This is a genomic window from Pedobacter chitinilyticus (assembly GCF_003313385.1).
GTDB classification, from domain to species: Bacteria; Bacteroidota; Bacteroidia; order Sphingobacteriales; family Sphingobacteriaceae; genus Pedobacter; species Pedobacter chitinilyticus.
On sequence record NZ_QMHN01000001.1, the window covers coordinates 1,272,782 to 1,330,452 of the forward strand.

The following is a 57,671-nucleotide window of genomic DNA, read 5'->3' on the forward strand; positions in this document are numbered from 1 at the left end:
CCAGTTTGCATATCCTGTGTATAGAATTTATGCTTGGCATCCACGTCATCTACCAATTGGTAATTGGCACCTCTATAACCAACAATCTGGCCAGCCTTTAAATTGGTAAGGGCTACCAAAACGTTGTCTTTTGGATGTACTTTTAATACTTGTTGTTTCATTTATATTGCTTTAAGCTGCGCCGACATTTGCTTGGTCAACACGGCTTCTATCCCCTCGTCTAATATCGCCTGGTATTGTGCTTTCACAGTTGGCACAAAATCTGATAATTGGCTCAAGTTTGCTCCCCAAAAAGTTTGATCTGTTAAAACCTCCTCTACAAAGGTTTCTTGATTTTGGTTGTATTTTTCAAATAAATAAGGTGCAGAGTCATCGTTTAACCGATAACTCGCACCATTATCCAAACCAAAATATAGATTGTTCTCCTTTCTCTGCGCACGAGAAAAGGCCAAGTAAGCGGCAAAGCCTAGGGCAATATGCGTTGGAACTTGGTTAAATATTTTATAGTAATTCAGTAACAATGGCAGTATTCTGATTTTCATCTTCATACTGTACTGAAATGCAATGCTGGTCCACAAATGTTCAATGGATGGATTTGCAAAACGGTCTTTAACACTATTGGCAAAGGCATCCGTTTGCTTTTTGTCCACTTTATAAGGAATTGCAGGCGCTATCTCATTGGCCATTAAGGTTTCGATATAGCTCGTCATCAACTCTTGGCTCATGGCATTTTTAACCGTATCAATTCCTAATAAAAAGGCAATGCCTGAGCTTAGGGTGTGCGTACCATTGAGTAAACGTACCTTTAGCTCCCTGTATATTTCAATGTCTTCGGCAATGATTACTCCTTGGTCTACCGTAGCGAAAGAAAGCACCTCTGTAACGTGTTTACCACCTTCAATTGCCCACAAACGGTAAGGTTCGGTCATGGAGAGTAACGTATCTTCATAGCCTAGTTCTTCTTGCAATACTTGATAGGTTTCTGCATCTGGTTTTCCGGGCACAATTCTATCTACCAAAGAATTACAGAAGTGATTAGCTTGCACCAACCAAGCCATAAAGCTGGCTTCCAGCTGATTATAACGCGCTAACTTAAGCACAATTTCACCTAATTTTTTCCCATTATCTGGAATAAGCTCGGTAGCTACCATCACCAATCCTTTATCTGGCTGACCATTAAAAGCTTGATAACGCTCGTAAAGTACCGCTAATAATTTTGCTGGGAATGAGCTCGGAGGATTCAACTGAATATTTTCCTCCACGTATTGTATCCCTACTTCGGTAGTATTAGAAATAACGATTTGTAAATCTTCGGACTTGGCAATCTCTAAAATCAACTGCCAATCTTTTTCAGCCGCAATAACTCTGCTTATGGCTGATGAAATGATGTTTTCTGAAACAGGATTTCCGTTTTCAATGCCACGTACGCAAAGGGTATACAAAGCATCTTGATGATCAAATTCAGTGGTATTTGCACCTGTTGATTTAACTACCGCAATGCGACCATTGAAAATGCCCTCACGGTTCGCTTTATCAATAAAGTAATCTGGCAAGCCTCGCAACAACACCCCAGTCCCAAACTGCAAAACCTTCTCTGGTAAATCAAAGATTTGCGGGCTTGGCACTACCACATTTTCAGTGGCTATCAATTTCAGATTATCTTTTGATAAAATCATCTCTCTATATACTGCTATTCAAATTGTTTAGGCCAATAAAGAGACATAAAGTACCTTTACTAGCATTTGGTCGAAACAATTCTACATAATTTATGCTAGTAAAATCCCGATTTTAACGCAAATATTTGCGCAATCGTTCCCGAGAACGTAGGGCGTTTGAGTTCTTAGATTTTATGTTAGTATATCCGTTATTTTTTATCTGCCATAGGCAACTAAGATTAATTGATGCGAATACTTTTCATGTCCTCACGCCCAAAAAACACTGGAAAATACATCATTTCTGCTTTGGCTGGATTTAAAGTGTATTGCCCATTGTAACGAGGCATTAAGGATATTTCGAAAGTATATTTCCCTTGTTTTAGTTTGGTACAGAAGATGGACGTTTTTTCCTTGAAGTATTCTCGATGCGTTTCTAATCCCCAATATCCCTTCGTTTTGTTTTCATAAGAGCATCCTGCTGGAATTGGCACTTCTATCATCACATAATCTGCATCTGCTTTTACATCCACTTCAATTTTTAACGTGGCAACTTCTCCCGCTTTTAATATTTGATTAACTTTTCCTTTCTGGGAAATGGAAGTACGCACCACAAACTCTTTATCTACTTTTGTTGGATTGATGTTTTGGAACTGCTGATAGGCGGCGAAGTAGATAGGCATCTCCCCTTTCTTTTGAAGTGATAGCTGATCGTTCTTGTCTAGTTCCTGTTGATAAGGGAATTGCTTTACCACGTTGCCGTTCAACACCAGTTCTGTTGGTTTTTGATCTGTTTTTCTTTTCAATAACTCTGGTACAATCATTTCCAATATCAATGAAGACTCGTAGGTGTTCCGCCATTTCCCATCTCTTCTTTGCTCCAAGAAATAGTTAACGATTTTTTGCTGCTCCTGCTGATTGCCACCGGAAGCTTTCAATATCTTATAAGCCAGCAATGTATTCTGGATGTGATTATCCCAAAAGCCCGCCTTGTTTTCTCCCCAATAGCTGTTGCCAAACATGGTGTTCTTTTTGATTTTCAATAAGCTATCGATGTTTACCTTCATTCCCGCTATTTGTTTCAAATACATTAAGCTCAATTTGTCGTACAAGGTTGGGACGAAGTATAAGGTTTTACTTTTCTCGATGGCTTTTAACCAATCTTTGGTGACTTCTTTATTGTTTAACAGCTGTATCAACTCCACTACTTTTAATTTACTGTAGTCTTGCTGATCGACTAATTGCCTGCGCAGATAGTTGTAGATTTTATCTTTATTCAGTTTCACCTGATAGCCATCTTTTTCGGATAACAGTAATGCCTCTATTACATGTAAACTGATCCATATCTCTTCGTCACCATCTTGCCACCAACCCCAAGTTCCTTGATTTTTTTGGGTAGCATTTAACTTTCTAATGAGATTTTTGATTTCTTTCTCATACTTAAAGTCTTGTTTTAAATAGCTTTTTAATTGTTTCTGAAGAAGAAGCGCTTTAAGTTTAGAAGCCATTTGTTCATTGCACAAATACTCGTAACGGTATAAGTGCTCCATTTCATCTAAAAGTACAGGAAATACTGATGCTTCTGCCCTCACCATCACCTTGCCCAAGCGTTTATCAAAATTGTAATGAATGGTGGTATCGCTGTGCAGCGCATTGAAATAACCTTTGGTTTCCTTTATGCCTTTTTCAAATACAGGGATTTTTCTGATCTCACCATCAAAATAGCCATTGTCTTGCGTAAGTGTGTACTCGAAGTGCAAGCTATCTTTTTCGGCTATTGCCTTTACTGGAATAGTATCGATCAGAGAGTTTTTAATGGTCACTGTACTATTCAATAGTGATTGTTGGTTATAGCTCATTTTCCTGACCACTTTTTCGGCTATCGGCGAATAGTTCATCAGCTTGCCTATAATGTTAATGCTATCGCCTTTAATAGCAAATTGAGGAGCAGTTAAATTGGCGCTCAGTGATTTAAAAGACTTTATTTTGGCGGTAGTAGTTCCCGACTGTTTCTTCCCGTTCATAGCAATTACCTTAGCATTCCAACTGGTAATATCATCTGGGAATTTCACGACGAAGGTGGCATTGCCATCATTATCGGTATTCAATTTAGGTTTCCAAAAACCAACATCAGAAAAATTAGTGCGCATGGTTTGTTGCTGTGTCACCAATTCTCCAGCTTCGTTCATGGCACTATTGCCTTTTTTGGTTTTAATGATGAGTACACCATTAGCGGCTCGAGCACCGTAAATAGCTACTGCACTGGCATCTTTAAGGACGGTAATATCCGCCAAGTCATCTTTATTTAAACTTGCCATATCGCCCGAAAATGGCACCCCATCAATAATTACCAAAGGTTGTTCATTTGCATTGATAGATGCAGCACCTCTAATCATAATTTTATCGCTTCCACCTAAAGACACCCCTGCTACTTTTCCAGCCAAAGCACTCTCAAAGCTTATACTGGAGACCGAACCTGTCATTTCCTTTCTCATCATGGTTCCATATCCTGTTATCACAACTTCTTGAAGAGAACTAGTGCTTTCTTCTAAGTAAACATCCCCTAAATTCCCTGATTTGATCTCTTTTTCTACCGTATTAAAACCGATAGACATAAAGCTTATTTTTCCTTTTTCAGGCGCATCTATTTTAAAATACCCATTGGCATTGGTAAACACCCCCTCTTTTACACCCACTATTTTTATCATAACGCCTGGCAAGGGTGACTTATCGCTTTTTGCCAAGACTCTTCCCGTAACGAGGTTCTTGAAAAGCGTATAATCTATATATTCATCATTAACGACTTCTAACACTTTAGAATCGATCTTATTGTTACTGCGTTTGAGCGACTTGATATATTTATCAAGCTCTACACTTTTTTGATCCGCTTTTTTAGCCTTGAGTAAAGACCATTCGTAATAATTAACGCCATTAGGTTTAACTTTTACGTTTTCAACCAAGTAATAAGAATTGTCTTTCAATAGGAACATGATTTTATAAGTACCCTCTTCCAAGCGTATTTCCCACTGTGAATTTCCTTGGTAAATGTGCATGAAACTTGGTCTTTCTGGTTGATAAATCACGATATTTTTCAAGTAAGGGGATTTGATTAAACTATCAGCTAACTTAAAACGTAATCTTCCTATATGTTCATCTCTTGGCTGCTCATTTTGAAAAAGTGCCGTGGTGTAACTTCTTAAGTCCAAATAATCGTTCCAAATGCTGTCAATTTCTATCTTGTTGATCACGTGTTGCAAATAGCTGTCGTTACCCAATTTAGGTGTTGAGGAAAGGGTTCGATCAAAGGCAAAAGGGCCTTGGAATGATTTCTGTTTGATCAAACCAGGGAAAAAGGTATAGGTGTAACCCGATTCGCGAATGAATTGATGTGAAAAATCTTCCGTTTTGTACATTAACAGGTTATCTTTAAAAGGACCTACTAAAAACTCGGCGCCAACATTTTTTTGTGGGGCATTTAAAAGTACGGTAGTGCTATCGTAGCCCATCAACAACTTTTCATAAGGCTTATTAAAGTTCGTGATCCTCATCATGTACCTATCCAACCGTTGTGCCTCCTGATCACTAAGCACATTCTTTTCGTCAGAAACCATGGTATTTGCATTATTTGACTGCGAGGAAACGCTGAAGATGGTCTTTTTACCCGCTATCATCTCCACCTCTTTTAAAACAACTTTTTTGTTGACCGTTCTAAGTCCAATTTTATGCTTACCAGGAGTAATTTCAAATGCGTAGGAAGTTAGTTGATCTGCCTTATCAAAAAAGACAGGGATATCATCAACATACACCACATTTACGGGTTCAATCTGCCCATCGTTAATGACAAAGGGAGCAAATTGAGTAATGTTGTTTTTAGCATTTTCGGTAGTGATGTATAAATCGTTGTGGTTAGTAAACCTGTAGTACTCTACCGTATCCAATCGGAGCGATTTTGCCCATTTAGCCCACAATAGTTTAAAATTACCAGAAGCTGTTAGTTCATCTGCTTCTACTATATCTTTTAGTTTACGACTATAATAGCTTTTCGAAAACCTTGGTAGGTTGGGCTGTCTGACTTCGCCAAATTTAGTCGTGTGTGCATAAGCGGTAACGTCTACATCAGCAACGGGTTTCGAATCAACATCAGTCACCTTCACCAACATATTTACCTTTTGACCAGGATACACCATATCTGGTGCAATGAATTTTACATTTAGCTCATTTGGATTATAAAAGGTGCTGGCTTGATGGGTCCTTTCTTCATTATCCCAAAAATAACTGATGCTAATGTGTACTGCTTTTGCGTTGCTATGTTTTATCAGGGTATCTAATTTTGTAGCATATCCCTTAAATTTCACGGCATTCCCCGAAAACACGATATACCAAAAAGGAATCTTATGCTCATTATTGATTTGAATCCTTACAGAATCTTTGGTGTGTTGGGCAGCAATGGAAAGCTGTGGTTTATTGTCAGCGAGATAATAATCTTGCTGTTTACCTGCATAACGTAGCTCATAATACTCCGCCCTATAATCAGCTTTTATTTTGGGAGTATTGATGGTTAACGAATCTAAAAGTTCATCATTAAATGAAAATGACTTGAGTAGAAAAGCTTTGTTAAACGCTATGCCTTCACCATTATAAAAAGCCAAGCTATCTTTCTCCAACTTCACTGTAATTAAATCAGCTTCCACATCTTCTCTAGTCAAACTCACATTGGCATTCCTACTCTCATTATTGGAATTTAAAAACTGGGCATTCACCCTAAAATTGATTTCAGCATTAGGAAATACGTGCGCAGGAATCACCAATTTTGTTTCTCCAACAGGCTCCAATTTGATCTCCTTTGTCCAAAGCGTATCAGGTACAAAAACAACTTGAGTGGTGTATTTTCTAACATCAGAAGTCACTACGGATAGCTTCACTCTCCCATCAGGAACTGCTAATTCATTTTCATCGGTGGCTTTCATAAAAAGCATAACAGAATCGTTTTTAGCAAAAGTAGACTTGCTTGCCCTCAAGTTAAAGTCAATGCTTTTCAGTTCATACTCTTCGTAGTTAAAACCATCACTTAGTACTACCCCCTCATTCGCTTCCTTGCCTTTCTCCACCAACCAAACTTGATATCTTTTGTCTAAGGTCATATTGAGCGAATCGGCCAGTACAAAACTGTATTCATAAGCGCCGTTACGATAAGGTTTAAGTGTGGTTAAGGTCTTTTTACTTTGATAATCTTTAAACAAAACCACGTCTAAATCTTGAGGCTTAATTTCCTTACCGCTTTTGTCCACCACATAGGCTTTAAACTGAACGGTATCCAGAGGTTTGTATTTAGGCTTGCTAAAAACCATATAGCCTTTATATTGCTTCTGTTTTTTATTTGAATATTTTATTTTCCTATACAGGTTTTTAAAGGGCATCCAAGTATAGCGAACTGGGGAACTGTAAAGGATGCGTTTGGCTAAGCTCCAGTCTTCTTTGTAGTTATATCGTTCGTCAATTTCAAAAGAGAAAAAACTGCTTACATCTTGATACTTCACCTTGATCACGTCCTCCTTTTTTTGATAGCTGCTCGTATACAACCCCGTTGCCTCATCGTAAGTTGCCTTTTTACCTTTTCCTATTTGCACCTCGGCATCTTTAATCAAATTTCCTTTCAAATCTTTCACGTAGAACTGAAAATGCTTTTGATCATTCACAAAAGCGATTTCTACATTTTTACGATCCTTTAGTACATATTCCCACTTATTTTTAACAGGAGTTGCGTACAGATAATTTCCATAATGAAGTTTGCGTGGATATTTAGCAGCAATTTTAAAACTGTCTATTTTGGTATGAAGATAACTGTCATTAATGGCGTATTTACCTTCCAGCGCAATATCCAACATCTCCTTGTCGGTAAGCCGATAGATGTAAGTATAACCTCCAGAAGTTTTGCTGTTGGATAATTTCTGCTGTGCAACTACATTAAGACAAGCCAATAAGGCCAAAGTGAAAAGCGTAAAATGTATCTTCATAAAAATGGTTTATTTAAAGATACATTCTATACTGATATTCCATAAAGTGATGGTGTTTTATATTATCAAATACCTGTAGCCGATTAATGCACAATTTCTATATTTGGGCTATCACCTTTAACATTTAACGAAACATGGACAACGAAATAAAAATACCTGTACTTACTGCCGAACAAATTAGAGTTTTAGGTGCCTTAATGGAAAAGGCCAAAACCACTCCAGATTATTACCCGATGACGATGAACGGTTTGGTTTCGGCATGTAACCAAAAAACATCGAGAAAGCCCGTAGTTAATTATGATGAAGAAGTGATTGGTGCAGCTTTAAACTCCTTAAAGATTGCTGGCCTAACTTCTACAGCTACTGGAGGATCTATCCGCAACATCAAATACAAGCACAATTTTGCCATTGTTTATCCCTTACTGCCTTCTGAAGTGGCTGTAATGTGCCTATTGTTTTTACGTGGACCACAAACACCTGGAGAAATCAATACCAACTCTGGTCGTTTATATGAGTTTGAAACCTTAGAAGAAGTTCAACAAACTTTGGAAAAACTTGCTAATGAAGGTTATGTTAAACAATTGCCGAAACGCCCTGGACAAAAAGAGCAACGTTATATGCATCTTTTTACTGGCGATGTTGAATTTAACGAAGAAGATTATACCACAGATGAAACTCCAACTAAATCAAATTCGCAACTTGAAGAAAGGGTAGCGAAGTTAGAAACTGAATTGGCAGAGCTTAAGGAAAACTTTGAGAAGCTGATGAAGGAACTTTATTAGGGGTTAGTGGTTAGCAACTAGTTATTGGTACTTAGATAGAGGGAAAAATCTCTTATGATGACACACACTTTAGGGAAGATACCTAACCTCGAAAAAGGAATCAGCTCTTGTCGTTCGGAGTGTAAGTTGTACTATTTTAATCAATAGTGAATAATTTCATTAACAGATCCAAAGATCTCTCCACTAGGGTCGAGATGACGGTATAGGAATAGGATCACTAATTCCTAATTAACTGATGAACCAATGAACCAAACAAACTAATTTCAAAGAGTCGGCACTGTGCATAGCCCTTATCTACTAACAACTAGGTCACTAATCCCTAGCCACTAATTTAAACAAACCTCTTAATCACCCTTAATTTATGGCTGTACCTATCTAATTCCAAATTATAAATCCCTTGGTTATCAATAGGGTCAATTCTAACCTTACCAGCCGAATGGATAATTTTATCATTGCTTAACATCATCCCTACGTGGATAATTTTTCCTTCCTCGTTATCAAAAAAGGCTAAATCCCCCATTTTGGCCGAAGCTAAAAAGTCGACCAGTTCCCCTTCTTCCACTTGTTGCGAAGCATCTCTGCGTAAACTAAGGCCCAACAATTTATAAACAATTTGTACAAATCCAGAGCAGTCGATACCGAAAAAGCTACGTCCGCCCCAAAGGTAAGGCGAGTTTAAAAAAAACTTGGCAGTGGCTTCTACCTTAGTGGCAAAGTTGGCAACATTTGGAATAAAAGGCTCTGTTTTTACCTCAAACCTACTTTCACCCAAATAACAATAACCATCTTCATAAAAAGGTAAAGTACTTCCTGGACTTAGGTAATAAACCGTGCCAGCATCATCTACCAAACGATTATCGAAATTTACTGCCGTAACATATCGATAGCTCTGCTCGTCGTGATATTGCAAATCAGTAACCCATTGCAACTGCTTATGGTCCATCCAACCCTCATATTGGTCATGATGGGTTCTCACTAGACACCATTTTTCGGTTTTTTCCAAAAGCAGTACCCTATCGCCAAATAATAACTGTGAAACAATCTCGCTTCGGTCTGATGGTTCTTTTCTAAGTGGAGCTACTGCTATGCGACAAACGTGGTACATTTCCATATTACAAAACTGAATTGCGATAAAAATAATGGAAATATGTGACATATATCAATCATTTTTGTGCCCAAATGTGAGAAACTTTATGCTTTACTTTTTGTTACTTAGTAGAAACAAAAAACTTAAAGCCATGAACTACAAAAGAATTTTAATTGCGGTAGACAATAGCACTTGTGCTGAAAAAGCCGCGAAAAGTGGTTATGAAATGGCGGCTCTTTACGATGCCGAAGTAGCACTCTTGAACATTGTAGAACCAGCTCCGCCAATTGCCAACCCCGATTTTGGCTTTACCCCTGCCATTATCGACCTTTACGACAATAGCATTGAAAATAGTCATGTTTTATTGAAAGAAATTGAAGACAAATTCAGTAATGGGCGAGCAACTACCTATCTCTCTGCACTCGATACGGCTACAAACGGCATCTTACAACAATCAGAAGAATGGCATGCCGATTTAATTGTGATTGGTACTCATGGACGTACGGGACTAAACCATTTTTTAATGGGCAGTGTAGCCGAGCATGTGGCCAGAAAATCTGCTTGCCCAGTATTAATTGTGCCCAACAAAGCAGAAGTTTAAATCAAATCAGTCCTTTTTTTGAAGCGCAAATTTCTGCAAGTTACCACCAACAGTCCCGCCATCCATTACAAGTCCGCACTCGCTATGCTCACTTGCGGGCTTTCCTTTACTGTCGGGGCTACCTAACAAAAAGCTATGCAATAACCGCCCTATTCTCGTCATTTCAATCATGATGGTGCTGATACTTCGATAGAAAAATCTAACAATATTCCATATTTGAGACTTACGAAGTTTCTAAAACTTCGTAAGTCTGGACAGAGACGTTAAACCTCGTAGATTTTTAAAAACCTGCGAGTTTTTTTTCTTTGGCTCACTACAAAATGAAAAATCTGCCTGTCCAGTACTCACGGCACCAAACAAGGCAGAAGTTTAGTTAGTGTTAGTTAAGGTTCTAAATATCTTCGTATTGCAACACGTAGTTTTTGTAAAGACTACTTAATGCAAAAGTTCTCTCTAAAATAATAAGGATAATGGTTGGCAGAAAAATCAACTCCACCCAATCTAATTGGTAAAACACAAAGCCAAACAGCAATATTAATCTTACACATTCCAAGTAGTAAATCCATTTGCGTTGTTCTAACAGGGCCCCACAATTAATAAGTGTAATGAGCACAAATATGAGGATAGCTAAGGCATCAAAAACATTAATGTAAGCCCAAAAAGCCGTAGTTAAAGTTAATATCACCACACTTAGGCCTAATTGTAGGTTGATATATCCTTTTAGCTTAAATTTAGCGGTAGCAGCCGATTTATGCTGTAAAAACCTATGTTCCAATTGGGGCCTAATCTCTTGATCCAGCAATGCGGGACTCCCAAAAACAATTTTCACCTTGTTCCAAGTACCATCAGTTTTACGACAAGCCTCTATCACCTCTAAGTAATAGTGAAAATGCTGCCATAAAAAGCTATTACTCTTAATAGGATGCGTTAATCCGTAGGTTGGCGGTTCCTCTTCCTTTTGAAAGGTACCGAACATTTTATCCCAAAACACAAATACATCACCGTAGTTTTTATCCAAATACTTATCATCGCTAGCGTGATGTACCCCATGCAATGATGGTGTAATCAATACATTTTCTAGCCAGCCCAGTTTGCCAATCAGCTGTGTGTGGGTGAAAAATGAATAAGCGCCATGTATCGTTAAAATAACCACCACCATCAGCGGATGAAAGCCCAACAGTGGCAAGGCACACCAAAATACCCCTCTTATCAAAGCTTGAAGCGTAGTAATACGAGCCGATACCGTTAAGTTAAATTCCTCACTTTGATGATGTACAATATGAGCCGCCCATAAAAAATTCACTTCGTGTCCTAGCCTATGATACCAATACCAAACAAAATCAGTGGCTAAAATTAGTAAAACCCACACCCACCAAGTGTTTGGGATATTAAATAAGGCATAATTTTGATAAACGTAGCTGAACAGTTCGTAAAAGCTTGCCGCAATAAACAAGTTCAACAATCGCTCTGCAATACCAATGCTAATATTTGCTACTGAGCTTTCATACTTAAAAAAATGTGCCTTGTTCTTTCTTACGGCCAACATATATTCCAAATACACAAAAAGGAAAAATGCAGGAATAGCAAAAGCCAGGTAATTGATTTTTTCCATCTTAAGAAGCAAGGAATTGACTTACATATTCATTAAACAATTCAGGTTGCTCCATCATTGGCGCATGTCCGCACTCATCAATAAAGCGCAGGGTAGCATTGGGCAAATGTTCGTAAAACTCTTCAGCCACGGCTGGAGGTGTCACCACATCCTGCAATCCCCAAATTAACAACACGGGTATTTGAATAAAATGGAGCAGTTCTTTCAAGTTTTGCTTTTGCGCATCTCTGGCCAGCATAATTACAGAAAGCGCTTTAGTTTTTTGCTGTACAATGTCAAATACATAGTTTACCATTTCCTCATCTACCACTTCCTTCCTATCAAATACATCTTCTACTTTTTGCTTGATGTACTGATAATCTTTCACCCTTGGAAAAGAACCTCCAAAGGAATTCTCATACAAACCAGAACTACCAGTAAGCACTAAACTCGTCACCTTTTGCGGATACTTTAGCGCATACAGCAACGCTATGTGGCCACCTAAGGAATTGCCAATCAGAATAGGATTACTGATTTGCTGGGTGTTGAGAAAATCTTCTAAAAAGTCAGCTAATTTATTTAGTCCTCCTCCCAAAAAATGATTAAAAAGAGGAAGCTCTGGCGTCCAAACATTGTAATTCGCAGATAGTTCTTTATGCAACAACCGCCAATTGCTGAGATTTCCAAACAGACCATGCAAAAGCACCACATCTTTCGCAACTGTTGTTGGATAAGGCATTGGATGAGCAGCTAAAGCTTGATTGATTTGTAATTGCATATGTTAAAGCTTGGGTTAAAAACCATCAATGCTTCAAAATTAGCAATACTTTTCAAAAAAACTACTATTTCTATAGATTAAATATTTATTAATTCAATATGAACATATCAAAGTGAAGATTATCGACTATGATCGGTAAGAATCATGCCCTAATGTGTCTATGTGTTCACATTTTTCTTTAATTAAATGAAGTACATAGACACATAGAAAAAAGCAATGGGCTACATTACCGAAACAGTTGGGATAAACTGCACCTTGCAATAACGTATAAAGGTTAAACTTTTCCTACAGCAGCTTGGGTAGGTTGATTATTTACGGTACGCCAAATATTTAAAGGATTTTCATTTTTCAATTCGTCAGGTAAAAACTCGTTATCCCAATTTTGGAAACTTACTGGTCTGGCAAAACGTTTAATCCCATCTGCTCCTACGGCGGTAAACCTGCTGTCGGTACAAGCAGGGAATGGTCCTCCATGTTGCATAGCCAAAGCCACTTCTACCCCTGTAGGTACACTATTCATGATAAATCTGCCACATTTCTCTTGCAGCACATTCACTAAACCTGAGTTGTTGTTAATATCGTTAACGGTAGCCATTAAAGTAGTGGTCAATTGGCCTTCCAAATGCTGGGCTATCTTTAACATCTCGGCCTCGTCGCTACATTCTACCAATAAAGAATAAGGGCCAAACACCTCTTGACGCAGCTGTACATTGGTTAAAAAATATTTTCCTGGCACTTTAGCAATGGTAACCATCCCATCTTCTTCTCCCAATTTGTTGTCACTTTGATAAAGCACATCTACATGTCTTTGTGTAATGGCGGTTTGCATGTTGTTGATGTAATTTCTAGCAATTCCCTTATGCAGCATTTTGCTAGGCGTCACTTCATGTAATTTAACCAAAAGCTGTTTGACGTATTGGTCTAACGCCCCACCTTTCACAGCAATCATCAATCCTGGATTGGTACAAAACTGCCCCATATCCTGAGTAATAGAAGCAGCCATTTTATCGGCAAGCCATTGATGGTCTTGCTGCAATTTATCAGGCAATAAAAACACTGGATTAACACTACCCATTTCCGCAAAAACTGGAATGGGCGCTTTGCGTTGTGCAGCCAAATCAAACAAGGCACGCCCACCGCTGTAAGAGCCCGTAAAACCAACGGCTTTCACCGCCTCATGCTTCACCAAATATTCTCCCACTTTAAAATCTGCCCCGTAAATGTGCGTAAAAATCCCTTCGGGCATGTTGCATTGTTCGGCAGCTTTTGAAATCGCTCTGGCCACGAGTGTTGAAGTTTCTACATGAGCTGGATGCGCTTTCACAATCACTGGGCAACCTGCTGCAAATGCACAAGCGGTATCTCCACCAGCCGTTGAATAGGCAAACGGGAAATTGCTGGCACCAAAAACCACTACTGGCCCTAGCGGAACCAGCATTTTTCGCAAATCTGGCTTTGATGGAGTTTTGTCCGCATCACCCAGATCAATTCTGGCCTCTAACCAATTCCCTTGCTCAGCCGCATCTGCATAGCTATTCAATTGAAAAATGGTTCGCTTACGTTCAGCAATTAATCGCTTTTCTGATAAATGCGTCTCTTTTTGAGCAGCGGTAATCAGTTCTTCTCCCAAGGCTTCTATTTCTGCAGCAATGCTACGCATGAAATGAGCTCTTTCCTTTAAAGAGAGATTTTTATATTGATAAAATGCTGCTTCTGATTTGGCTAATAGGGTATCTATTTCAGTGGTCGAATGGTCGGTATACATGCTGATATGGTTAATTGACTAAAGTTAGGGATAGCTATCCAAATATGTGTAGTTTTTTCTTCATTTACCTTTATTTGACATTTGTGGCATTACTTTTTGAACCGAGCTTTCCTTTAATTGCGAAATAATCCATTACTTTGACAACTAAATATTATTTGCAAAAATGACACATCCAGAAAAACTAGCCGCTATCCGTGAGTTGATGAAAAAAGATGGTGTTGCAGCCTATATCATCCCTTCTGCCGACCCACACATTAGCGAATATCTACCAGATTTTTATAAAAGTATTCCTTTCGTTACTGGCTTTACAGGTTCTGTAAGTACCGTAGTAATTACAGAAGATTTTGCTGGCTTATGGGCCGACTCTAGATATTTTGTTCAAGCCGAAGAACAATTAAAAAACAGCGGTTTTGAACTGGTGAAACTGAAAGCACAAGGGGTAGCCGAATATATTGATTGGTTAGGCGAAAAACTGCCTACAGGAAGCAAAATTGCCTTCGATGAGAAAACTGTTTCTGTACTTCTTGGTCTGCAACTTGAAAAACAACTGGCTTTTAATGACGTTAGCTTTCAACACCAAGATTATGTAGGACAAATTTGGAAAGATAGGCCTTCCCTACCTGATGAACCTGCTTTTTTATTGGCTGATGAAGTAGTTGGACAATCGGTACCAAGCAAATTGGAAGCGATTAGGTCATCGCTTAAGAAACAGCGTGTAAACTACCATTTGGTTTCTTCATTAGATGATATGGCTTGGATTTTCAATCTACGTGGACAAGATGTGGGTTTTAACCCTGTGGTATTAAGCTTTGCATTAATTGCTGAGGATAAAGTAAAGATCTATCTTGATCAACATAAACTGACTGCTAGTGATTTAGCTACGCTATCTGCCCAAAATGTTGAAGTAGTTGGTTATGATACTTTAGCTTCCGACTTACAGCAAATCCCTTCAGACAGTTCTATCCTGATTGACCCTAAGCGCAACTGCCTTTTCATGTATAAACAGGTTCCTGCTGGGGTACAAAAAATTTTAGAAACAAATCCTTCTACTTACTTAAAGGCTATTAAAAATGAAGTAGAGATTGCCAACACCCGTAAAACCATGATTAAGGACGGTGCAGCCATGACCAAGTTCTTTAAATGGGTAAAAGAAAACGTGGACAAAGTGGAAATCACCGAAATATCTGCGGCAGAAAAACTGAGAGGTTTTAGGGCAGAGCAAGATGGTTTTGTTGGTGAAAGTTTCAATACCATTGCTGGTTACAAAGCACACGGTGCCTTGCCGCATTATGCCGCTACACCAGAAAGTGATGTTCAGGTAAAAGCGGATGGCTTATTCTTAGTCGATTCTGGTGGTCAGTATCAATATGGCACCACCGATATTACTCGTGTGCTACCAATGGGCAACAATACCGATGAGGAAAGCACTGATTATACTTTGGTCCTAAAAGCGATGATTGAAGGTTGCAAAACCCGTTTTCCTAAAGGTACTTGTGGTTATCAGATCGATGCTATTACCCGTCGCCCGATGTGGGATTACGCCTTAAATTATGGACATGGCACAGGCCATGGTGTGGGTTATTATTTGAATGTACACGAAGGTCCGCATATCTTCAATGCATCAGCCACACCAATTGCCATTGAGTTAGGTACCATTACTTCTATTGAGCCAGGCATTTACCGTATTGGTAAGCACGGTATCCGCATTGAAAACTTAGTTTTAACGGTTAAAGATACAGCTAATGAGTTCAACGAGTTTTATGCTTTTGAAAGCTTAACCCTTGCTCCTATTGATACAACTTTAGTGAAGAAAGAGTTATTAGAGGCCTCGCATATCAACTGGCTGAACAATTACCATCAAGAGGTTTACGAAAAGGTAAGTCCTTTGTTGAATGAGGAGGAAAAAGCATTTTTAAAGGAAATGACGAAGGCGATATAGTTAATATCATTGCGCTATGGGAGATTCCTCCTAACGTCGGAATGACAAAGTAAAAAAAAGGTCGAGAAACTTCTCGACCTTTTTTGTTATTTATCCCTAGGCAATTGTTCGGGTCTGTGCATTTTATACTGCGTTGCCGTAATTGATTTCAAGAATACGACCACTGTTTGTATTTCACTTTGGTGAGCTTCAGTTTTTTAATAAAAGGATCGGTAACTAGATTTATCTGGTTCTGCTACCATTCTTTTAAAGATTATAGCAAATATTCAAAATTTAGTATTTTTTTTATTAATTTAGACTAATTTAAATTAAATACATGAAAAAAAAACTATTTCTTTTAATGGCGCTCATATTAGTAGCCATTAGCTCTTGTAAACATGAAAAATTAAGTATTGTTAAAGCCAAAGACAACATCTCAATTGTTAAAGTCGATGGAGAATTGTTTATTCGTCAAGAAACTAATGGTAAAATCGAAATGCATAAAAAAATCGATTATGAAAATTACTCTTTAACACCTTATCAAATTAGTAAAAACTTATTTGGGCTACAAATGGATCTAACGAAAAATACAAGAAAAAACAAGGCAAGTGTTTTAGCCGATGTATTTTATGACTTCTATCAAGATAGATATTTATGTGATAAAACTGCGGAAAATAGTTGCGGAGAAGGCCCGTTTGGCTTAAAAGTTTATGAAGGTGAATATTGCAATTTGATTGTTCACTTTGGGGGAGCAGATTATGACTTGAGAAATTTTGGTGGGTATAGCTTGAAAGTAGCTACACCTGAAGAAATAGCATATTTGGACTGTTGGGCAGAGACAGATCCAAATAATTCAGTTGTAAAACGGAAATAATCTATTGAGAATTGTTTCATTAACAAAATAGCCGTTTTAAAATTAAAACGGCTATTTTGTTAATGAAACGCTTTATAAATTTACACTTTCATTAGCTACGCTATATAGCTCCAATTATCTATTATCTCTAGGCAACTGTTCTGGCCTATGCATTTTATATTGCGTTGCTGTAATCGATTCGAGGAAAGCTATTACTGCTTGTATTTCATCTCTGGTCAAGTTCAATTTCTTCATCAGAGGATCGGTCACTGGATGCATTGGATCTGCTGCTTTTTGGGCTGCCGTAGCGGTATTCATCTGCATTCCACTGTTGTAAACATTTAAAAGCCCTGTGATATTGTCAAACAAGCCATTATGCATCCAAGGGCCGGTATTCATCACATCTCTTAAAGATGGTGTACGGAACTTACCTACATCGTTAGGATCCTTGGTCACATTATAACGCCCCAAATCTTCATATTTGCGTTTATAATAGGTTAAACCAATATTATGGAAGCTCTCGTCGGTAAAATATTGTCCATTATGGCAATTGATACATCTGGCTTTGGTACGGAACAAATGCAGTCCTTCCAGCTCTTTATCGTTTAATTGCTTGTACTCTCCATCCAAAAACCTGTCAAAGCGACTTCTTCTACTGGTTAAGGTACGTTGAAAGCTAGCTAGAGCTTTAGCCACATGATCGAAAGTTATTTTATCGGTTCCATAGGCTTTCTTCACCAATTCCTTATAAGCTTTAATGCCATTTAACTTTGCAGGCAATTCTTTCAAGTTCATCGCCATCTCATTATGGGCCTCAATAGGGCTTTTCACTTGGTCTTCCAAAGTAGTTGCTCTACCATCCCAAAAAAAAGATTTACGTTCTTTTACATTCAATAATGATGGCGTATTTCTATTGCCTGAGGCATGGTCGTGACCGATAGAAACAGACAGCTTATCTGCCCAAGAGGTTTGAGGATTATGGCAACTACTGCAAGAGATTTGATTGGAACCTGACAGTATAGGATCGAAGAAAAGGTTTTTACCCAAAACCACTTGAGCACTTTCCATGGTGGCAAAATAAGCTTTACTATCCATTTCAGGTAAGGCTTTAAACTCCTTCCATTTCACACCGCTATCTACATTGGGCTTAGGCCATTGCGCTACTGGACGTTCGTACAAACTGCGCAAGCTGTCTATCTTGATTCCTCCAGAGGTATAACCTATTTCTCTAAACGAAAAATGTAGCAAACTAAATGCTGTCAATAGCCCAGTTGCCACAAAAAGTTTCATCTTCTTCATCCCTGCAAAATATTAATATGTTTTGTTTTGTTATTTAAACTAAAAGTTACAGCCTACACTTAATCCAGCCACTCCAAAACTACTTCCCAAAAATTGGGTATCAAAAGCTTTGGTAAAACTGTAGTTTAATTTCACATAAGGTGATATATTCTCTTTTAATTTCTTCGTGTATTGCAAATCTATATCTGCAGAGACTCTCGGCTTTGTGAAATATTCAAATTCTTGGTATAGGTATGAATCCATACTGGTTGGTGCCAAATCCAACTGATCAGCAGAAGGAGAAGCATATAAGCCGTCGTATTTGGCCAAACCACTACCTGAACCGTATCCTAATCCTAAACCTAAACTATACATCTGATCAGCTTTAACAACATTTCTCTTCACGTTAACTTTTGCCTGATAACTATTGATTGTTTGGTCTCTATAGAAAGGATAAACAGACGTTGTTTGTTGACGACGAATATAGTTTCCATCTATATTAAAAATCCACGATGGATTATTATTTTCTATATTTTTAAAAAAAGTATAATTCAAATTTGCTTCTAGTTGTTGTTTGTCTAACACATCTCTTCGACCAAAATATACTATCCTAGCCCCCCCACCCGGCATTACTTCTCGCCTGTACACATTCTCAATATTGAATAAGGTAGCGTAATTTGCTTTCAAAGCAATTTGATGTTCATTTTTATTTCTCGAAATAGACAGCACCCCTGCGTAAGCATATTTTTCTGCAGCATGTTCTGTATACAAAATACTTGCCGTACCCTTTTCTCCAAAAAATCCTTTAGGTTTACCATAAGTAAATTCATTAAAAAGACTAATCTTTTCATTTAGCTTAAGATTTAATTGGAATGAAAAACCATGGCTAAAATTAGTTAATGGCCTTATAGCCGAATCATAAGTATAACCGTACTCTCCAAATGTTTCTAACGGGCCATAAAATGATCCGAAACTAATAATAGAAGATAATGGTTCTCCTTTATTACCATAGGTTTTAAAATAAATACTCTCTATCCTTCTATCGTAATTATAATTCAAACCAATTTCTACCAGGTCGTTTAATTGGTAAATACCTCCAACAGACAATTCCATATCTAGTAGTTTATTAATATGTCTTAAATCTTTGGCCTTTGCGAAATTGGCTGCTTGATAATTAATACGACCACCAATTGTTAATTTTGAGTTCAATTGAGCACTTATGGCACCATGCAAAGTATAGGTTTCTTTTGTCTTCGTACCTCTATTGTTATCGTGGCGCTCGACAATATCAAATGGATTCTCATATGGATCGATAAAAGCAGACCCTGCCATGTTTTTACCTTTAAAGTTACTGTAAGCAATTGCTCCTTCAAATACAATCTTCTTATTAAGTCTGTATATGGAACTTGCATCTAATCCATACTCATAGCTATCACTAGATTGATGAAAATTCCTAAACTGCCCATTTGATTTATCTAAAACCAGCTTGGCTTCAGATATTTTGGGCAATTTAAAGTGTTTTAAACCTGCGGCATTTTTGGAGGATATCCATGCATTTTGTCTGCGAACGTAGTTTATATCCGCAAATGCACTGTCAATTTGCTGCGCAGCTAAGTTGGCGGAGCAAAAAACTCCGCCAATAAGCAAAATAACAACTTGTAATTTCTTAAAACTCATTTAAGAGGTTTAGTTGGTTCTTAAAGTAGCTCTACTACGCATGTGGAAATCGTTGGTAGAGTTATTAGTATCTTTATAGATAATACGCGCTCCATTTGCTACTGAAGCTTCGGCATCAATACCACTAGGATCTGTAGAACCACCCGTTACGTTGGTTGTCCCGTATGAATAGTTATAAACCAACTTTGTGGTGTTTCCAGCAATAGCTTTAGTCGCTGCCTCGTCAACGTTACGATAAATCGAATAACCTAAATCGCCAGTATAATTAACATAACCTGCATCAATCGCTCCTGTAAATCTCTTTTGATTGGCTTTTCCAATTTCATAAGCCTCTACCGCATCAACAACCCATGATACAGGAATTTTCTTATCTACCAATGTTGCACTACCTCCATATAGGCTGTTGTAGCTCACATTTGCGCCTAATGCTGAAGGAGTCATATCTTTCAATTCAAATAAAAAGAAACCCGGAGAAACATTACTTAAGGTCCAAGCATTTCCGGCACCATATCTAATCGCTTTTAGATAATGTGAACTAGGAATTAATTCTGCTGGAGCTTTATATGTTCCTGTATTTGGATAACTTGTTATAGCAACATCATAAGTACAATAATAATTGGCATTGTTAAAATTAATTGACTTGGTATGCGTCACCGAGTTATTAACTGCATTGTTTAATGCAATCACAATCTGCTCACCTGGCTTAAGCACTACATCTTGTTGGAAATACCAAAATCCTTGTCCAGCTGGCATCCATCTTTCTTTCAAATAAGTCAAGCTACCATCAGCACCATAGTAATTGTTACTACCTGTTGAATTGTAAGGCATAGCTGTAGCCAAACAGATATTAGCTAAACTAGCATTGGTATTAGAATTATTGTAAAGAATCACATACCTATCATGTTTAAATGCAGCAGACCCATTATCAGTAGGTGTTCCTCCTGTAAAAAGTTCCTTAACTATTATTTGAGATATTGCTGACGCTTCTAATTCCAATTTCACAATCTGTTCGCTATTCCAACCCTCTGCAACAGCAACATTACTTTTAACCGCATTATAGTTGAACGTAGACAAACCAGTCGTTCTCTTATCTGAAGAAGAAACTTCATAGATATCGTTAGGTAAATTAAACACAGCCTTTCCTTCTTTATCAGTAGTAGCTTCAAAAGACGTATTACGTCCTGTTGCTTTAACTTTAACACCTTCTACGGCAGACAAAGCGCTACCTGCCGGGTATTCTAACTGTACGATTACAGCATATGTTTTATACTCTTTATCCTTCTTACAAGAAAACAGGATTATCATCGTACAAAGCATTAGGTATGCTATTTTTTTCATAATACTTGATTTTATATAGTGATTAAATGTTTTTACAATTTTAGTTTTAATGTTGCCCCGTAATTAAAGTCTGGAATATATGAACTGTTGAACAAAGAACTTTCCGAACTGTTCCAAGTAGACCTTACTTTCGCCATGTTGTTAAAGAAGTTATTGGCAAAAAAAGAAAGCGTTGCAAACCTTCCAATCTCTTTAGTTATTGCAAAATTTGCCGAATAATAATTTGAAAGCGTATTCTTATTAAAATAGTAATTGGTAGGAGTTTTCACGATCATCTTTGCTAACTCATTGTATAAAGCTGGATCATTGGCTTTTGCCCAAACAAGTTTTTCGGTGAACGGAATTTTAGTAGATGGATCGTTAAGGCTTGTATAATAATCTGGATATAGGCCTACAAAATGATTTCCACCATAAATACCTAATAAAGCAGTGGATGCTTCATAAGCATCTTTGCCATCCAAAACAAATCCTCTTTTTCCATTTCTCTGTTCGCTTAAGTTTTGGGAATATTTGTAGAAAGAGCCTTCTAATCTCGCTGAAAAGATCAGTCTAAGTGCTGGAATATGAGTGGTAATCGTCAAGTTCATATCCATGGATTTAGAAAATTCTCCATTTGCAGATCTTGCTCCTCCAATAAAAAAACCTATATATTTATAAGGCTTGCCATCTGCCATTGCAACATTAGGTATGCTAGCGGACACCGTTTCTTCCAATCCTTTATAATAGTAATAGTTACCATCAACCCTTAGGGATGTTCGTAATGCTTTAATTTGTTTAAAATCTACGGTCCATGTAATCCTGCTTCTGGTAACTGAAGAACCATTTGTCGTCATTCCATTAGACATAAAAGCATAAGTCTGCGTATAAGAAAGATCTTCGGCTGGTTGTGCTCCTGTTTTATCCGTCACCGTAATAATGCCTGTTTGCTGATTAACGGTATAGATTCTATTTACTGAGGGAATGGTAGAAGCTTCTAAATTAGCCTGAGTGGAAAACTTATAATAAAAGGGTTCATAACTATTAACAGAAATATATGGATTAGTCGTTTTATCCTGTGCAGCGGTAATAAATACACGGTTACCAGCAATTGTCATCCCTAAAGTAATTTCTCTTTGTGTATTGCTCTGCCATTTTAAATCTGGATTAAACAACCTTGTTCTTGGCATGGTATAATAAGCATAAAATGTATCACCATTAGCTGTAGTTCCAGGCGCAAATGTTAAAATATCTCTAAAAAATGGTGTAGGGTACAAAGCGTCGAAACCTGGTAATTTTACGGTTTTACCCCAAGCAACTTTAATACTCAAATCCTCCACTAATTGCTTCTGGTCTTCCCAAAAAATATATTTTGCATTTGCCCTAGGCGACCAGTTTAAAATGTTTCCGTACTCTGACCCATTAATCGATGTAAGTTCAGAACGAATCCCTCCAACCAATTGCAAACTAGATTTATTAATGGGAATTGTGAGCGCATCTTCAGCATAAAATGCATAGTTGTAGGTAAATGATTCCTGATCGTAACGATATTCCCGCCAAGTTGGTGCATAGCGCAAATCGTCGTAATAATTACCTTTACCGGTGTTTCCGCTTCCGCTAAGGTCTACTCCAACTAACAAATTTTGATCTATCTTGCCAATCTTCCTAAACCAATTTGCTTTTAAACGAGCATTATAGTTAATCAACTTATTATCCACATATTCTTTCTCGTACCAAAATCCTCTTGGGATAAGAATAATAGGTGCATTTGGATTAATATCGTACAGTTGCCCTACATGATATCCCTCTTGATTGGTTCTTATAGAAGGTGTAGACGCCGTTGCTGATTTCAATAGGCTAGTTTCTCGAAGTTTATCATTATAATTAATATTTCCAGAGGCTTCCAAACTAGTAATCCATGGTTTATTCAACAACCATTTAGCTGAAAAATTTGTTCTAAAAACATTGTCATTAACTTTAGTGTAGGTATTAACAAATAAATCAGGATCATCCTCAGAATTATATCCTCCAACATTTCCAGTAATACCAATATTTAGGGTAATGGGCTGTCCATTCTTTTTATTAAGCGTATTGTTATAGCTGATTGAGAAGCCATTACGTTGATAGCTAGTATAAGGTGAAGCCAAACTGGATATCGATTTGGTATGCTCTAAATTAAAATTTAACACACCCATGTTATCGCCCAGATTAATGCCCTTGCTTAAAGCTACTTGTTTAGTATTGGGCCTTGTTTGAAGCTCTAACAGATATGGAGAAATGCCTTTAAGAGTATTGATCTTAACCATACCATTAGTCATGTCTCCATGTTCTACAGAAGGAATACCAGTAATGATTTCTATTGATTCAATATTGCTTGTTGATATATTCTTAGTATCTGGGCCATCGTATTCAAGATTCGAACTTCTTAACGAGTTGTTGGTAATACGTATGCCATCCACTTCCAGTCCTACTCCAAAAGCTGGGTTTCCTCGTTCACCTGAATTTCCATTTACTTGAAAATATTGTCTACTTGTAGTCGCCAAATGAAGTTGTTGTGATGTTTTCCCTCCTGGTAACAAGGCTTGTACATCAGTAACATTCTGCATTTGCAAATGATCAAGCGCCTTACGATCCATCACAAACGATGTGGCTAAATCCGTGCCTTTTTTGGCCGTAATTTCCACCTGAGATAAAGTAAGATTGTCTTCATCCAAAAAGAAAACCAAATCCGTAAGATTTTTGCTCATTATGTACTCGGTTTCCTTTTTTACAAAACCTAAATATTGTATAACAATCTTAACTTTTCCAGCGGGGATATTTTTAAGTGTAAATTGGCCTTTTGCATCAGCACTAGCCCACTGGCCGCTCGCTGGCACAGCTACGACGGCAAAATCTACTGGTTCTTGGTTACGTCTGTTCAATACCTTACCAGAAATGGTAAATTGAGCATTTGCCAATTCCACAAAACCCAAAGAAACCGCAAAAAAAAGCATTAGCATTTTTAAGTTACTTTGAAATTTCACAAAAAGCACTGAAAATAAATTCATTAGACCAAATTGCACGTTATATTGCCGACCTGAGAGCGAGCAGCCATGTAGCAAATTGCCGCAAATATAATGTTATTTAGACTAAGTCAAAATAAAAACACAACTATAAATGATAAAATAGGGCCTTTAGGCAAAAGATTAGATGCCTTTGATTGATGAAACAGTAATTTTAAAGAATATTATTCTGATAGATGCAAAGGATAATTGATATCGACTTTGAAACCACTTCCTAAACTAGTTTCAATTTGGTATTTGGCGTTGATCATTTGTAAGCGGCTTTGGATATTCTGCATTCCAATACCACTCCGTTGGTTAAGCACTTCCATATCAAAACCTTTTCCGTTATCTTGATATACAATGGACAAATTTGCTTCGCGGACACCAAAGAGCATTTTTATTTCAGAAGCATTTGCGTGTTTAAGCGTATTATCTACCAATTGTGTAAGCACCCTAAACAAAGCTAGAGAAGTTTTTTCTGGCAATTCCACCTCCTCTAAATCATTTTCGTGCGCTAGAGAAATTTTGATTTGACCAGTATTATTAATGAGGTTAACAAAGGCTTCAATAGTGGTAAAAAGTCCAAAAACAGCTAAACCAGGAGGCGATAGATCATGGGAAATATGCCTTACATCCACAATCATTTTATCGATCAGTTCCTTAGCGTCCGTCAATACTTCTTCCTGTTGTTCATTCAGTTTATTTTTCAGGGAGTTGAGCATTAATTTAATGGCAGACAAGGTCCCTCCTATCTCGTCGTGCAAATCCTGGCCTATTCTTTTACGTTCAATTTCCTGCGAATCAATCACCGCATTTAACAGTTCCTTTTGCTGTATAATTTGGGTTTCCTGCAATTCTCGTCGTTGCTTCCACACCATATTCTGATTTCGAATATAGAACAGCAGGAATGCCGCAATGATGACAAATAACAACAGCATCCCATAAAAAACCAGCAAATAAACGTTATCTATCATTTAATCTTTTTATTAATCAATGAGAAGCCTCTTGCAAAAGCGAGGTACATGGCCAAAACCAAAATGGAATGCACATCCCATATAATATCATTTAAAGTACGATTAGAACTTACAAATACAAAATAATTGGAAAGAATAAAGATAATAGTGGCCGTTGGAAAATAAATGAGAATCCCTATGTTGATCCAACTTTTAGGCTGTTTTAGAAAATCCTCTACAAAACCACTATTGTACAAAAATACCAAGCAAATGGAAGTAATCAGAATAGCCTCTACTGGCCTGGTGTAAGTATTAAATTCGTAAATACTTTGAAAGAATAAAAAATTCAGGACAAAAGCGATAGGGAGCAAAATAATAGCTCCATACAATATCCTTCTTATGGTTTTATTTTCAAAAATCAGCAGAAAATAACTTAGAAAAAAAATAGTTTCGCCAATCGTATAAATATGTAACAAAGGAAGATTTCTGATATTAAGATTACTTAAATAAATGGCCGTTGCATTCACTAAGCCCGCAAATATTAAGTAATAAAAGATAGTCTTCGTTTCTTTCCCAGCATCTTTATATTTCGGCAAAAAAGTAATAATTGGAACAAGGATGCTTAATGGCACCACCACAGCTGTTAGGATATCTCTGGTCATTACGTATTTAAATTCTTATGTAGTTTTGTTTGCTTTTGTACGGCACAAAGCCTTTGTTCCAAATCAGTAATTGGATTTGGATCTTAATAAGACGTATCATTTTTGAATTACGACCTACAAAAGTGAAATAATTAGAGAGCGTAAAAGAAGATCACAGCTACTGAAAAGCATAATAACATCTCAATGTTTAATTTATTTATAGGCTTATAGACTTATAAAACTCAACATAGCTAATCCATTAGCTTGTTATAAGTATCAAAAAGATGTCTCGAAAACATCTAAAGTTGAACATTAATATTGGCAGTGCATTTTCACTTTCGGACCATTTAGATAATCCGAAAGTGAAATAGAAAACATTGTTTAAATAAAGACTTGCAGATGTAGATATAAAAATTTCTTATACCTATCTCCACAAAAGTATGTACTGAAATCTCATCAGCATTAACGCTGTGCTTAAAACAAACATTTTTCCTATTAGAGGCTCTTTTATATTTTGTCTACAATGTGCCGATCGATAAAATTATACTTAACAGAACAATATATCCAAGGATAATGTTTTCTAGGATCAAGGAACAAATAATGGGCTTTTTGGATCACATTTATCTGGACAAGGCTGGGTGAAATCGTAGATTTCCGTATCGTCGTCATCGTCGCCCAAACCACCATTACCTGGGGTTTTATAAATGATATCTGCACCGTCTTTATCTACAGGTACAATTACTGCAGTGATATCATCATCAAGGTTCATATCATCTTCCTTTACTGCAAAATAAGCCCTTACGCCTTGCAGTTCGTTGATGGTGGTGCCATCCGCACGCAAAATATCATAGCTATTGATAATAGCTAGCAAGTCGCTAATAGGTATAAAAACTGCTCTAGGAATGTTAGTTTCTGGAACTTGTTTAGCTAATTGATCGCGAAAGCGTGTAACTCGGTCTACCGCATCGTTTACCGAAATGGTTGGTACGTTAATTTTTGACTTCATCTTTAAGTTTATTTTTTTTGTCGAATCTAATAAAAAAAAGATATTTGTAAACGCTTCAAAATGCGATTATTTCTTTAATACTGTACATCAAAGAGATGTATTGACCTTAATTATTAAAAAATCTACTATTTTAATAGCATTTTAAGGAAATCATTGAATAATAATATTTATAAAACAATTTTTAAGATGAAAATCAACGTTGCAATTGCCGATGATCAAAAGTTATTCAGAAAAGGAATGATAGCTCTTGTAAATTCCTTTGAAGACATGAATATTATCTTCGAAGCAGAAAATGGCAAGCAGCTTGTTGATCGCTTAGCAATTGAAGAAGTAAAACCTGATATTATCTTGTTAGATCTATCCATGCCAGAAATGAATGGATTAGAAGCCTTAAAAATTATCAAGGAAACTCAAGCCAATATTGGGGTAATCATTTTAACCATCCACGAAGCGGAACACCATATCTTGGCCACTATTCAAGCAGGTGCAAATGGTTACTTGGCTAAAAATGCGGAACCAGAAGAAGTAGAGAAGGCCATCCGTGAAGTTTTTAAAAACGATTTCTACTTTACACTCCCCATGTTGGAGATTATGCGAAAAGGGCTTACTAAGAAACCTCAAGTAGTTAGTCTTGATCAAGAAGAGAATCTACTCACGCCAAGAGAAAAAGAAATACTTCAATTAATATGCAAGCAATTCAGCAGTGTAGAAATCGCCGAAAAGCTTTTTTTAAGTAACCGCACCGTAGAAGGACACCGAAACAACCTCCTATTGAAAACTGGAAGTAGAAACACCGCGGGCCTGGTCCTATATGCACTTAAACATAAGTTTATAGAAACTGACCGCTTCTCCAACTAGTCACTTTTTTCTTCACCACAAAGCAACCACGTAAAATTACCTGGTTATACAAGTAGTTTCACCTGTTTATCAGTACAGGCAAAAGCGCTCTACTCCATCTTCTCCAAATTTTGTCACTTAGCATTGTCGATTAGCGACTCTCAAACAACAAAAGTTCAAACAAAAAAAGGAGAAGAAGTGAACCAATTTTTTTCATACCAAGTGAGCAATGATGTCGAGGATATTGATCCACATTTCAGCTCTTTTTATCAAGACGATAATTCCTTCAATATCTCCGAAGAGATCATGCCACTTGTTGATAAACTGATCACCCTTTGCCAAGAACATGGTTTTTTCATTAAGATCCTAAACAGATCTACCATTATTCGTAGGAGCTTAATGAACGACCTCGCCTTTGATTTCATTGCAGCTTACGAGACCACCCAAGAAACATTAAATCTTTCTTATCACAACTTTGGATTGGCTTTTGGTGTGGGCATTTATGAATGTTCTGCGCTTGGACAACTTAAATATCTAGATCACGAAGTACTTTATGACAAAGTTGGCAAATTAGGTGAATCTCTTGGTTTTAACTGGGCCAGCAAACATCAATCTTTAAGACATTTGAGGTACTTTGAACTAAAACCTCAATGGGCAAAAGGCCTAAGTGATAAAGAAATGATGAATGAACTTTATAGAAGAAAACAAGCCAATGTAAGTTTACTTACTGCCGCTACAAATAATTAATACTGAATTAGCTCTCAATCAGTTTGGTTCATGCGATGTGAACAAACCTAAGTCCCAGAGTCCTCTGGGGCTTTCTTTTTTTGGTGATCTGCACAAAGATTTACGAAGTTTTTAAACGGCGAAGCCCTTAACTTAACATTTGAAAACAACAAACAACTGAAGTTAAACTTCGCAAGTCTATAAAAATATTTAACAACGACTTTGAAAAGCAAGGTTCGGTGATCCTTAGGTTATACTAGACCCGCTTTTCACTTTACTCACTACGTTCGTGTTCGCTGCAATCGGGTTTAGCTAACAACGGCATTACACCAACCTAAAGCAACAAACAACTAAAGTTAAACTTCGCAAGTCTGATATTTGGGCATAAAAAAAGAGCGATAAACAAATGTTTACCGCCCCTAATTTATTTAACCAACTTAATTTTTCTGTTTCGTGACCTTAAACTCCGTTCTACGGTTTAATGCCCTACCCTCTGGATTATCCTTTCCATCCGCTAATTTATTTGGTGCTACTGGTTTACTGAATCCATAGCCCTTAGAAGTCATTCTATCCACGGTGATGCCTTTGCTAGCCAAATAATCCACACAAGATTTTGCTCTTCTATCCGACAGGCTCAAATTATAAGGTTCTGTACCAATATTATCTGTATGAGCACTCAATTCAATATCAATATTCGGATTGTCCACCATAATTTGGTACAACGTATCTAAAGTTACCTTCGACTGTTCCGTAAGTTCCGAACTATCAAACTCGTAAAAGATATTCTCAAGTACAATAGGTTTATTAATGATCATCGGCTCCAAACAAAGGGTCGAACTTAACAAGGTATCAACCTGTACTAGCTGTGCGTAATTGTAACTAATGTTTTTTGCAAAGTATTTGTCTCGCATCACATTAATCTTTAAATCCCTATTACTTCCAACTTGAAAATGATAATTACCATTGTTATCCGTTTGCGAAACCTGTTCAGGCACTTCATTTCCAGTTATGGTGACAATAGCACCAGCAAGTGGTTTTTGGGTCACACAATCAATGATGGTTCCGTTTACATTTAAATATTCACGTACGATATGAAAAACCTCCAAACAGCATACCGATTCTCTATCAGAACTGATGTAGCCTTCACGACCTTCTTCATCTAGGGCTGTAAAGTAAATATCATCTTTGGCCGAATTGAATGGATAACCTAGGTTAACAGGTTCAGTCCAATCTACAAAATCACCAACGGCCTCATAAAAATCGAAACCTCCCAAACCAATTTTGCCATTACTACTAAACAATAAGGTTTTGTTTGCAGGTATATAATAAGCTGCTTGCTCATCTTCGCTAGTATTAATTTTTCTACCCATATTAATGGCATTACCTACCGTTCCATCTGGTCTTAAAATTGCATACCATAAATCATAACCACCAAAACCTCCTGGTCTATCTGAAGAGAATATCAAATATTTACCATCTCTACTTACTGACGGCTGTTGAGAGTTGTAGCCATTTACATTGATTTCACCAGTCATTGATACTGGGGAACTCCAAGTATCTCCTTCTTTCCTACTGATATAAATGTTACGCTTGTCGTTTTCCTTGTTAGTTGCCCATGCAGTTAAAAACATCATCTGACCATTCGGGTGGATAGTTGCCGCAGCAGTCTCCATCTTTTTAAGGTCGATATTGACTTTTTGAATGTTAATCTTTTGGCTAGCAGGATTCTCACCATCTACCGCATAAATAGTATTTACATAAGGGGTTTCTTTTTTAAATACTTTTACGTTGGCGGTACTTCCTTCCAAAATCTGATTTTTACCTTCACCACCGATAGGTCTTGAAGAAGTAAAAATAAATCCAGAGTTATTGCTCATGGCTGGAGCATAATTTGAACCCGCTTGATTAATATTGTTCATCAATCTATTTACCCTGAGCAGTCTCGGATATTTCATCTCGGCCAGTGCATACCTACAAGAAGCAATTTCCAATTTTGCTTTTGATACTAAATCATCGTTTGCCTTATAACGAACAATGAAATTTTCAAAGGCCTTAACCGCTTCATCGTATTTTAGATTAGCCCTTAAACATTCTCCATACCAAAATTCGCTTTGCGCATATTTTGGGTTAGTAAATTTATTGGAAACTGCATACCATTTTTCGGCATCCTTAAAGTTTTTGTACAACCTTAACGAAGTTGCCAGTTGATAAACCGCATATTCGTAGTCATCTTTTCGGGGGCTGGTTTCCTTTATCTTTTGTTCAAAACCAAAAGGCACTACAAAGCCAGCACTATCAGGCGATATTTGAAGCATCCTTTTATAGTATTCGGCCGCAGCGTAATATTCTTTGTTCAAGAAATAAACATCGGCAATACGTTTGGTACTTGAACCCATTTGCGCCTTGGTTACACTAGCCAAGCACAAAAAAACTGTTAATATTTTTAGAAATTTCATAGCTTAATTTTTTAAAGTCGAGGACAAAAGAAGTTAGGGCCAACAATACCTTTTCTGCTACTAAATGAGATGGAAAGCTCCAACCCTCCCTTATTACCTGTTGCCCTGTTTAGTGCCGAAGTATTAAAGTCGTAGCTCACGCCAAAAACCATGCTTTTAATGTGGAAACCCAAGAAAGCAATCGCCGCATCATCTACCCTATAATTGGTACCAAATAACAAATCGGTTTGGGTATTCAACATCATTTGGGCATAAGCCCCAACCGCTACTTGCTGCGCATTACCTTGTTTAAGGAACAATGCATTTGGTGTAATATCGAACATCTGGTTAATTTTTAACCTAGCTCCACCATGAGCAGTGTACCTCATTGGAATTTTTGCGTCGCCTCCTATAAACTTATCTTTTGGTCTGTTAAGGTGAGAAACCGATAGACCTGCAAAGACATTGATCTTTTTGTAATCGGCAGCATCAAAAAACATCACGCCCGCATTAATGTCAGGAGCTGTAAAATTTCGAGCTTCAAAATTCTCATTAAAACCCAATCCACTATCATAGCCTACCGTTGGGTTGTATTGACTACCCAAGGTGATACGGGAAATGTCGATACTTTTGTTAATGATCCCAGCCTGTAATCCGAAATTGACAATTTTATCGCCTGCCTGACCAAAACGTATACGATACGAAGCCGAGGCCAAGGCATTTAACTGATTGTAATTTACAGATCCAGCCCTTTGATTAATCACCATACCACCAAAGGCAAGGTTTTTGGTAGGAGCGGCATCAAACGACGCTCCTACGGTTAAATATCCATCATTCAAATTACTCCACTGCTGCTTTGCATTAATATTTGCTCGATATGCGCCATCGGTTACCCCAGTTAAGCCTGGGTTTAACCACAAGGGATTGGCATAGTATTGAGAAAAATGTGGATCTATTTGTGCATATACATTATTTGCAATAACCGCTAACATGCCCATTACTGCAACTATTAGTTTTTTCATTTTCATTGGTGCCATTGTTTAAATAAAACCATGTTGTTTAATATGGGCGTTTATCTTAGTAGTGTAATTGATCCTTTAAAGGTTTTGCTTACCCCACTGTTAAAGGTTACATCAATATAGTAGACGTAAACACCTGTTGGCTGAGCCCTACCTCTATACGTACCATCCCATCCCTGTAATATGTTCTGAGATTCATAAATGAACTCGCCCCATTGGTTGTAGATACGCATCCTAAACTTGCCTATGTTATTTCCATAAGCTAAGAAGTAATCGTTCCTACCGTCGTTGTTAGGAGTAAACGTATTAGGAACATATAGCTCATCTTTAAACGGATCGTTAGTAGTAGCCGTTACTGCATTAGAGTTGGCACTGGTTTGACAAGCAGACGCTGCCTTAGCTCTCACAATAATGCTTACCGTTTGTCCTTGGGTTAGGCCAATTACCGTATAACTATTCGTGGTTACGGCTGTCCATGTGTTTCCTCCATCTATTGATATTTCGTAACCAGTAGCACCAGCAATAGCGTTCCAATTAAATTGGATACTGTTGGTGGTGATGGTTCCAACGCTTACTACAGGTGTTGCTAGTATTGGCAATACATTTACAACTACCGATGTTCTGGTACCACTTACACATCCTCCTGCAATACTCACTGCTTCTACATAGAAAGTAGTGGTGGTTGCCAAAGCAGAAGTGGTATAGCTATTACCCTCGTATAGAGAAGTACCACCAGTAGCCGTGGTATACCACTTATAGGTTACGGCCGCATCAGGATTATTTACTGTTAATACGGTAGTTGCACCTGCACAAATTTGACCATTGGCAGCAGTCACACTTGCTGGTGGATTTGGTGCAGAACCTACTTGTACATCTACCCTAGCTCTGCCAGGAGAAGTACAGCTACCCACACTTGCTTCTACATAATATACTGCATTAGCCAATAAAGTTGGCGTCGTAAATGTTGCGCCGCTACCCACCGAAGTACCGCCTGTAGGCAATGTGTACCAAGTGTAAGTTACCCCAGCAACTGGACTACTTACCGATAAGGTTGCTGTTCCACCACAAGTGGTTACATTAGCAGAAATTACTGTTGGTGTAACTGGCCTGTTGGTTACCGTTACGGTTACTTTTACTCTTGCTGATGCATTAGTACATCCAACCGTACCTACAGCTTGTACATAGTAATCTGTACTTGCATTTAAGATACCCGTAGTATAAGAAGTTCCAGTCCATAATAGTGTACCTGCCACTGCACTATTGTACCATTCGTAAATTACTCCAGTTTGAGGACTAGTTACCATAAGTGTTGTGGTACTGTTATTACAGATACTGGTTCCCGTAGCGTCTACTACTGGCGCTAAAGGTGCAGCAGTCACAACCACAGTAATACTTGCCACGCTTGAAGCATCATTTTCACATCTATTATCTCCTTTTACGGTTACATAATAGGTTTTGTTTGCACTTAGCTGTGGTGTAATAAAAGTTGGACCGACATGAGCTACGGTAGTCAACGCTGTATTTTCGTACCAAGTAAACACTGGGTTAGTTACCGTGGTGCTCGTCGCAGAAAGCGTAGTAGTACCATTTACACAGATATTGGTGTTTCCATTAAGCGTAACATCAGATGCTACCGCTCTTGGTTTAACTACCACAGTTACGGTACGAGCATCAGCTGCTGGACTTTCGCATCTATTATCACCTTTAACGGTTACATAATAAGTTTTAGTCGCATTTAGTGTAGGTGTACTGAAGGTTGCACCAACGTGAGCAACAACCGTAAGCGTTGCATTTTCGTACCAAGTAAATATTGGATTGGTTACCGTCGTCGTACTAGCAGTAAGGGTGACAGTGCCAGAACCGCATATTTCAGAAGGCGTCGAAATAGATAAGTCTGCCGCTGTTGCATATGGTTTAACCACCACACCTACTGTTTTGGCATCAGCTGGTAAGTTCTCACATTTATTATCGCCTCTTACCGTTACGTAATAAGTTTGACTAGCTACCAAAATTGGCGTAGTGAAGCTTGCACCAGTACCAGCTACTGTAGTTAAGGTGGCATCGCTATACCAGGTAAATACTGGATTGGTCACGGTAGTAGTGCTTGCCGTTAAGGTTACACTTCCAGGACCACAACGCTCTGTGGTTGGCGACACTGTTAAATCTGCGCCAGTAGATCTTGAGTTTACGGTTACAGTTACCGAACGCACATCTCCAGCTTGATTTTCACATCTATTGTCGCCTTTTACAGTTACGTAGTAAGTTTTGTCGGCAGTTAAATTGCCCGTTACCAAGGTTGTTCCAATAAATACCACATTTGTTAAAGCAGCATCATCGTACCAAGTAAATATCGGATTGGTTACTGTTGAACTTGTTGCTGTAAGTGAAGTACCGCTATTGATACAAACGCTAGTATTTCCGTTTACGGTAACATCTGTTGCCGTTGCAATTGGTTTTACAATTACAGTTACGCTTTTTGCTTGCGATGCCGGACTTTCGCATCTGTTATCACCTTTAACGGTTACATAAAAAGTTTGCGTTGAGGTCAAGTTAGGGCTATAGGTTGCACCCGTAAACACAGACGTAGTCAAGTTCGAATCGCTATACCAAGTAAATATCGGATTAATTACTGTACTACTGCTTGCAGTAAGGGCAACAGTTCCTGTTCCGCAAAGTTCTGTAGTTGGAGGAACCATTAAATCCGTAGCAGTAGCTGGTGGATTGATATTGATGGTCACTTGTTTAGCATCTAAAACGCCATTTTCACATTTGTTATCACCAGTTACCGTCACATAATAAGTAGTACTTGAGGTAAGCAAAGGTGTTGTAAACGTTGCTCCTGTATGTTCCAATACGGTCAAAGCAGCATTTGAATACCATTTAAATACGGGATTAGTTACCGTAGTACTGCTAGCAGTTAATGTTGCCGCGGTAGAGGCACATACGTTTGGACCGCCTGATACTTGAATATCTGAAGCCAATGCTCTTTCTCCTACAGTGATGGAAATTGAAGTGCGGTTTCCATTTGCACAAGAATTGCCGTTAACAGCCTCTACTAAGAAAGTATGAGTGCCTACAGGCAGATTTGCTGGAGTAGTATAGGTAGCACTATTTAAAGCTACCGCGATACCATTAGCGTACCAGTTATAAGTTACCCCAGCAACTTGATTTACACCCAAAGTTGCAGCAGTACCAAAACATACCGTGGTTGGATTACCAGCCAGTGGCGTAGGTGGCGCTGGTGTTGGCAATATGGTTACCTGAACTGGTGTACCAGCACTCTCGCAACCATTTACTACTGCCCTAACATTATAATTATAGGTACCAGCAACTAAGGTAGTTGGCGTAGCATAAGTATTGCCATCAGCTAGATAAGTATTGCCTAAATACCATCTGTAGGTGGTGCCCGATACTGGGTTTTTAACACTTAACAAAGCAGGGCTACCTTCACATGCATTTGCAGTAGCTGCGTCAACCTGTGGTGCTACCCCTACTCGTTGAACATAGTTAAGATCTACCGAAGTAAACGCACTCACCACGCCTGAGTTTAAGCGAAGTTCTACCCCATCAAACTGCTGAGCAGGTACAAAAGTTAAAGTAGCGGCACTACCATCGCTTAACAGTTCTAAATTAATTAAAGGATTATTGGCCACCATTGCATCATTGTTGCTGGTGCTACCATTGTAAGTCAACACACTGATTGATGGCAATACTGCTAGTGACAACAACTTGCTCGGTGAAGTAATTCTAACTCTTACGGTATCACCAATATTAGATAATGAAGTAAAGCCAACCCTGTGATAAACGTAAGCACCTAATGCACCTACTGGCATTACCAATGAAGAAGCACTTTCCGCATTGTTATCAACAGCTAAGCCTCTGTTAAATACACCTGCAAGTAAAGCAACTCCTGATACCCCAGCATCTACGTCTACCGTTGCCGAAACGCAAGGTACAGGACTATTTCCGTCCGCCGTTACCGTAACAGTAACTGGCACTTTAGCTGATTTACAACCTAATAGCACTTCAGCCTCTACATAGTAAGTATAAGTACCAACCGCCAATACAGGGGTTAAATAAGATGGACTATTAGCAGCTAAAGGCACTAAGTCTGCAGCATTAGCATACCAGTTGATGACTGCATTAGCAGTACTTGAAGTTGCCGATAATAATGCTCTTGAATTAGCTCTAATGGTTACATTAGGTGTATTCACAATTGGAGCATCTAAAGTACCTGCATTTACTTGCGCACTGGTCGGCGTTGATTGCTCTCCGCAGCTATTTTCTGCTCTTACGGTATAGGTGGTTAAACCCGTAACATTATTTACAGTAAATGTAGTGCCGCTTGCAATATTTGTGTTTGAACTATCATACCATTTGTAGGTAAGGCCAGCTATTGGATTTTTTACCTGTATTACTGCCGTACCGTTTAAACAGGTCGTGATATTGTCCGACAATAACTCTGGTGCTGCAGGTGCTGGCGTAATGGTCACATCTACCGCTGTTCTAGCGCTTTCGCAACCAGTACCCGAAGATGCTGTTACATAGAACTTGGTATTTGCAGTAATTGGCGTTAATGAAGTGAAGTTTACGCCACTAGCCTGATAGACACCTGCTTCATTGTACCACCTATAAGTTAAGCCTTTGTCTTGAACACTCAATACCGCATTTTGACCATTACAAACCTCAACATTTGCACTGGTAACAGTTGGAGCAGATACGACATGTTGCGCATAATTCACGTTAATTGAATTTAATGCGGCTACGATGCCTCCATTAATACGTACCTCTACTTGATTAAAAATTTGTGTGGGTACAAAAGTGAGTAATGCTTGAGAGCCACCACTTAAAAGTTCTAAATTAATGAGCGAGTTATTTAGATTGATGAGGTCATTGTTTGAAGTTCCGTTTCTCAAGGTAGATAGTTGTACAGAACCTAATAGGTTTAATGAAAGTAGGCGGCCTGGTGAGCTAATCAACACCCTAACGGTATCGCCAACGATACTTTCGCCAGGGAAGGTTAAACGTTGATAAACATATGCACCTAATGCGCCTACTGGCAATGATAACGTTGAGCCAGTCTGTGTATCATTATCTACGGCTAAACCAGGGTTTGAAACTCCAGCAAGTAGTGCCACACCGCTCACGCCATTTTCTTCAGCAATTGGCGATACACATGGAGTTGGTGTTGGCGTACCATTATTAACGGTAATGGTAATCATTACCCTTGATGGCGAAACACAGCCAGTTACATTTGATCTGGCTTCAACATAATAAGAGGTCGTTGCATTTAGTGGTGGGGTTACAAAAGTGGCTCCTGTATAAATAGGAGTTGCTGCCGTAGGCGATGCAAACCAGTTAAAGTCTACATTAGTTTCGCTTGAGCTAGCGGTAATAACTACAGTTTGACCAGCATTAATGGTAGAAACTGAAGCTTGTACTTGAGGCAAGATCGGACGAGGATTAACCGTAACTTGAACAGATCCTCTGCCTGAGCTGATACATCCTTGTTGGGTAGCCTCTACATAATAGGTTTTTGTTGCACTTACATTTGAAAGTGTATAAGTTGCCCCTGTGTGTACTTCTGTCCCTCCAGTTGAAACGTCATACCATCTATAGGTAATCGCTGGATTAGGATTCTCTACCGCCAAGGTCACTGGTGAGCCTTCGCAAGCAGTAATGGTTGGAACAGCAAAGGTAGGTACATCAAGCAATGGCACTACGTTTACCACTACTGGTATACGTTCTGCATTTGAACATCCATTTCTTGAAACTTCAATATAATAAGTGGTTGAAGCAGTAAGATTTGGTGTAGTATAAGAAGGAGTAGTTGCAAAAGCAGTTCCGCCAGTTGCAGCAGTAAACCAGGCAATTTGTGTATTGCCATTTGCTACGGCACTAATAGTAGCACTGTTATTGTAGCAAATAGTTTGACCATTACCTGTAATGGTTGGATTAGGATACACAATTTGTGCACCATAAATATCGAGGCTACTAAGAGCGGCAACAACTGCTTGAAAACGAACCTCTACTCTATCAAAATCAGCTCCTGCCGCAAATGTAGCCTCAAATCTATTTCCTCCTAGCAGTTGTAAATAAACTAGTGAGGAGTTTAGCTGAAGTGTTCTCACTACAGCATTATTTTTCATGATGTTTACTGTAATTCCACCCAGTACCGATAAATCTAGCAAACCTGTTGGCGTAGCTAAGTCTAAACGAATACTGTCAGTGGCTATTCCTCCTGTAGATGGAAAAATAAGTTGTTGGAACCCTGTAGCACCAACACCAACAGACAAGGTAATGCGGGTAAAGTTATTTTTATCAGCATCTACTGAATTGCCTGGATTGGCTACATTACAAAGTACACATAACAATCCTGTAGTACCGCTCACTTGCGCATTAGCGCTGATACAATCAGGACTAACACCTCCTGTGATTACGGTAACTACTACAGGAGTTCTTGCCGTACTAGCACAGCCTTGGGCACTTACTGCTTCTGCATAAAAAGTAGTGGTTACTGCCAAATTACCTGTAGTATACTCCTCACCAGTTGCTAAAGCTGTACCGCCAGTAGGCTGCGCATACCATCTAATGGTATCACCTGCATCAACCGATGCTTTAACGGTGGCGCTTTGGTTAGCATTAATGGTTTGGTTGTTAGTAAGGATAACAGCAGGATTAGGTACTGGATTTGCGGTTACATTCACCGCTGTACGAGCGCTTACTGCTGTACCTGAAACCGCTTCTACATAAAAAACTGTATTTGCGGTAATGCTACCTGTGGTAAAGCTGCCATTGTTATTGGTTGCTAATGGTGTGCTACCACTTGCACCGTACCAATTGTAAGTGACACCAGCCTGTGTATTAGTTACCGTTAGGGTGGCTGTTGTGCCGCTACAAACCGTAGTTGCAGCTACCAGAGGAGCACTTACATTTACTTTAATTTGGTAGTTGGTGGTTACTGTATTCGTAGCAGCATCGGTTACTTTAACAGAGAAAGTATAAGTACCACCCGTAGTTGGTGTGCCTGTTAACTCCCTTGTAGTGGTATTAAAGCTCAAGCCTGCGGGTAAATTCAAAGCTTCATACACATAAGGACCTGTACCACCACTCACAGCTGGCAATGTTTGCGTCGGATAAGCTGTGCCAACAGTCCCATCAGGCAAAGTTGCCGTAGCTAAGGTTAAAGCCCCGTTTACTTTTAAAGCATAAGTATTGGTTGCTTGTCTTCCTTCCGAATCAGTTACGGTTAAGGTAATGCTAAAATTACCTGCACCTGTTGGGGTTCCTGTTAATTCCCTAGTAGTTGGATTAAAGGACAACCCTGCTGGCACATTGGCAGCTACATAAGTATATGGTCCAACACCACCTGTGGCCGCAGGCAATGTCTCTGTAGCATAAACTACTCCCACTGTACCATCAACCAATGTTTTATTGGCAATAGACAATGGTGCAACTACCTTAACGGTATAGCTATTGCTTGCTGTTACACCTGCCCCGTCGGTCACCTGTACGTTTACAGTAAAAGTGCCCGTAGTCGTAGGAGTTCCAGTAATTTCTCTGGTTGTAGGATTAAAACTTAATCCTGGAGGCAAATTAGTAGCCACATAAGTATATGGCGTAGTACCTCCAGTTGCTGCAGGAATTAATTGAGTGGGATAACTTACCCCTACCGTACCATCAGCTAAAGAAGCATTTGGTAAAACCAATGCATTTTTAATGTTGATGGGATAATTCATACTCGCACTGTTACCATCAGCATCGCTAACATTAATGGTAACTACATATGGTCCAGCTATCGTAGGAGTTCCCGTGATTTCTCTAGTTGTAGGATTAAAACTTAATCCTGGAGGCAAGTTAACAGCCGTATAAGTATATGGCGTAGTACCTCCTGTAGCAGGCGGAATCACCTGTGTTGGATAACCTACTCCTACAGTACCATCTGGTAAGTTAACTGTCGTAAGTGTTAAGGTATTTGTAATTAAAAGCGTTTGTGCTGTGGTTACACTACAACCTTTGCTATCAGTTACGGTAACTGAAAAATTGTAAGTCCCAGCTTGGGTAGGTACCCCTCCTAACAATCCTGCGTTACTTAAAGTTAGTCCAGGCGGAAGCGTACTTCCAACAGCCAGCGTATAAGTATAGGTTGGTGTACCACCAGTTGCGGCCGTAAGTTGTTTGGTATAAGCCGTACCAACCGTGCCATTGGCAAATGTAGTTGCTGCAAAAATAATTTGAGGATTTACGGTTACCGTTACAGGAACCCTCACCGATTCGGTAGTACAGCCTATTTGTCTAGCGGCAACATAATAAATTTTATTGGCTACCAATTGTGGCGTAGTATAAGTTCCGTTGTAAGGAGTGGTTGCTAATGCAGTTCCTCCTTCCAAAGCCTCGTACCACAACAATTCATTGGTGGCTGCTGTGGTAGCACCCAAAACAGCAGTAGCATTATAGCAAATATTTAAACTGTTAGATAAGGGTGCAGTAAATGTTGGCCTTGGTGCCGAACGGGTAACTTCGTGAATATTTAAAGATTGCGTTAACGAAATATTTAATAATGCCGATAAGGTCACTTTAACCCTATCAAAAGATACATTAGGTGAAAAAGGGATCGTGACGGGCTGACCGCTATTTAACAAACCGAGTAAATCCAGATTGAGTAAGCCCGCGACACCTGTTCGAGTATAAACAAGCGTATTACCATTGTAAGCTTCCACCGTAATGTTACCCAATAAACCCACATTGGCAAGTGCCTGAGATACACTTAATCTAATGTTAAGTTCATCGCCCACCCTTGATGGGGAATTGAAATAAATGTTTTGACTGATGGTACCCGCAGCTGCGATAAGTCCCAAGCTAACGTTGGATGAGGTCGCAGGATCACCATCGATGGCATTCTGGATATTTGTTACGCCAGCACCGCCTAAACCAAGCAAGCTTAAAGTTGCTCCAGTACCTTCATAGTCGGTAGCAAAAGGAGGATCACAATTACCTGTACCCGAAACATAGAAAGCATTGAATACCCTAATTTCGTTAGGTGTACTCAGCAAAAGTGTATTGGTTACATCTTTAATGAACACACTACGGTATTCAACAGTTGGCGTAACAGCCAAATAGTAATTGGCTTGTGCATCACGCACCAATTTGATATTGGTGGTGGCAAACGCTGCGTTGCTAGATCCTGTAAGTACGGTGTTTCCATTTAAATCTCTAGCGCCTACTGTAAAAAAATGATCGCCAAGCAAGACATTTCCTAAAACACTAGCCAAACTGGATCCTAGATTACCACCAAGCAACGTGTTCAACAAGGTTTGGTCATAGCCAATTCGGATAAATGTAGTTCGGTTAGCGGGGACATTTTGCGCAAAAGTCAATTGCAGCTCGCCGCTATACCTGCCAATGCCCAATAGTGCGCCACCGTACGATTTTACCGAAGCGTAGTCATTGTTGTCTAGCGTGGCATTATCCTTACCATCCACTTGATTAGAAATGACAGACGCTTGATTTGCAAAAATCTTAGTTTGAGCATACGAAGCACTGGATAAAAGCGTTATTAGGTAGAAGTGCAAGAAAAAGACCAACCATTGAGCCCTTCTTGCTGACTGAGTAGAGGTTACTTCCATAAGCCTGGGGAGTTTTTGATATTGTTAATTCGAAAACAATATTAATGACGTATTACCCGTTTTAGGCTGTTCATTTTATTCATCTACTGTTCAGATAGATTTTATCGTTGTTCATTTTGTTCGTTTTTAAAAAATCAAAACAGTACATTTTTAAGCGTGTTATAGCATGTTTTAGGGACAGTAATGAAGATAGTCATGACACCAGCTATACTGATGTTTGTTCAATTTTTTTCGATAAAGAGAAATCCCATTTATTTTTTTATTATTTTAGTGAATACTATAAAATAAAGCTCTCTCATGCCTCAAACCATCATCTTAGATAAAATCAGGCGACTAATTTTATTAAAAACTGGCATAAAAACGATCAGTCCCTCCGACTGTCGTTCAATTTCATCATTAATACAAAAGGAAACCCAAAAAAACATTAGCGAAACCACATTAAAGCGACTATTTGGCTTCGCAGAAGTAAAAAATAAATTTTCTAAATACACCATCAACGCCCTGCTAGAGTACATCGAAAAAAATGGGAATTATACGCTGATGGAAAGAGAACTCCTGCATCAAACAGGGATTAGCGAAAAGTTTTCAAGTATACAATCCAACGCTACAGACATTAGCCTTAACACCTTAAAAGCTATTAAAAGCAGAAGTACGGTGCCCTACCACTATACTTCTCCTAGGTTCTTCGCTCGGTTAGATTTCGAATATTTTTATGATAGCCATTACAGCTTTACTGCGTTTGTATCACAAGCGGGATATGGAAAAAGCATTTTATTAAGCCATCTTGTTCAAAGCTTATTTTTAGATCAAAATGCAAAATATAGCAAGGACACTATCCTATTTGTAAGTGCCAGAGATATTTTTGACGATCAAAATGAATATTCTAATGTTGAAAATAGGATTAAGGCTAAGATTGGCTTAAATACTCGCACCAATTTGATCACCTATTTTAAGGAAAGGCATGAAAAATCGGGCAGTAAATTAGTGATTGTGATTGACGGCTTTTCTGATTTGGTGACCAATAAAGTTTCCAAGCCCATCATTTTTGATAAATTAATCAACCTTATATCCTTTGTTGAAGATGAAAGTTCTATTAAAATTGTCTTCGCCATGCGTTCTACCATGTGGAGCAGGTTTTACGACCAAATCAAAAACATGTCGTTTGTTAAACGAAAGTGGTTTCCTGGCACCTACTTCAGTCTCAAACATCAATCAAACATCCCACCTTTGGCTACCGAAGAAGTGGAAGAAATTTTGAAGAAAATAGATCCTAATCGCTCCAAGGAAATTGATGCTTCATTTAAGGCCAAGCTCAAATACCCATTTTACATCCAATGGTACTATTTGCTTAAAGAAGAATTTCCAAACTTCGATTTTTTCACCAATATCCTTTCCTTTGAAATTGTAGATCGGTTCATTCATGAAAAAATCTACAATGCTTCCTATGCCACAGAAAAAGTACTTTTCTGTAAAAAGCTGATCCAGTTAAGTGATTATGGAAAAGGCCAGCAAGCCGTTCAAAAATCCTTGTTTATTGCTGATCTCTCCAATTTTAAAAATGCCTATATGGAGCTACTTGCTGAAGGTATATTAATGGAAGAGAAACAGCAAGAGGATGGTTTTGTCGTTGATTTGGTAAGGTTCGTTCACCCTCATGTTTTTGAGTACTTTCTTTTCGTTGAGCTTCTACATACAGCTAATAACCAAATGAATGCTTCTTTTTTTGAAGCCGTAAACGACCAGTATGCAGGAAAAGCCACCAAGTTTCAAATTTTACAATGGTCGGCCAGGCTTTTGATTATCAAAGGAGAGTTTAATGCCTTAAATAGTTTGCTAAAGCTTAATTTAAGCAATTATGAAAAAACCTATTTGATCTATTTCATTGCCGAAAATTTAAATTACAGACAGCGTAAGCAACCTTTACTATCAGCTTATTTAGAGGAAGAAGAACTACATCAAATGATGATGGAAAACATTATTCATTTTGATTTCGCAGATTCATGTTATAAGGATGCTGTTTCTTCATTGTTAAGTATTTCGCGTAACGATAAATATTCCTACATCTATCAGGTAATCTTAGCTATTTATGATTGTTTTAGCTTCGACAAGGAACAGCTTAAACAACGCATTAGAACGATGCAAAGCCTATCTTTTAAGGGAGAAGACTTTGTGATTAACCCGCTAGATATTTTAAAAAGCATTTATGCTGCTTTAGCTGGGGAATGCTACAAAAATGACGTCTTAAATGCAGAAATAGAAGCTTTTAAACAGGGAAATAAGATATCTGGTTCCAATGCTGAAACTATTCCCGACTTTAAGGAAATGCTTTCGTTTATCCTATTAAGATTACATAATAGCTTTATTGGAAACCGTGGTGAGGCTGTTCGATTACTGAACGCCATGGTTTGCTATTTTCCAAAAATGATGTTTTCTGACAGCATTGCTTCGGCCTATTTGTTTAGCATGATGGCTTTTATACGAGCCTCAGCTCATTTAGAAAATGAACAAAAGGGTTTAACGGAAAAAATAAGTGTTAAGATTTTCCATATTCACTCCATAGGCAATTCTACGCCTTATATTCAAACGATTTATTTATCCTCAAAAGCTTATGAAGCGAAGAACAGCAGAGATTATAATACGGCCATTATTTGTGCCGAAAAATGCCTAGAGACTTATAAACGCAATCACCTATCTCTTCACCAAACTTTGATGTACAATTTATTGATTGATATTTACGAGGAAATGGATAATTACGAAAAGAAGAATGAGTATATGCATCAGAAGCTGAGCTTAATAGACCAGAAAAAGGTAGATGCTTCCATTTTTCATAACATCAAATGATGGACTTACACGGTAGGGAGAACCAAAAAGTACTGCCCTTACCCAATTCACTTTCTACCCAAATACTACCTTCATGACGTGAAATAATCTCGTGTGAAAGGTAAAGTCCAATGCCCAAACCAGAAATATTAGGAGTGGCTTCTTCTATTCGATAAAAACGGGAAAACAGGTTATTGATTTTATCTTCGGCGATGCCTAAACCATTATCTATCACGCCTACTAATGCTTTATCCAATTGCTTTATGATCTTCACTTCAACTTTATCGGCTCCTGGCGAATATTTAATAGCATTACTCAACAAGTTAATCACCACTTGTTCTATCCGTTGGCTATCACCATCGACCATGCAGGTTTCTGGCGTTTCGACTAGGGTAACTTCGTATGATTCGGTAGAGTTTCTGATTAAATCAATGGCTTCTTCCACCACCTCTTTTAAGTCAAACTTAACAACTGTTAGCTTCAGTTTTCCCGCTTCTATTTTGGATACATCCAAAAGGTCGTTTACCAAAGCCGTTAATTTTCTAACCTGCATAGAGGCTTTTCCGAGAAACTTCTGCGCGCTTAAATCCTTCACCAAACGATTAAGGATTTGAAGATATCCATTGATACTTGCCAATGGCGTTTTCAGCTCGTGGCTGGCTAAACCAATAAACTCATCTTTTTTATCGTTAAGCTCCCTTACTTTTTCATAAAGCATGGCGTTATCAATACCAATAGCCGCTTGCGCAGCAATGGCTAAAACAAGACTTTCGTGTTCGGCCGTAAACACCGCTGCCTCTGGATGCCCAAAAAACAAACCACCAATTACCCTTCCCGATCTAGAAATTACAGGTACGGCTAAATAACTGACTACTGGCAAATGTCCCTCAGGCATTCCTTGATGTGGGTGATTTTTACCATAACGAGCATCTTTGGTCACATCATCGAGCCTTACTACACCCTCACCCGAAAAAGTAGGATGAAAAAGCGGGGTATTTCTCGGCATTCCAAACTTCTCAAAGGATTCCTTAGATGCGCCAGAAAGTGTGTAGAGCATATAAGAATTCCCATGCTCGTCGGTTTTGTTATAAAAGAATGCACCAAATTTAGCCCCAGTTAATTTCGTAGTGGCATCCGTTACTTTTTGTAAGATATTGTTCAGGTCCAGTTCTTCCGAAATGGCCTCGCTAATCATATTCAACACTTCTAAACGCTGAGTATAACGCCTACTTACCTCTTTCACTTCTATTTCGGCACTGATATCTCTCGCTATCTTAGAAGCTCCGATCACGTTTCCTTTTTCATCAACAATGGGCGAAACGGTGATGGATAAAAACACTTCTTTACCATTCTTAGCTTTCCTTACCGTATCAAAATGATCAACTTTTTTACCTTCTTTTATTCTTGAGATGATGAAAGCTTCTTCAGGTAGTCTGTTTTTTGGAATAATTAGCGAAATGTGCTGTCCAATGGCTTCTTCAGAAGTATAGCCAAACATCCGTTCTGCAGAGGCGTTCCAACTGATAATGGTGCCATCCAATTGTTTACTGATAATGATATCATCAGAAGAATCAACAATGGCAGCTAGTCTGGCCTGCTTTTCAAATACAATACGAGATCTTAATTCGGCATATTTCTGTTGAGTCACATCCAATACTGAGCCTATAAGGCGGGAATCTTTGTTTTGCTCATCGTGATATACCTTGCCCTTTGCCCTAATCCATCTTAATTTATCATCGTCAGCACCTAAAGTTCTGTAAATTACGTCATACTCGCCGTTACCTTCATTTTTATAAATTACTTCGTCTAGCGCAGCTAATACCCTATCCCGATCTTCTAAGTGTAAACCTTGTACAAAATCTCTTTCATAATCTATCGGACGATCATCCTTAACACCGAACAACTCGCGGCAACGGGCATCCCACTCTAACTTTCCAGTCACTAGGTTCATATCAAACGTACCTAACTCAGCAGCCTCTTTTGCTAAACTTACTTGTTTATATAAGCGTTCCAATTCCCTACGAGCACTTACTTGTGGGGTAACATCTACGGAAATAGCTAAAATCCCAAGCACTTCGCCATCACCACCTCTATAAGGCTGACAAACAAAATTCTGGTATATGTTTTCGGAATTGCCATGACGTTGTATTTTTAAGGGACGTTCTACCGCATAATAAGGTTCGCCAGAAAGGTAAACCTTCAAAATAGCCACTTCAAGTTCAGGATCTTTAGCTTCTGGTAGTACTTCAAAAACAGGTTGTCCCATCACCTCTTCTTCGGTTTTACCCCAAATGTTTAGCATGGCAGCATTGGCTGTTGCAATTTTAAATAAGGGACCTAGAAATAAACACATGGCTACTGGTGCCTGCAAAATCATGTTTTTAAAGTTCCTCTCGCTAATTTCTATTTGTTGCTTGGCAATTACCAAATCGGTAACGTCTGCAGCAGTATTCATAATGCCATAAACGCTTCCTTTTTCATCATATAAAGGCGTGAAACTGTAATTGAAATAAAAGGTAGTGAGTTTACCATGCATGGTGAGGTCTACCCTTTGGTTGCGAGCATGAAAGGCCCTTCCCGTACTAAATACCGCGTCTAACTGCGAGTAAATTGATTGTTCTTCAAGTTCTGGCAGGACCTCACGATAAGTTTTGCCAACCACATCAGATCCTTTACCCCAAACTTCAATAATGGCTCGGTTAGCCTGCACAATTCTCATCTCCCTTCCTACATATACACCAATAGGAAAAGGTGCACTGGCTACTATTTGGTGTAGCAAGTGTGCTGAAGATAAATCAGCTTTTACATTAATCGATTGATATTGGTAATCGCAAATGCCTAAAATACCGCTAATGTTGCCAGTAAAATCTCTAATAGGACTTAAATTGGCATTGAGCTGTTTTAAATAAGTGGTCTCTCCCTGAAAAACAATCTCCAGATCGGCTTTTAAACTCGGCCATTTTATTAAACAAGATTCTCCAATTCGCGGTATTTCTGCGGCGCCCGCCGTGCTTTTAAAGGCATCGTTACAAAAAAACAGATGGCTATTTCCCCAGCAAACAAACGTTGGGCTACCATTAGCCAAAATTAAGCTTAATGATTGCTTTAATCCTTGTGGCCAAATACTTGGATGCCCCAATTCGGATTGTGTCCAATCATTAGCCATGATAAAATTAGCCGTAATACCACCTCCTTGGAGAAAAGCAAGTTCAGCGGAGTATACAGGCGAATTTGGCATAAGTTTTTTTTTACAACAACAATAAGGAAGCTTAAGTGTTCAAAAAGAATTATTTTAGGTGTAGCAGTTCATTTGTTAGTGCTAACAAATCATCAAACTCAAAGGGCTTAGCTAAAAAACGGTCAGCACCTGCCCTGGCAGCAATTTCTTTTACATCATTGTTTGCTGACACATAAATTACTGGAATGTTTTTTAAATCTGCGTGACTTTTCAACTGCTGAACGGCAAATTCACCTCCTGTACTCGGAATCCAATTATCCATCAGTATCAAATCAGGTGATATCGCATTAACTTTTTCAACTACCTGATCGCAGTTCTGAAAAGTTTGTACCTCGAACCCTTCATCTTCAAACAGAAAACGAAAAATATTCAGTAAATCTTGATCATCATCAAATACTGCTATTAATTTGGAATTCTTTTCCATGTCATTTAGATTAACTCAAATAAAGTAATTTTATCTCTTAAAAACAATGGAAAAGGTGTAAATCGAAAGCCACAGATACACAGATTTATCTCGATACGATGCTAATGTGGTTAGATTTCTCCTCCTTCGATCGTCGAAATGACGGATAAGGCGTATCATTTGTTCAGCAATTAGCTTAGCGCTCTACCAGTTCTTTAACCGTATCGCCATAATGGTCAACATGTTCGCCTTGCATTTTTAACAATTTACTCCATCTTGTAAAAGTATTCACAAATACAATGAGCATTAATACCATTGCCAAGGCCGCCAATGAAGCCAATAAGTATTGTTGTTTAGGCAAGTATACATTTACAACCTGCTCGTAACCAGCCCAAAAAGTAATCACTGCCATAAAAACCCCTGGAATGGCCGAGCATAGGGCGTATTTTTTACGGTTCATACGAATGAGCATGGTAGTACAAACAATTAAACCACAGGCGGCCAGTAATTGATTACTGATGCCAAAGAGTGGCCAAATACTACTTACGTTACCCGTATAGACCAAATATCCCCAAGAAAAAGTAAAGATCAAGCTACTGATGATGATTCCTGGCATCCAATTTTTGTCGTTAAACTTAGGGATCACACTGCCCAACATCTCTTGTAGGAAAAAACGCCCTACCCTAGTACCTGCATCAATGGCGGTAAGGATAAATACAGCTTCAAACATAATGGCAAAATTGTACCAATAGGCCATCACATCGTCCATAAAAGGAATTTTGTTGAAGATATGCGCCATCCCAACGGCTAACGATACCGCTCCGCCAGTACGTCCGTACAAGTCTACCCCTATTTTTTCACTAAAATGAGCGAGATCTACAGGGTGCAGGTTTGGGTTTTGCGCAATAAACGAATCATAAAGTTCTTTTGGGGTGTTGATTGCAAAGTAATCGCCAGGTACCAAGGTACAAGCAGCAATTAAGGCCATTAAGGCAACAAAACCTTCTACGAGCATGGCACCATAGCCCACAAAAAGGATTTCTTTTTCATTGTTCAACATTTTAGGCGTGGTTCCTGTGGCAATTACCGCATGGAAACCAGAGATGGCTCCGCAGGCAATCACGATAAAAATAAAGGGCAATACAGGACCGCCGATAATTGGGCCGCCACCTTTTACGAAATCAGTAATGGCGGGCATTTGCAAAGTGGGATGCACAAAGATGACTCCAACAGCCAACATTAAAATAGTTCCAATTTTTAAATATGTAGATAGATAATCTCTAGGTACCAATAACAACCATACGGGTAATACCGAGGCCAAAAATCCGTAAACGGTGATGGATATAGAGATGGTTTTAATGTTCCAATGGAAAATATCGCTGATTTCTTTGATTTGCATGAGGTTATGCCCACCAATGATACTTGCAATTAATAATACTCCACCAATGATACTGGCCATTGTCACGCTGTTTTTGCGATAACGCATAATAAGCCCCATAATTACGGCAATGGGCATGGTGGCAATAACGGTGAATAGAGACCAAGAGGCTTCATGCATGGCACTGATACAAGCCAAAGACAATCCCGCCAGTGTTAAAATAAGAATGAACAAAATGGCAAAACCAGCAATTACCCCAGTGCCTTTACCGATCTCTTTACTGGCAATACTGGCCAAACTTTGTCCTTTATGACGCACGGATGCAAATAAGACGACCATGTCGTGCACTCCCCCACCGAGCACACAACCAATCAAGATCCATAAAGTTCCTGGCAAATAGCCAAATTGTGCTGCCAATACTGGACCTACCAATGGACCTGCCGCGGCAATGGCTGCAAAGTGATGACCAAATAGCACATTCTTATTGGTTGCTACATAATCTTTACCATCGGCAAACTCAATAGCGGGCGTAACATGGTTGGCATTAAGCTTTAGCACCTTGTTGGCCATAAAAATACCGTAGAAACGATAAGCAATAGCAAAAACCAACAGGGCAACAAAAACCAAAGTGAGCGCATTTACGCCGTTCAAAAATTCCATAAACGTATTTTATTTTGATTTGATTTTAAAAACAGTGGGGTTACTGCTTATTGACTAATAACATCCAATAAACGAAGGTAATGATTAGATATTAAAAATTATTAATTTCTTAACAAGAATAAATGAATTTTATTTACAACAACAAACAAGTTACTGTTTTAAAGAAGTTTAACACATTAAAAAATCACCATAGAGATGTAAAAGCGAAGTTGATCGCTCTAAAAGACTTGCGAAGTTTAACTTCAGTTGTTTGTTATTTTTAAATGTTAAGTTGAGGGCTTCGCCGTTTAAAAACTTCGTAAGTCTACCACTACAATCGACAGACCAATATACAGAAGTTCTACAATAACAATTTAAATTAGGTGCAGATATCCCTAATTTACAGCAGGGTTGATTTAAGAATTGGATAATATGAGGATTGGTAAATTTAATAATGACTAAACAATTAAGGGAATCCAACCTACAAAAGGCAACTACTGCCTACTTTTAGTTAAAAATACACCATAAAATGACGTCATGCTACCCTGCATTAAGCTAAAAACCTCCAGGAAATGACGTCATGCTACCCTGCATCGAGCTAAAAACCACCAGGAAATGATGCCATGCTACCCTGCATTGAGCTAAAAACCGTCAGGAAATGATGCCATGCTACCCTGCATTGAGCTAAAAACTGCCAGGAAATGATGCCATGCTACCCTACAAAAGATAAAATCTATCCAACACAAAGTAAGAAACGCTCGTTTAAAATGAAGAAACGATGAAAGCACTAACTAAATCGTATTGTTCTTAGCTAGACAAGCCCAGCAACAAAGATTGTTTGAGCAAATCATCACTAACTTAATCATAAAGATTTACGAAGTTAAATAACAAACCTCGTAGGTTTTAACTAAAAGAATATCGTCTAATATTGATTAAACGCCACTGATGCTAAAGGCTTACGAAGTTTTTAGCGAGCAAGCCCATACAATACGCAAAACCATAGGCTTTAGCTAAAGGATAACAATTAAGTGTTATCCAGACAGCCATTTATTTAGCAAATGGCACTACCGTTTGTTTAGCTACACCTAAACCATCGGCTCCGAGTTCTACCACATCGCCAGCTTTTAAATAAATAGGAGGTTTAAAGCCTAAGCCTACCCCTGCAGGAGTACCTGTAGAAATCACGTCACCAGGCAGTAAAGTCATGAACTTAGAAACATAGGCAATTAACTGTGGTACAGAAAAGATGAGGTTTTTAGTGTTACCGTTTTGATACATGGTACCGTTTACGGATAGCCACAAGCCCACGTTGCTGATATCAGGCATTTCCTCTTTAGTGACTAAATAAGGTCCCATAGGTGCAAAAGTGTCACAGCCTTTACCCTTATCCCAAGTACCGCCTCGTTCCAGCTGAAACTCACGTTCCGACACATCATTGATCAACACATAGCCAGCCACGTGATCAAGCGCTTCCGCTTCTTCTATATATCGTGCGGTTTTGCCAATCACTACACCAAACTCTACTTCCCAATCTGTTTTTTCCGAATCTTTGGGAAGCATAATGTCATCAAATGGACCTACTATAGAAGTGGTTGATTTAAAAAAGATGATGGGTTCAGCTGGAATGGCCGCACCAGTTTCGTTAGCATGATCTAAATAGTTTAAGCCAATGCACACTATTTTAGAGGGGCGTGCAATGGGTGCTCCTATCCTACTGTTTGCAGGAATTTCTTTCAGCTCGCTTTGGTGTTCGTTGATGAAGGCCTTTAGCTTTTCAATGCCATCGCCTCCAAAAAACTGTTCGTTGTAATCACCACCAAAAGCAGATAAATCGTAATACTTGGCCTCTATTTGAACGCCTATTTTCTCTTGTCCTAAGTTTCCGTAGCGGATTAATTTCATGTGTTGTGGATATAATGCAGGGTTACTCCTGCGCATGCTCTATTAATGGATTATTCGTTATATTTTTAAAAAAACTTTTGCGCCTCCATTGAGTCTACTCTGATAGGCAGCATCAATAAACTTGCAGATAGCCAATGTTTCTGTGGAAGCTACAGGTGTTTCACCTGTTTCAAAAAAGGAAATGATGCGTTGCAACAACGGCGCATAACCTTGATATGCACCCAAGGTGATGATCTTCTCGTCTGTAAAAACCGTTCCACCGAAGCCATCCACCCCTTTTCTAGTTCCTCTTAGGGTGGCTATTCTATTTCCAGACCACTCGGCTACATAAAAATCTGCATCGGTAGTATGTTGTGTTTGCACACTGATACAGTCAGTACCCATGATGGTAAAAAGCATTTCTACACCATGAATGCCATACCAGTATAAATCTTTGTGTGAAGGCTCGGTATGTGCTGGGCTATATATTTCAGCACCCAACACCTTTGTTCTGTCGATGTTATCGATGCCGGGGATATAGCGCAGGGCACTTGACGAAAAAACGGGTGTTCGATATTTCTCGGCCAATTGAAAGATCTTTAAAGCTTCTTCGTAGCTATTGGCAATGGGTTTATCAATAAATAAAGGCTTTTTGGCTTTTAAGATAAGTTCTGCTTGTTCCAAATGCTTATTGCCATCGTTGGTTTCCAGCAGTACCACATCTACCTTTTTCAGCAATGCGGGAATACTGTCGACCACTTCTACCCCTAGTTTTTTAATTTCTTCGGTAAAGGTGGGAATGCGCTTGGCATTTAACGGAATGCTTGGACTTCCCATGGGATAAGCAGCCACCACTTGATAACCTTTGTAGGTGCCATTAGCCAAATTGGCATTCAGCTCGTTGGTAAAAGCAATGGCATGCGAAGAGTCTAAACCTACAATGCCGATACGTTTGCCTTTAAAGGCAGCAGCCATCAATTGATTATTGACCAACAGCGACATGGCTGCTAAACTACCCATGGTGACAAAATCTTTTCTATTCATTATTTCCTCCCAAAAAGGTTAAAGCGCTCAAGGCCATGGCCTGCATTGCATTTAAAAATGCTTGTTCATCTAAATCAAATTTAGCGTTATGTAATCCGTATTGTAAACGTTGTTGTTCATTTTTAATCCCCACCAAAAAGAAAAGGGCGGGATAACAGTGCGAATAGTAAGCGAAATCTTCGGCAGCCATCCATTGCGGTATTTCTTGCACGCTCTCGCTGCCTAAATACTGTGCCATTTGTTCTTTAAACCAAATAGACAGAGCTTCATTATTCAATAATACGGGATAGCCATTTCTAATTTCTAGCTCGGCTTGTGCACCCAGCATTTGCGTACTCTGCTTTACCATCAGCTTAAGGTGTTGCAGGGCTTCGGCACGCCAGTTTTCGTCCATGGTGCGGAAAGTACCTTCCAAACTTACCTCTTCAGGAATAACGTTGGCTGCACCATTGCCAATAATTTTACCAAAAGTTAGTACGCTTGGTATTGATGGATTGGCTTTTCGGCTTACTATATGCTGTAATGACGACAAAACTTGTACTGCCACCATAATGGGATCAATGGCTCGATGTGGTTCGGCTGCATGCCCACCTTTGCCTTTAATCTTCAAATAGATTTCGTCGCTGGAAGCCATAAAACGTCCAGCACAAACGCCAATTTGTCCTGTTTTTAGTTGCGGACTTACATGCAAACCCAATACTGCTGCAATATTGTGATTACCCAATCGGTCTAAAATACCGCTATCGATAATCCCCTTCGCTCCTCCTGGAATACGTTCTTCGGCGGGCTGAAATAACAATAATACTTTTCCCGAAAATTCATGCGCCAAGCTTTTAAGGATATGCGCCACTCCCAATAAGTTCGCGGTATGGAAATCATGTCCACAGGCATGCATCACCCCTTCTGTTTGAGATGAAAAATCGAGCTTGTTCTCTTCTTTGATGGGCAAGGCATCCATATCTGCTCTTAACACTATCGTTTTGGTGCTTTCGCCAGCCTTTCCTTCTATCCATGCCACAATGCCTGTAGTTAATACCTCCTCAAAATCAATCCCCATCAACTGAAGTTGTGATTTGATATAAGCCGAGGTTTGGTATTCTTCAAAAGAAAGTTCGGGGTTTTGGTGCAGATGCCTGCGATAGGCCACTACCTGAGGATAGAGCTGTTGCGTTTTTTCTGTCACCTTTGCCAAAAGAGCTGCCTTTTCCATATTCCTCTTTTTAAAAATATCTTACATAAAAATAGAGTACCGCAATGGTAACAATAGCCCACCAAAGAGTTGGATTTTTAAATCCTTTATAGCGTTCGAAAGGAACAAGCGCACCTTTGCCATTATAATTTAATACCAAGCCTTCCAACTGCAAAGCCGATTTAGGTTTGTACAACAAGCTTACACCTGCACAAACCAACATACAGCTCCAAAATACAATACCCGTACGGTTAAAGAAAGGCATATCAGGCAACAGAAACTCCATGATTAGCGACAAGGGAATGGTCAACAAACCTGCCGCTAAAGCACCTTGCGAAGTGGTACGTTTCCAAAACACGCCCATTAAAAACATGGTGGCAATGCCTGGGGTAAATAAGCCGTACAAATTCATTAGATACAGAAAAATTGGTTTGTTAGAATAGCTCAGCAACAATACGGCGCTACCTATGCCCAACACAATAATGGCTACGCCCGACATTTTACCAAACCTGATGGCTTGCTCGTCGGTTGCATTTTTATTGATGAATTGGTTGTATACATCAACGGTTAAGATGGTGGTGCAGGAGTTAATGGCTCCCGAAATGTGCGACATGATGGCCGAAATAAGTCCCGCCATCACTAAACCAATTAATCCTTTGGGTAATAGTGTTTCTACCAAAGTAGAGAAAAGTAAATCTGGTTGTGCCAAAGAAGGTAAAAAGGCAGGGGCTACCAAGGCAGGAATGGTAATGATCAATGGCACAAAAAACTTTAAATAGTCACCAAAAATAACACCCATACGGCCATGCCATTCGTTTTTAGCCGCCAGTACCCGTTGCACAATAAATTGATTGGTGGCACAATAAAACACACTGATACACAGCAAACCGCCTAGATACATGGTCCATGGGAAGTCGGGATCATCTGCTGGATAAAACATTTTCCAGTTTTTAGATGATTCTATAATGGCATCAAAACCACCTGCTTTATTGATGGTGGCAAAAGTAAGTACTAAACCTCCCAAAACCAGTACGCCCAACTGCACCATTTCCGTCCAAATTACCGCTTTAAGCCCGCCTAACACAGTATACAAACCTGTGAGCACGGCCATTCCAATAATGCTGTAAAAAATGGGGATATCAAAAAGGGCATGAAGTGTTAAACCACCTAAATAGAGGACGGCACCAATCTCTACAAAAATGTAGGTAAATAAAATAAGGATGGCATACAACACTCTGGTAGCTCCTCCAAAGCGCTTTTCCAAATATTCGGGAACGGTATAAAAGCCATTCCTGATATAAAAAGGCAGGAATATCCATAGCAGGGCATTAAAACCGATCAAAATAGCTCCCCATTCGAGGGTAATGGCCACAAAGCCTTTGCTATAAGCCGCACCCATAGCACCTACCAAATGATGACTGCTGATATTGGCGGCAATGATGCTTCCGCCAATCATCCACCAAGGCAATTTATCACCTGCTAAGAAATAATCTCTTTTTGATTTGGAGCTTTGTTTAGAGGCATACAAGCCTAAAGCAACAATGCCAATGATATAAATGGCGAAAATGGCAATATCAATTAACTCTAATTTCATCGGCTATGAGCTTTTCAAGGTTAGCAATGGTGGTGTTGATGAGTATTTCTAAGCTTCCTTTTTCGAAAGGAGTTTGCCACACGGCATACATATCGTTCTGATATAAATCTTGAGGCGGCAAGTAACCTAAATAGCCATTGGCGATATTGACCACAGCAATGAATCGCTCTGGAAAATGTGCCCTGATCTGTTCTTGGAAAACAGCATACACTTCATTAGGCTGGGCTATCAAAAAAGCATCTCCAAATTGCCAAATCCAAACTGGAATTTGCGCATGAGTTTGGTTGCCGATGGATTTTCGGGTATTCAACTTGCGCCACAAGCGGTCTTTCATGACCCTGTCTTCGCAAGCTTCAAATTCGGCCGTGATTTCAGCAACCGATGGCAGCTTTTTGTAAGGCACGGTTACTTTTATTTTCAACTGCTTAAAAACGCTGCTAGGTTTAATCTTTTTTTCTGCAAATAGCGCTAATGGTGCTCCCGACTGCAAAGCTTGATCGAAAGTCCATTGTTCATCTATAGCAGAACTGTTTTCGAGGGTAGATAAGATGGCGTAACCTAATTTCCTACCATTCGCTTCTACAATGGCTGGATCTTTCACGTATTGTTTTTTGGGAGCCAAATCACCTGAGGCACCTTGCAAAAAGAGACAAGGTACCTGCAAAGCATCGTGTATCAATTGACGCATGGCACCAACATAATCGGGAGAAAGCAAGGAGTTTTCATGCGCAAAAGTAGTAGGATGACAAGCGTAGTTGCAAATCAAGGCTTTCAATTTGCCTTCTACATTTCGCAATTGCCCTACCAATAGGGTTTGGTCTGCTTTTTGGCTAGGATCATAACCAATCAGAAACTGTCCTTCATGGTTTAAATCACGTTTAGTAGCCAAATCGCAGCAGCCATAAGCCCAAGTGAGCATTCCCTCCATTCTGTTCGCTTCTGCCTGTTGGATAATGGAAATTGCCGTATCTTTTAAAAAATCGAGGTAAGGCGCAATGTACTCCCCTCCTATTTGGTTTTTATCATTGGTGCAAATACTGGGACCAGCATGGGTATGCGATAAACAGAGCAACAATTGTTCTTCTTGCAGTCCACAGGTTTCCAAAATGGCTGCTCTTAAATTTCGTTCGTCGTTATTGTCTTTCCACCAGCCCAAATCGGCCGTGAGCACTACTCCTTTTTGTCCATTTTTGCTGTAAGTTATCAAACATGAAAGGTATAGCGGTTGATGCAAGCCTGTAGCCGTATCACTTTTTGCAGCACCCCAGTTCCTAGCATAAATTTCCAATGGTGGCGTAATATCTGCTTGTGCCAAACCAAAGCTCAACTCAAAGGCTCCATGGGCATCAGTGGGTAGGTTCGTGTTTTCCATTGTCCTTAAGGTCTAAGTAGTGAAAGTCCACCATCCATTAAAAAGGTTGCGCCCGTAACATGTTGGCACTGGTTAGAGGTAAGCCACAACACTTGCGCCGCCACTTCGTCGGCCTCCATAATTTTACCCAAAGGCACCTTTTCGGTAGCAAGCTGTTTTTGTTCTGGCAATTGCGCCCAAACCGTTTTGCTTAAACCAGCATTTACATAACCTGGTGCCAATTCGTTCACCCTAATCCCGTTGGAGGCATACTCCAAAGCCATCGTTTGTGTCAACATACGTATTGCCGCTTTTGACACGCTATAGGCAGGTAAACTTTGATGCACCGCATGTGCTGCCCAACTGCCCAAAAACACCACACTACCTTTGGTAGCCGAAGCGACCATTTGTGATACTGCAAAATTGGCAAAATAATAGGCACCATCTAGGTTCACATTCATCTCGTTTCGCCATTCTTGCGGGGTTAAATGTTTAAAGTCTTTAATGGTAACTCTTGCCGCATTGGAAATACAGTGA

The 57,671-nt window shown here is 39.0% G+C and carries 34 protein-coding genes (2 of these 34 running past the window's edge); 7 read left to right on the forward strand and 27 right to left on the reverse strand.

Annotation, left to right across the window (positions count from 1 at the left end; translation table 11 throughout):
• The 3 genes from DUT70_RS05375 to DUT70_RS05385 all read right to left on the reverse strand — a co-directional run.
• Window positions 1–161, reverse strand: the beginning of a protein-coding gene (locus DUT70_RS05375) for a UxaA family hydrolase (protein WP_113646231.1). It extends 1,483 nt beyond the left edge of the window; the window shows 161 of its 1,644 coding nt (coding positions 1–161); it begins with the start codon at window positions 159–161; the stop codon falls past the left edge of the window.
• Entirely contained in the window at window positions 162–1,676 is a 1,515-nt protein-coding gene (locus tag DUT70_RS05380; RefSeq protein ID WP_113646232.1) for a tagaturonate reductase, read from the reverse strand. It lies immediately after the preceding gene.
• A 218-nt stretch (window positions 1,677–1,894) separates the two neighbouring features.
• Window positions 1,895–7,666 carry an alpha-2-macroglobulin family protein gene (locus DUT70_RS05385; RefSeq protein ID WP_113646233.1) on the reverse strand — a complete coding sequence of 1,924 codons (5,772 nt, stop codon included), beginning with the start codon at window positions 7,664–7,666 and terminating at the stop codon, window positions 1,895–1,897.
• 134 nt (window positions 7,667–7,800) lie between these two features.
• On the opposite strand from DUT70_RS05385, the gene DUT70_RS05390 reads away from it, so the two are divergent.
• Complete coding sequence (locus DUT70_RS05390) at window positions 7,801–8,448, forward strand: YceH family protein (RefSeq protein WP_113646234.1); 648 nt, start codon at window positions 7,801–7,803, stop codon at window positions 8,446–8,448.
• 331 nt (window positions 8,449–8,779) lie between these two features.
• Here the strand turns inward: DUT70_RS05390 and DUT70_RS05395 are convergent, their stop codons facing one another.
• A complete protein-coding gene (locus DUT70_RS05395; RefSeq protein WP_240432029.1) occupies window positions 8,780–9,604 on the reverse strand; it encodes a C40 family peptidase in 825 nt (274 codons plus the stop codon).
• Window positions 9,605–9,686: 82 nt separating this feature from the next.
• Between DUT70_RS05395 and DUT70_RS05400 the strand changes: the two genes are divergently transcribed.
• Window positions 9,687–10,136, forward strand: a complete 450-nt coding sequence (locus DUT70_RS05400) for a universal stress protein (protein WP_113646584.1) — start codon at window positions 9,687–9,689, stop codon at window positions 10,134–10,136.
• Window positions 10,137–10,142: 6 nt separating this feature from the next.
• Here DUT70_RS05400 and DUT70_RS21310 read toward each other — a convergent pair whose 3' ends face one another.
• The 4 genes from DUT70_RS21310 to DUT70_RS05415 form a co-directional block, all read right to left on the reverse strand.
• A complete protein-coding gene (locus tag DUT70_RS21310) occupies window positions 10,143–10,307 on the reverse strand; it encodes a hypothetical protein (RefSeq protein ID WP_205529732.1) in 165 nt (54 codons plus the stop codon).
• Window positions 10,308–10,527: 220 nt separating this feature from the next.
• Complete coding sequence (locus DUT70_RS05405; RefSeq protein ID WP_113646236.1) at window positions 10,528–11,748, reverse strand: sterol desaturase family protein; 1,221 nt, start codon at window positions 11,746–11,748, stop codon at window positions 10,528–10,530.
• A gap of 1 nt (window position 11,749) precedes the next feature.
• Window positions 11,750–12,505 carry an alpha/beta fold hydrolase gene (locus tag DUT70_RS05410; RefSeq protein WP_205529733.1) on the reverse strand — a complete coding sequence of 252 codons (756 nt, stop codon included), beginning with the start codon at window positions 12,503–12,505 and terminating at the stop codon, window positions 11,750–11,752.
• A 274-nt stretch (window positions 12,506–12,779) separates the two neighbouring features.
• Complete coding sequence (locus tag DUT70_RS05415; protein WP_113646237.1) at window positions 12,780–14,270, reverse strand: aldehyde dehydrogenase (NADP(+)); 1,491 nt, start codon at window positions 14,268–14,270, stop codon at window positions 12,780–12,782.
• A 163-nt stretch (window positions 14,271–14,433) separates the two neighbouring features.
• Between DUT70_RS05415 and DUT70_RS05420 the strand changes: the two genes are divergently transcribed.
• Both DUT70_RS05420 and DUT70_RS05425 read left to right on the forward strand, forming a co-directional pair.
• The gene (locus DUT70_RS05420; protein WP_113646238.1) at window positions 14,434–16,209 is read left to right on the forward strand and encodes an aminopeptidase P family protein; all 1,776 of its coding nucleotides are present in this window, start codon (window positions 14,434–14,436) and stop codon (window positions 16,207–16,209) included.
• Between the two features lie 316 nt (window positions 16,210–16,525).
• A complete protein-coding gene (locus tag DUT70_RS05425; RefSeq protein WP_113646239.1) occupies window positions 16,526–17,062 on the forward strand; it encodes a hypothetical protein in 537 nt (178 codons plus the stop codon).
• Between the two features lie 114 nt (window positions 17,063–17,176).
• Here DUT70_RS05425 and DUT70_RS05430 read toward each other — a convergent pair whose 3' ends face one another.
• The 7 genes from DUT70_RS05430 to DUT70_RS05460 all read right to left on the reverse strand — a co-directional run bounded on the left by DUT70_RS05430 (window position 17,177) and on the right by DUT70_RS05460 (window position 26,954).
• On the reverse strand, window positions 17,177–18,340 hold the full coding sequence (locus DUT70_RS05430; RefSeq protein ID WP_113646240.1) for a cytochrome-c peroxidase: 1,164 nt from the start codon (window positions 18,338–18,340) through the stop codon (window positions 17,177–17,179).
• 39 nt (window positions 18,341–18,379) lie between these two features.
• Window positions 18,380–19,996, reverse strand: a complete 1,617-nt coding sequence (locus tag DUT70_RS05435) for a DUF6850 family outer membrane beta-barrel protein (protein WP_113646241.1) — start codon at window positions 19,994–19,996, stop codon at window positions 18,380–18,382.
• Window positions 19,997–20,005: 9 nt separating this feature from the next.
• A complete protein-coding gene (locus DUT70_RS05440; protein ID WP_113646242.1) occupies window positions 20,006–21,334 on the reverse strand; it encodes a DUF4876 domain-containing protein in 1,329 nt (442 codons plus the stop codon).
• 32 nt (window positions 21,335–21,366) lie between these two features.
• Entirely contained in the window at window positions 21,367–24,309 is a 2,943-nt protein-coding gene (locus DUT70_RS05445) for a carboxypeptidase-like regulatory domain-containing protein (RefSeq protein ID WP_113646586.1), read from the reverse strand.
• A 227-nt stretch (window positions 24,310–24,536) separates the two neighbouring features.
• A complete protein-coding gene (locus DUT70_RS05450) occupies window positions 24,537–25,328 on the reverse strand; it encodes a sensor histidine kinase (protein WP_113646243.1) in 792 nt (263 codons plus the stop codon).
• Window positions 25,325–25,969 (reverse strand): hypothetical protein, encoded by a 645-nt coding sequence (locus DUT70_RS05455; RefSeq protein WP_113646244.1) that lies wholly within the window; start codon window positions 25,967–25,969, stop codon window positions 25,325–25,327. Before DUT70_RS05455 ends, DUT70_RS05450 begins: the two co-directional genes overlap by 4 nt.
• Window positions 25,970–26,534: 565 nt before the next feature.
• Window positions 26,535–26,954 carry a hypothetical protein gene (locus DUT70_RS05460; protein ID WP_113646245.1) on the reverse strand — a complete coding sequence of 140 codons (420 nt, stop codon included), beginning with the start codon at window positions 26,952–26,954 and terminating at the stop codon, window positions 26,535–26,537.
• Between the two features lie 186 nt (window positions 26,955–27,140).
• Between DUT70_RS05460 and DUT70_RS05465 the strand changes: the two genes are divergently transcribed.
• On the forward strand, window positions 27,141–27,812 hold the full coding sequence (locus tag DUT70_RS05465) for a response regulator transcription factor (protein ID WP_113646246.1): 672 nt from the start codon (window positions 27,141–27,143) through the stop codon (window positions 27,810–27,812).
• A gap of 177 nt (window positions 27,813–27,989) precedes the next feature.
• On the forward strand, window positions 27,990–28,538 hold the full coding sequence (locus tag DUT70_RS05470) for a M15 family metallopeptidase domain-containing protein (protein ID WP_128353301.1): 549 nt from the start codon (window positions 27,990–27,992) through the stop codon (window positions 28,536–28,538).
• 416 nt (window positions 28,539–28,954) lie between these two features.
• Here DUT70_RS05470 and DUT70_RS05475 read toward each other — a convergent pair whose 3' ends face one another.
• The 3 genes from DUT70_RS05475 to DUT70_RS05485 are packed head-to-tail and all read right to left on the reverse strand — an operon-like array spanning window position 28,955 to window position 41,597.
• The gene (locus DUT70_RS05475; RefSeq protein ID WP_240432030.1) at window positions 28,955–30,973 is read right to left on the reverse strand and encodes an OmpA family protein; all 2,019 of its coding nucleotides are present in this window, start codon (window positions 30,971–30,973) and stop codon (window positions 28,955–28,957) included.
• Between the two features lie 11 nt (window positions 30,974–30,984).
• The gene (locus DUT70_RS05480; RefSeq protein ID WP_240432031.1) at window positions 30,985–31,974 is read right to left on the reverse strand and encodes a PorP/SprF family type IX secretion system membrane protein; all 990 of its coding nucleotides are present in this window, start codon (window positions 31,972–31,974) and stop codon (window positions 30,985–30,987) included.
• A gap of 50 nt (window positions 31,975–32,024) precedes the next feature.
• Window positions 32,025–41,597 (reverse strand): Ig-like domain-containing protein, encoded by a 9,573-nt coding sequence (locus DUT70_RS05485; protein ID WP_113646248.1) that lies wholly within the window; start codon window positions 41,595–41,597, stop codon window positions 32,025–32,027.
• A 297-nt stretch (window positions 41,598–41,894) separates the two neighbouring features.
• Between DUT70_RS05485 and DUT70_RS05490 the strand changes: the two genes are divergently transcribed.
• Window positions 41,895–44,438, forward strand: coding sequence for an NACHT domain-containing protein (locus DUT70_RS05490; RefSeq protein ID WP_113646249.1), 2,544 nt, complete (start codon window positions 41,895–41,897; stop codon window positions 44,436–44,438).
• Here DUT70_RS05490 and DUT70_RS05495 read toward each other — a convergent pair.
• The 9 genes from DUT70_RS05495 to DUT70_RS05535 all read right to left on the reverse strand — a co-directional run.
• Window positions 44,431–47,655 carry a PAS domain S-box protein gene (locus DUT70_RS05495; protein WP_113646250.1) on the reverse strand — a complete coding sequence of 1,075 codons (3,225 nt, stop codon included), beginning with the start codon at window positions 47,653–47,655 and terminating at the stop codon, window positions 44,431–44,433. The two genes, DUT70_RS05490 and DUT70_RS05495, sit on opposite strands and share 8 nt — an antisense overlap.
• 49 nt (window positions 47,656–47,704) lie before the next feature.
• Window positions 47,705–48,079, reverse strand: coding sequence for a response regulator (locus DUT70_RS05500; RefSeq protein WP_113646251.1), 375 nt, complete (start codon window positions 48,077–48,079; stop codon window positions 47,705–47,707).
• A 175-nt stretch (window positions 48,080–48,254) separates the two neighbouring features.
• Window positions 48,255–50,096, reverse strand: coding sequence for a carbon starvation CstA family protein (locus tag DUT70_RS05505; protein WP_113646252.1), 1,842 nt, complete (start codon window positions 50,094–50,096; stop codon window positions 48,255–48,257).
• A gap of 1,026 nt (window positions 50,097–51,122) precedes the next feature.
• Entirely contained in the window at window positions 51,123–51,977 is an 855-nt protein-coding gene (locus DUT70_RS05510; protein WP_113646589.1) for a fumarylacetoacetate hydrolase family protein, read from the reverse strand.
• A gap of 57 nt (window positions 51,978–52,034) precedes the next feature.
• Complete coding sequence (locus DUT70_RS05515; RefSeq protein WP_113646253.1) at window positions 52,035–53,000, reverse strand: Gfo/Idh/MocA family protein; 966 nt, start codon at window positions 52,998–53,000, stop codon at window positions 52,035–52,037.
• Entirely contained in the window at window positions 52,993–54,210 is a 1,218-nt protein-coding gene (locus DUT70_RS05520) for a M20 metallopeptidase family protein (RefSeq protein WP_113646254.1), read from the reverse strand. The genes DUT70_RS05515 and DUT70_RS05520 overlap by 8 nt, the downstream gene beginning before the upstream one ends.
• Window positions 54,211–54,220: 10 nt before the next feature.
• The gene (locus DUT70_RS05525) at window positions 54,221–55,783 is read right to left on the reverse strand and encodes an SLC5 family protein (protein WP_113646255.1); all 1,563 of its coding nucleotides are present in this window, start codon (window positions 55,781–55,783) and stop codon (window positions 54,221–54,223) included.
• Window positions 55,764–57,155 carry a hypothetical protein gene (locus DUT70_RS05530; RefSeq protein WP_113646256.1) on the reverse strand — a complete coding sequence of 464 codons (1,392 nt, stop codon included), beginning with the start codon at window positions 57,153–57,155 and terminating at the stop codon, window positions 55,764–55,766. Before DUT70_RS05530 ends, DUT70_RS05525 begins: the two co-directional genes overlap by 20 nt.
• A gap of 5 nt (window positions 57,156–57,160) precedes the next feature.
• Window positions 57,161–57,671: the 3' portion of an SDR family NAD(P)-dependent oxidoreductase gene (locus DUT70_RS05535; RefSeq protein WP_128353302.1), read on the reverse strand. Its footprint extends 257 nt past the window's final position; the window shows 511 of its 768 coding nt (coding positions 258–768); its start codon lies beyond the right edge, outside the window; the stop codon is at window positions 57,161–57,163.

What these genes read in the sequence shown, in the direction of transcription:
- DUT70_RS05380 (WP_113646232.1), bottom strand. Translation starts at nt 1,676, where the DNA reads ATGATTTTATCAAAAGATAATCTGAAATTGATAGCCACTGAAAATGTG.
- DUT70_RS05385 (WP_113646233.1), bottom strand. Translation starts at nt 7,666, where the DNA reads ATGAAGATACATTTTACGCTTTTCACTTTGGCCTTATTGGCTTGTCTT.
- DUT70_RS05390 (WP_113646234.1), top strand. Translation starts at nt 7,801, where the DNA reads ATGGACAACGAAATAAAAATACCTGTACTTACTGCCGAACAAATTAGA.
- DUT70_RS05395 (WP_240432029.1), bottom strand. Translation starts at nt 9,604, where the DNA reads ATGTCACATATTTCCATTATTTTTATCGCAATTCAGTTTTGTAATATG.
- DUT70_RS05400 (WP_113646584.1), top strand. Translation starts at nt 9,687, where the DNA reads ATGAACTACAAAAGAATTTTAATTGCGGTAGACAATAGCACTTGTGCT.
- DUT70_RS21310 (WP_205529732.1), bottom strand. Translation starts at nt 10,307, where the DNA reads ATGATTGAAATGACGAGAATAGGGCGGTTATTGCATAGCTTTTTGTTA.
- DUT70_RS05405 (WP_113646236.1), bottom strand. Translation starts at nt 11,748, where the DNA reads ATGGAAAAAATCAATTACCTGGCTTTTGCTATTCCTGCATTTTTCCTT.
- DUT70_RS05410 (WP_205529733.1), bottom strand. Translation starts at nt 12,505, where the DNA reads ATGCAATTACAAATCAATCAAGCTTTAGCTGCTCATCCAATGCCTTAT.
- DUT70_RS05415 (WP_113646237.1), bottom strand. Translation starts at nt 14,270, where the DNA reads ATGTATACCGACCATTCGACCACTGAAATAGATACCCTATTAGCCAAA.
- DUT70_RS05420 (WP_113646238.1), top strand. Translation starts at nt 14,434, where the DNA reads ATGACACATCCAGAAAAACTAGCCGCTATCCGTGAGTTGATGAAAAAA.
- DUT70_RS05425 (WP_113646239.1), top strand. Translation starts at nt 16,526, where the DNA reads ATGAAAAAAAAACTATTTCTTTTAATGGCGCTCATATTAGTAGCCATT.
- DUT70_RS05430 (WP_113646240.1), bottom strand. Translation starts at nt 18,340, where the DNA reads ATGAAGAAGATGAAACTTTTTGTGGCAACTGGGCTATTGACAGCATTT.
- DUT70_RS05435 (WP_113646241.1), bottom strand. Translation starts at nt 19,996, where the DNA reads ATGAGTTTTAAGAAATTACAAGTTGTTATTTTGCTTATTGGCGGAGTT.
- DUT70_RS05440 (WP_113646242.1), bottom strand. Translation starts at nt 21,334, where the DNA reads ATGAAAAAAATAGCATACCTAATGCTTTGTACGATGATAATCCTGTTT.
- DUT70_RS05445 (WP_113646586.1), bottom strand. Translation starts at nt 24,309, where the DNA reads ATGCTAATGCTTTTTTTTGCGGTTTCTTTGGGTTTTGTGGAATTGGCA.
- DUT70_RS05450 (WP_113646243.1), bottom strand. Translation starts at nt 25,328, where the DNA reads ATGATAGATAACGTTTATTTGCTGGTTTTTTATGGGATGCTGTTGTTA.
- DUT70_RS05455 (WP_113646244.1), bottom strand. Translation starts at nt 25,969, where the DNA reads ATGACCAGAGATATCCTAACAGCTGTGGTGGTGCCATTAAGCATCCTT.
- DUT70_RS05460 (WP_113646245.1), bottom strand. Translation starts at nt 26,954, where the DNA reads ATGAAGTCAAAAATTAACGTACCAACCATTTCGGTAAACGATGCGGTA.
- DUT70_RS05465 (WP_113646246.1), top strand. Translation starts at nt 27,141, where the DNA reads ATGAAAATCAACGTTGCAATTGCCGATGATCAAAAGTTATTCAGAAAA.
- DUT70_RS05475 (WP_240432030.1), bottom strand. Translation starts at nt 30,973, where the DNA reads ATGAAATTTCTAAAAATATTAACAGTTTTTTTGTGCTTGGCTAGTGTA.
- DUT70_RS05480 (WP_240432031.1), bottom strand. Translation starts at nt 31,974, where the DNA reads ATGAAAAAACTAATAGTTGCAGTAATGGGCATGTTAGCGGTTATTGCA.
- DUT70_RS05485 (WP_113646248.1), bottom strand. Translation starts at nt 41,597, where the DNA reads ATGGAAGTAACCTCTACTCAGTCAGCAAGAAGGGCTCAATGGTTGGTC.
- DUT70_RS05490 (WP_113646249.1), top strand. Translation starts at nt 41,895, where the DNA reads ATGCCTCAAACCATCATCTTAGATAAAATCAGGCGACTAATTTTATTA.
- DUT70_RS05495 (WP_113646250.1), bottom strand. Translation starts at nt 47,655, where the DNA reads ATGCCAAATTCGCCTGTATACTCCGCTGAACTTGCTTTTCTCCAAGGA.
- DUT70_RS05500 (WP_113646251.1), bottom strand. Translation starts at nt 48,079, where the DNA reads ATGGAAAAGAATTCCAAATTAATAGCAGTATTTGATGATGATCAAGAT.
- DUT70_RS05505 (WP_113646252.1), bottom strand. Translation starts at nt 50,096, where the DNA reads ATGGAATTTTTGAACGGCGTAAATGCGCTCACTTTGGTTTTTGTTGCC.
- DUT70_RS05510 (WP_113646589.1), bottom strand. Translation starts at nt 51,977, where the DNA reads ATGAAATTAATCCGCTACGGAAACTTAGGACAAGAGAAAATAGGCGTT.
- DUT70_RS05515 (WP_113646253.1), bottom strand. Translation starts at nt 53,000, where the DNA reads ATGAATAGAAAAGATTTTGTCACCATGGGTAGTTTAGCAGCCATGTCG.
- DUT70_RS05520 (WP_113646254.1), bottom strand. Translation starts at nt 54,210, where the DNA reads ATGGAAAAGGCAGCTCTTTTGGCAAAGGTGACAGAAAAAACGCAACAG.
- DUT70_RS05525 (WP_113646255.1), bottom strand. Translation starts at nt 55,783, where the DNA reads ATGAAATTAGAGTTAATTGATATTGCCATTTTCGCCATTTATATCATT.
- DUT70_RS05530 (WP_113646256.1), bottom strand. Translation starts at nt 57,155, where the DNA reads ATGGAAAACACGAACCTACCCACTGATGCCCATGGAGCCTTTGAGTTG.